The sequence below is a fragment of the Solidesulfovibrio sp. genome (assembly GCF_029978005.1).
In the GTDB taxonomy this organism is placed as follows: Bacteria; Desulfobacterota; Desulfovibrionia; order Desulfovibrionales; family Desulfovibrionaceae; genus Solidesulfovibrio.
Genome location: NZ_JARKOZ010000044.1, coordinates 1 through 57,671, shown reverse-complemented (window position 1 = coordinate 57,671; position 57,671 = coordinate 1). Strand labels below are relative to the sequence as shown.

Below are 57,671 nucleotides of genomic sequence, written 5' to 3'. Positions count from 1 at the left end.
GGCCGCTCCTTTTCCTCTGGAGCCGTCCCGAGCTTGTCCGCCGCCCGGCGATAAAAGACGTCGTCCTTTCGCGGCATGGTTTCCAGGACCGCGCGCCAGCGCGCCTTGGCCATGGCCCGGTCGCCGAGTCCCTCGTAGACGAGCCCCTCCTCGTAGAGCCGTTTGGCCTCGGCCTCGAGCATGGGCGTCAGTTCGGCCACCTTGGCCTTGGTTTCCTTGGCCTCGGGATAGACTTCGAGCACCTTGACCCACAACGCGTAGGCTTCGGCGTACTTCTTCTGGTTGTAGAGCTTCTGGCCGGCGGAGAAGTCGGGCATGATCCGCTTGACCAGCGCATCCTGGATTTCGGCGGCCTTTTTGCGCGCCGCCGTGCGGGCGGGCTCGCCTTCCTCCTCGCCCAGGCGGCGGTAGAGGAGCATGGCCTTGTACAGGTCGTCGTCTTCGAGCGCCGCCGCGGCCTCGGCATAGAGGCCGGTCAATTCCTGGCGCCTGGAAGCGACCTCCTTGGCCTTTTGCGCGGCCTGACGCTGGTCCGAGGCCTCCCGGGCGTCGATCTTGTCCAGGAACTGCCGCACTTCGACCGCATCCGGAGCCTCGGCCAGGGCGCTTTGCGCCGCCGCCCGCGCCGCCGCCGCATCGCCGGCGGCCAGAAGGCGCTCGGCCTTTTGCAAGTGGGGTCTGGCCCTTTCCAGGGCCTGGGCCGCCTGTTCGCGGCGGCTCTTGTCCTCGGCGGCGCGTCTTTCCTGACCGGCCTGTATCTCGGCCCTCAGGCGCAGGGCTTCGCCGTTTTCGGCGTCGATGGCCAGCAGGGAGTCGAGCCGGGCCAGGGCTTCGCCGTCGCGGCCCTCGTCGTGGAGCCGGCGGGCCTGGATGAGCAGGGTCGAGACCTTGCGCATGTATTCCGAGTCCTGCATGGCCTGCAGCTTGTCCCGTTCGCCCGCGACCACGGCCTCCTGGGGCGACTTGGCCGGCCGGGACAGGAAGAACGAGGCCAGCAGCAAGACGAAAACCCCGAGGCCCGCGCCGATGAGGAACCGCTTCCGGCCAAGCAGGCGCGCCAACCCCGGCGGCAAGGCGAGCCCGCCCTTGGGCTTCGCGAGCACGAAACGCAGCCGGGCCGGCCCAACGGTCAAAATGTCTCCCGTGACCAGGGCCCCGGCCTGGAAAGGGATGCCCTTTTTCAGGGCGGGGTTTTTCGGATTGCGGCTGACGGCCTGCCATCGGCCGCCCCGGCCTTCCAGGCGGAGATGCTCGCGGGAGACGGTGGGATCGTCGATGACGAGGTCGCACCGGGAGGCCCGGCCGACGAGCAGGCGGGACTCGAACCGGTGGATCGCGCCCTGGCCCGGGCCTTCCACAACCTCCACGGCGTTTGGCCCCTTGCCGGAAAAAGCCGGCCGGGGGCGGAATTCCGTGCGGTCCGTCCGGGCCTGGCCAGCGGCCTGACCGTGCTGCGTGGCCGACGATTCCATCATGGCGTCCTTCCCTCCAGCTGCCCCAGTTGCCTGGCGGCGTCCTGGCAGCGCTCGTCGGCGGACTGGCCGCGACAAAGCTCCATCACGAACCGGAAGGACGCCTTGGCCTCGTCGACGCGAGCGTACTTCATGGCGGTGATGCCGTCCCGGTAATGCTTGTCCAGGAGTTGGTCGCGTTCGCTTTCGGCCCGGACCAGCCATTTGGCGGTCTGGGCGTTGCGGGGATCGAGGGCCATGGCCTTCTCCCATGCGTCGATGGCCAGGGCCAGCTGCTTGTTGTTGTAGAAGAACATGGCCTGCCGCGCGAGGTCGTCGGCCTTGTCCACCGCCTCGGGCGTGGGGGCGGCGGCTTCGGCTTCGGGTTCGGGCGCGGTTGCCGGCGAGGGCGACGGTTGCGCCGGGGCAGACGCGGAGACGACGGGGCGCGGAGCCTCGGACTTGGAATAAACGAGCAGCCCGAGCAGGACGAGCAGCCCCGCCAGGACGCCGACGAGCAGAAAAAGCCGCCGCCTGGACCGGCCGCGGGACGGGGACGCGACGCCATCCCGCGCCGGGCCCGCGTTTCCCGGAGGGGCTTCGGGCGACGCAGCCGAGGCGATGACGCACACCGTGCGCCCCAGGCGCAACTCGTCGCCCGGCGCGAGCACCGCCCGCTCCACTCGGACGCCGTTGACGTACAGGCCGTTGGTGCTGCCGGTGTCCGTGACGGTCACGGTCGGGCCGTCCACGACGATGCTGGCGTGGCGACGGGAAGCGCTGGCGTCGTCGGGCTCCAGCGGCAGGCCGCAGGACGTGTCGCGCCCGACGGTCAGCTCACCCTGGGCAAGGGGCAGCTGGCGCACCCGGCCCGACGGATCGCGCACGGTGAGGGTCAAGGCGGCCAGGGGCCGGATGATGGTCAGGTCTTCCCGGCAAGAAGTCATGGGGCCTCCGTAAGACGGATGCGGACGGTGCCGGGCGTGGGGCCCGGCTCCTTGCGCGCCGTCAGGGCACGATTCTCGACGGGACGCGAGGCGTCCTCGGCCGGATCGTCCACGGCCCCGGCCACGGCCGCGAGCACGGCCGCATCGGCCATGGCGGCCAGGAGATGCACGGGAGGGACCAGGTCCCGGGAACGGAGATGCTCCGCGAACGCCGGACTCCAGTCGGTCAAGCGGTAATTGGCCAGATCGAGCTGGCACCAGGTCCCGCCGTCGGTCCCGCTACCGGCCTCGCCGGCCGCCGACGCTCCGGTCGGGGACTCCGGATCGACTGCAGCGGACGACGCCGGGCCGGAGGGGGCGACGGACGCCCGGGGCGGGCCGTCCCGCTCCGCCGCGCCCGTCGGAGAAAGGACCAGAAGCCGCTCCACGGCGTGCTTAAGATCGGCCATTTCCCGGGAGGCGGGCACGACGGCCAATTCGTGGTTCCCGGATTTGAGGGCCACGCCGACATCCTCGGCCATGATCCTTACGGGCCCGAGGGCCAGGCGCAGGAGGAGCCAGGCCGCCGCCGCCCACAGGAGCACCGCCGCCAGCAGTCCCGCCGCCGCCCCGCCGGCCCGGTCCGGGGGCGCAAGCGCCGACTCGGGCCTGTAGGCGACGAGGGCCAGACCGAGCTGGGTATGGCCGTCGCGGATGGGGCAGGCCAGAAAGAGGTTCCCCTCGGGTCCGGTCCAGATGCTCGGCCCGGCCTCCTTGAGCGCCTTGCCGACCTGCGGCTCTCCCAGAACCTTGCCCATGTCCTGGGCCGGGGCCAGCACCTTGCCGTAGGGGTCGGTCACGACGGCCTGGAGCACGCCCTCCTCGGCGGCCACGGAGGCGGTGCGCAACTGATCGAGGAGCTTGGCCCCCAGGGGCACGACGTTCTGCTCGGCCAGAAACCGCGCCAGAAGCGCCCCACGTTGCAGGGCCTCGGTCCTGGCGAAGGCGTCGAGGGCGTGCTGGGCCGGGAGCCAGACCGCCAGAGCGACGCCCAGGGCCAGGACGGCCGTGGCCAGCAGGATGCCCGCGCGCGTGCCGAAGCCGGCTTTCCCTCGCCGCTCCGGGCGCGTCCTCGGGGCGGCCTTGGCCGAGAAGACCAGGCGGAAGCCGCAGATGTCGGCCGTCGCGGCGCGGGTGAAGGTCGTCCTGGCGACCTTCTCGCCGTCCACGAACGTGCCGTTGAGGCTTCCCTGGTCCACGAGCTCCGCGTCGGCCTCGCGCACGCGCAGCAGGGCGTGGCGGGAGGACACGGCCCCGTCGGCCAGGACCGCGGCGTTGTCCGGGGCGCGGCCGATGCCGTGCTCGCCCGGGCCGAGGGTCAGGGTCTCAAGAACCGCGCCGTCGCGTTCGATGCGAAGAGTGACGATCATCGCCTTGGGCCCAAGCCGGTTCCCTGGGGAACCGGGTCAGCGGTTGTAGAGGAATTTCAGCACGAAGGGGCCGAAGACCACGCCGAAGATGATGGGGAACAAAAAGAGCACCATGGGCAGAAGGAGCTTCTGGGCGGCCACGGCCCCGGCCCGCTCGGCGGCCAGGAACCGGTCCTGGCGCATGCGCGCCGCCTGGTCCTTGAGGATGTCGGCGATGGACGAGCCCATTTTCTGGGCCTGGACCAGGATGGAGGCAAACGAATGCATCTCCGGGGTGTCCACCCGGGCGGCCATGAGGGTGAGCGCGTCCTCCATGGACATGCCGAGCGTCACGTTGTGGTGGACCAGGGCCAGCTCGGCCACGAAGGGGTCGCGGCCCGAGGCCAGGTCGCGGATGCGCTTGATGCCGGCCTGGAAGTCGAGGCCGGCCGCGGTGGACAGGGCCAGCATGTCCACCACGTCGGGCATGGAGCGGGTGATGTTTTTCTGGCGCAGGGTCTTTTTGTCGTAGAGCCACCAGTACGGGTAGAGCAGGCCCATGGCCCCGAAGAGCAGGACCGTGGAGGCCTTGGCCTGCAGGGCCAGGCCGAGCAGGCAGAAGATGACGAGCATGGCCGCCTGGAAGGATACGAAGGCCTCCGGCGCGAGGATGCGGTCGATGCCGGCCGTGGTCAGGTAGCGGGCCAGGCGCGCCTTGTAGGCGGGCGGCGTCAGGCGGGCGGCCAGGGGTTCGAGAAAGGCGTAGCCCGGGCGCAGCAGGGCGGCCAGGCCGGCGCTTTCGCCGAGCAGGGCGTCCACGCGGTCGGCCGCGCCCTCCCGTTTAGCGATCTTGCCGCTCCCGCGCGGCAGCAGTCCCCAGACCGCGCCGCCGATGCCGACGGTGAAAAGCAGCAGCCCGATATCCTTGAGCAAAAAGACGTCCATACGTTTCCCCTCTTCAGGCTTCCACCGTGACCCGCAACACTTCCGCCGCCGTGGTCTGGCCCCGGGCCAGCCGGGACAGGGCCGAGGCGCGAAGGCTCCCCATGCCGGCGGCCTCGGCCGCGCGGCGCAGTTCCGTGGCACTGGCCCCGCCGAGGACCAGCCGCTCCATGTCTCCGGTCATGGCGAACACCTCGTAGACGCCGAGCCGGCCGCTGTAGCCGGTGCCGTGGCAGGCCGGGCAGCCGGCGGCCTCGTAGAAGACGGTCCCGGCCGGCAGGACGTCGATCTCCGGAAATCCGCGCGGCGCGGGCGTCTCCCGGCGGCACTGCGGACACAGGCGGCGCACCAGGCGCTGGGCCATGACCGTGACCCGGCATGCCGCCAGCTGGTGCCCGGGCACGCCCATGTTGAGCAGCCGGCTCACCGCCCCGGGCGCGTCGTTGGTGTGCAGGGTGGACAGGACCAGGTGGCCGGTCAGCGCCGCCTTGACGGCGAAATCGGCGGTTTCGGCGTCGCGGATCTCGCCGACCATGATGATGTCGGGGTCCTGGCGCAGAAAGGCGCGCAGGGCCTTGGCGAAGGTCAGGCCCTCCTCGGAGGAGCACGGCGTCTGGGTCGCGCCGTCGAGCTTGTATTCCACAGGGTCCTCGGCCGTGAGGATGTTGACCTCGGGCCGGTTGAGGCGGTCGAGAAAGGCGTAGAGGCTGGTGGTCTTGCCCGAACCCGTGGGCCCCGTGACCAGCAGCAGGCCGTTGGGGGCGTTCAGGGTGGCGCGCACGCGCCCTTCCTCGGCCGCGTCCATGTCCAGGTCGGCCAGGGTCAGGCTCTTCTTGCCCTTGTCCAAAAGCCGCAGCACGATTTTCTGGCCATGCAGCGCCGGCAGGGCCGACACGCGCATGTCCATGGGCCGGGTCGCGGCCAGGGTGAAGTCGATGGCCCCGTCCTGGGGCAGCTCGGCCCGGTCCGGGTCCATGCCCGAAAGCAGCATGAACCGCCTGGCCAGGGCCGCGCCCAAAAGCGGCGGCAGGCGCAGGGCGTCCTGGAGCAGGCCGTCGCGCCGGGCCCGGATGCGCCAGGAGCCGCTTCCCGGCTCCAGGTGGATGTCCGAGGCCGACCCGCCGCCGCCCGTCCCGGCCAGGGCGTCCATGACCGCGCGCACGAGCGCCGTCACCTCCGGGTCCTCGGCCGGATCGCGCAGGCGGACGTGGTCGGCGGCGATGCGCGCCACGGCCTTGGCCGCGCGCGCCGCCTGCTCCTCCATGTCCGCCGAGGGCGTCTCCTCGGGGCTTGGCGGGTCGCGGTACAGGGCCTCGATGGCCCGGGCCAGCCCAGGGCCGTGGCAGACGTAAGGCCTGACGCGGGCGCCGAGCAGGTGCTCGACGCCCGCCAGGCCCGCCACGTCGTCGGGGATGGCCATGACCACGTGGGCCTGCCCGCGCTCGAAGCGCAAGGGCACGGCGGCAAAAGCCACGGCCGCGTCGCGGGGGAACAGGGTCCGGGCCGCCCGGGCGAATTCGGGGTCCACCGCCACCATGGACGGGTCGATGGCCTCCACGCCGAAGACCTCGCGCAGGACGTCGTTGACGGCCTGGGGCGTGATCCTGCCCTGGGCCAGCAGATGGTCGCTGAGAAGCGTCCCCTCGGGCGCGTCCGGGCCGGCGTCGAGGGCGTCCGGCGGCAGGCCGCGCTGGGCGAAGGCCTGCCTGAGGCGCTCGTCGAGCCGTCTTCGGATTTCGGGGTCGGCCATGCCGGTCACATTCCCTGCGGCCGGACTAGTTGCCGACCTGCAACGTGTTGCCGTTGTCGAAGCGGTAGCTGAACTGGGCCTGGAAGCGCGGATCGTACGCACGGTCGAGCCCGGTGCGCAGCAGCCACAATTCGAGGTCGTCGGGGAGTCCCCTGCGCTCTTCCATCGTGGCGGGGATGCCCCGCATGCGGTCGATCTCCCAGCCGTTGCGGAACAGGACCAGGGTGGGCAGCATCTCCAGGCGGTACGGCGCGGGGTCGGCGCTGGTGTCCCAGGCGAAGGCGCAGAATTTGAGCTGTCCCTTGTAGGTCTGGGCCAACCAGCCGAGGAGCTTGTACATTTCCTGGGATTGGGCCGCCTGGGGGTTATGGAAGAGCAGCAGGGTCGGTCCGGGTTCGCGCAGCACTTCCTCGGTATAGTTCTCGGCGGTCACCTGCACGATGTCCGGCGGCGGCGGGGCCTTGCGGGCGCAGGCGCACAGCAGGCAGACGGCGCAGACGGCGAGCAGGCCGACAAGGTTCGGTTTCGCGGGGCGCGGCATGAGATACTCCTTGGCACGTGGTTTCGTTGTCGTCGCAGGGCGCGGGCGGGTCCGGCGACTGGCGGCGCTTGTCAAAACTTCTGCATTTTCGGGGCGCTTTGCTGCTTGATGCTCTGCTGCTTGGCGGCATCCTTGGCGTCGGGAGCGTCCTTGGCCTCGATCTCCTTGGCGTCGGGCTCGTCCTTGGCTTCCATCTCCTGGGCGTCGGGTTCGTCCTGGGCCTCGATTTCCTGCGCTTTGGGCGCGTCCTGGGCCTTGGGGCCGTCCTGGGCCTTGGGCTTGTCCTGGCTTTTGATCTCCTGGGCCCTGGGTTTGTCCTGGGCCTTGATCTCCTGGGCCTGGGGCTTGTCCTGGGAGGTGATTTCCTGGGCCTGGACCTTTTGCGCCCCTCCCGCCTTCTGGGCCTCGAGGGCCTGGGCCTCGGGGGGCTTGAGCGCCTCGATCTTCTGTTTTTCCGAGGCCTTCTGCGCCTCGACCTGCTTGCTTTCCGCGGCCTTTTGGGCCTCGATCTTCTGTTTTTCCGCCGGGGACCGGGCTTCGAGCTTCTGCTGGTCGGGGCCTTCCCGGGCCTCGACGTCGCGCCGGTCCGGAGCCTTCCGCTCGGGGACGGCCTGCTTTTGCGCGGCGCTTGCCGCCTCGACCTTGCGCGCCTGGGGCGCGGCCTGGCGCGTCGGGGCCGCCTGCCGGGACACGTTTTTCTGCCCGGACGCCTCGCGTCCCCTGCCTCCCCCGGACGCCTTGGCCGGTGCACCCTGGGCCGGGCCGGGGACCAGCAGCTGTCCCTGGGGCGTCTCCTTGATCTCCATGCGCGGCGGCCCCTGGGCCGCCTGGCCGGACTTGCCGCCGGCGGAGCGCACGCCCCGGTCCACGGCCCGGGTGAGGGATTTGTCCCCTTGCGGCGTCTGCGCCCGGGGCTCGGCGGCAAGGCCGACCAGGACCATCAGGACCGCGCATCCCAGCCACGCCGGCGTCAGGCGGCAGCACCACGCCATGGCGACCTCCCTAGACCTTCACCTTGACGATGCGCAGCATGAGCGAAAGCCCCACGACTTCCATAAGGGCCATGCCCAGGAGCATGAGCCAGCCGCCGAAGGTGGTGAAGAAAAGCGAAATGGATTTGGGGTCGAGCTGGTACAGGACGACGCCGAGCACCACCGGCAGGGCGGCCAGGAAATAGGCCTGGGTCTCGCCTTCGGCGGTCATGGCCCGGATCTTCTTCATGACCCGCTTGCGCTCCTGGATGGTCGCCGCCAGGGTGTCGAAGATCTCCGTCAGGTTGCCGCCGGTCTCCCGCAGGATGACGACGGAATTGGCGAAGATGCGGGAGTCGGGCGAATCCACCCGCTCGGCCAAGTGGCGCAGGGTATCGCTCAGGTCCGCGCCCAGGCGGTGTTCCTTGAGCAGCAGCCCGAACTCCTGGGACAGGGGCGCGGGGGCTTTTTGCGCCGTGAGGTCCAGGGCCTGGAGCAGGCTGAAGCCGGCCCGCAGGGCGTTGGCCGTCATGACCAGCCCGTCGGCCAGCTGGGTCTCGAACTGCCCGGCCCGCCGCCGCCGCAGGAGGCGCACGCCGAGCTCGGGCAGACGCCAGGCGGCCCAGGCGAAGGCCGCCATGGTGAACAGGCGCAGGAAAAGGTGGGAGAAAAGCCCCGCCGTGGGCGGATAGATGTCCGCCGGGGACAGCGGCAGCCGTTCCACGGCCCGGGCCCGGGACTGGGCGAAGGCCTGCTTGGCCGTCTCGCCCCGAAGGCCGTAGACCGTGGCCAGGTTGGCCTGGGCCTTGGCGTAGTTGGGCGCAAGGTCCACGGCCCTGGCGAAGGCTTTCTCGGCCAGGTCGAGGTTGCCCGTGGCCAGGTAGGCCACGCCCATCTCGTTGTGGGCCAGGGCCGAGGCCGAGGATTCGTAGCGGGAAAGCGCGGCCAGGGCGCCTTCGTAATTGCCTTCCCGGTTGAGCTGCACGGCCTGGTCGATGGCGTGGCGTTCGATCTCCGTGGCCGCCCCGGGCAGAAGGAATCCCGCGACGCCGCCAAAAAGGACCAGGACGACGACGGCCGTCCTGACCGTCCGGGCCGGAACCGGGATGAACATGTCATCGAGGCGGGCCACCAGGGCCTGGACCTTGGCGTCCAGGGGCGAAAGCCGCCCCAAGGGGCCGGCGGCCGTCAGCGCGGAGAGCCACAGCCAGAACGTGAACCAGAACAGGGCGAGAAGCAGCAGGAACAACAGCAGCAGCATCATCGCCGCGCCTCCCCCGCCCCCGTGGCGGCGGTCCAGAAGATCTCCCGCGGCACGCTCACGCCGCGATCCTCGAAATCGGCCAGGCAGCGGGGAATGTAGCCCGTGGCCACATAGGCCCCCTGCACCGACTGGGGCGTGGGCGCGCCCTCCTGGCGGAAGACGAAGACGTCGCCCAGGGTCACGACGTCGCCTTCCATGCCGGTCACCTCGGCCAGCTGCACCATGCGCCGCTTGCCGTCCTTGAACCGCTTGATCTGGATGATGAGGTCGATGGCCCCCACGACCTGCTCGCGGATGGTCTTCGGGGTCAGCTCGTAGCCGGCGTACATGACCAGGGTCTCCAGGCGGCTCAAGGCCTCCCGGGCGCTGTTGGCGTGGATGGTGGTCAGCGACCCGTCGTGGCCGGTGTTCATGGCCTGGAGCATGTCCAGCGCCTCGGCCCCGCGGCACTCGCCGACCACGATGCGGTCCGGGCGCATGCGCAGGCAGTTGCGCACCAGGTCGCGGATGGTCACCTCGCCCTTGCCCTCGATGTTGGGCGGCCGCCCTTCCAGGGTGATGACGTGGGGCTGCTGCAGCTTGAGCTCGGCCGAATCCTCCACGGTGACGATGCGCTCGTCGACGGGAATGAACCCCGACAGGATGTTGAGCAGCGTGGTCTTGCCGGAGCCCGTGCCGCCGGAGATGAGGATGTTGAGCCGGGCCAGAACCGCGGCCTGGAGGAAGGCCTCCATCTGGGGCGACAGCGTGCCGAGGCCGATGAGGTCCTGGCAGGACAGCTTTTTTTCCGGAAACTTGCGGATGGTCAGGGCCGCGCCCTTGATGGCCAGGGGCGGGATGATGGCGTTGACCCGCGAGCCGTCGGCCAGGCGCGCGTCCACCATGGGCGTGGCCGTGTCGATCTTGCGCCCGAGCGGCGCGACGATGCGCTCGATGACCCGCATGAGGTGCGGCTCGGACAGGAACCGGCGTTCGGTGGTCTCGATGCGGCCGGCGCGCTCCACGTAGATGACGTCATGGCTGTTGACCATGATTTCGGAGATCGACGGGTCGGCCAGCAGGTCCTCCAGCAGCCCCAGCCCGAGGACGTCCTGGAGCAGCTCCGCGACCAGGCGGTCGCGGCCCTCGCGGGAGCGCAGCCCCGTGTTCTCGTCGATGAGCAGGATGATGTGCCGGGTGACCTCCTGGCGCAGTTCCTCGCGCTTGGCCGGGTCCTGGCCGATCTCCATGTCGGCGTACTTGAGGTCGAACGTTTCCAGCAGGCGCTTGTGGATGTCGCGCTTGACCGCGTCGAGGTCGGGCGCGGCCTCCGGGGGCTCCTGCCGCCCGCTGTCGTCGGGCGCGACCCGGGCCTGGCCGTTGCGGGCGACCAGGGCGTGGGCCAGGGCGTCGAAGGCCTTGGTCATCTCGTGGCGGGGGTAGTCGCCGGGATAGGTCTTTCCCCCGGCCAGGCCGGACGGGGCGTTGCGGTCGTAGGGGATGCGGCCGAAGGCCTCCCGGCCCAGGGCCTGCTCCATGGCCTGGGCGGAAATCCGCTCGTCCTCGCCCACGCGGTTGAGCACGCACCGCACCGCCTGGCGGGAATAGTTGCACTGCCGCAGGAAGTCGAGGTCGGCCAGGGCGTGGGCCATGTCCAGGGAATCGGGCGCGGCCGGCACCAGGATGGCCTCGGACAGGTCGAGCAGCCGGGCCTCGGCCGGACCGAAGCCGTGCCCGAGGTCGGCCACGACCCAGCCATAGACGGCCAGCAGCCGGGAAACCAGCGCGGCCAGGGCCTCGGGCGGGGGCGGCACGACCGCCGCCGCGCGGCGCGGTCCGAAAAGGGCCAGCACGTCCAGGCCGCTTTTGTGGCTGGTGGCGAAGGACTTGAGCATGGACGGAGCCAGCCGGTCGGCCGTGGGCAGAAGGGCTTCCAGGGTGTTGACCGATGCAAGTCCCAACGCCTGTCCCGCGTCCATGGAGAACGGACAGCCGAGATCCAGGAGCAGCACCGTGTCGCGGGTCTCCAGAAGCAGGTCCACGGCCAGGTTGACGGCCAAAAACGTCCTGCCGACGCCGCCCCGGGAGGCGTAAAACGAAACGAGTCTGCCGGGCATGGCCGTCCGCGTCAGTTGCCCTGCTTGCGCAGGCGGTCGAGGTCTTTTTTCTTGAACGACTCCTGCACCTTGCCTTTCATGTCCCCCAGCGCCTGCCCGGGCTGTGAGACGACGCTCGGGGTGATGAAGACCACCACCTCCCAGCCGTCCGCGCCGGCCTTGGTGCGGCGGTTGAGCTGGAGCAGGCTTTGCTGGTTGTCCGGAGGCGACAGGGACAGGGCTTCCAGCTCGCGCTGGCCGATGAGCCCGCCAAGGACGATGCTCTGGCCCGAAGCGACGTTGAGCGCCGTGGACAGGTTGTTGGTGCTGACGGTGGGCGCGCCGGTGGTGGCGTTTTCGGAAATGATGGAGCTCGATTCGACGTGGATCGAGGTGTCGATGTTGCTCAAGGGGTCGATGTTGGGCGAGACGTTGAGCGTCATGCCGATCTTTTTGTATTCCACGCCCATGGTGCCGAGGCTCTGGGCCACGGAGATGGGGACCTCGGTGCCGGCGAAGAACTTGGCCTCGCCGCCCTGCTTGGTGATGACCGCCTGGTTCATGAGCGAGCGCCCCTGCCCTTCGTCCTGGATGCGGCGCATCTTGGGCAGAAGGCTCGACAGGGTGCCGGTCACGGTGGAGGCGATGGAGGCGTTTTTCTCGGAATCGTAGTTGGCCGTGGCGTCGAGTGTGCCGAGCGGGTTCCAGTGCACGCCCAGGTCGCGCAGGGCGGTCTTGGACAGCTCCATGATCTGCATGGTCACTTCGATCAGTTCGGGCTTGCGGTAGGGCTTGGGCGGCTCGGGCGCGACCCGCAGGGTGTTGACCACGCTCTTGGAGTACAGGGAGGCGATCTTCTGGGCCCGCTCGATGTCCTCGGCGGCGCTGACCGTGCCGTCGAGGATGAAGGCGTTGCGCACGGCCTTGACCGCCACGCCGGGCCGGTTGATCTCCTTCTTGATCTGGTCGCTCAGGATGCGCTTCATGACCGGGCTCATGTCCACCTGGTTGACGGCCCCGGTCATGGCGGCCAGGGTGGCGGCCACCTTGTCGTAGTGCTCGGCGCTGTAGACCTCGCCGGACACCACGATGCGCCCGCCGAGCACCGTCACCGTCACGCCTTCCATGCCGGCGAACATCTCGCGCAGGGCGGCGGCCTCGTCGTCCAGGGTGCCGGAGCGCACGCGCACCTGGTATTCCCTCTGCTGGCCGGCCGTGCCCAGGATGATGAGGTTGGACTGGCCGGATTTCTTGGCGTTGACCAGCATGGACATGTCCGAGGTCCTGGCCACGCCGAGCACCTCCGGGTCGCCCACGGCGACCTTGTCCACGGCGAAGCCGGGTTCCAGGGGGATGCTCTGGCCCGCGGCCATTTCCATGCGGGTCGGCTCCTCGGCCCATGCCGGCCCGGCCAGTAACAACAGGGCGACGAGCAGGGCGGCCATGGCTGCGCCCGGGCGCGCAAGTGACGTCCGATTCATGTTTGCTCAAACCTCGCGGGAATGGTTGCGTTCTTCGTACCGGTTTGCCGACGACGCGAAGGGACCCGTGGGCCGCGCTAACGCATCTGGAATTCCTCGCTGCCCCGAAATTCCGTCCAGACCGGCCGGGCGCGGGGCATCACCGTCTTCTCCGTGCCGAGCACCTGCTGGGCGTTGACGTTGGCCAGGGGCAGCGGCGGCTCGGCCTTTTGCCAGCTGCTGCGCAGGGCCACGGACAGGCTGCCGATCTCCTGGGCCAGGGCCGTCTTCTGCACATCTTCCGCGCCCAGGGCCAGGGTGAGGGTGCGCACGGCGTCCTGGCTTTTCTGGTTTTCCGGCGACACGCCGGAGGCCAGCCCGCCTGCGGCCTGCTGGCTGGTGACGACCCGGGGGCCGGCCCCGGCCGTGGAGCGCTGGTTCACGGCCAGCACCAGGATGTTCTGCAGGAGCACCCGCGCGATGGAGCCCTCGGCGACGGCCTTGCCCTGCTGCATGGAGCCGGTCTGCGCCGTGACCAGGACGTCCACGAAGTCGCCGGGCCGCACCAGTCCGGCCACGGCCGTGACGTCGTTGACCGCGATGCTGTAAGCGCGCTTGTCGGCCGGAATCTTGCGGGCCACCCCCTCCTCGGCCGCCGGCCGGAAAAACGAGTCCAGCACCTGGGAGCCCTTGAGCATGGGCACGGCCGCCACCCGGTCCAACACCTCGGCCGGGCGGGTCAGGGCTCCGGGCTGGACGAACTTCTTGGGCACCTCGACTGTTTCCACGAAGGTTTCGTCGAGCAGCACGCCCTCGGGGATGTCCTTGGCGGCCACCACCACCTTGATGGGCGTGGCCAGGGACAGCAGTTCCTTCTCCTGCTTGTAGATGTAGGAATAGACCAGCAACAGGGCGAAAAGGGCCACGCCCAGGGAGATGAGGACCAGTCGGGATTTGCTCATGACGCCTACTCGCTTATCTTGCGTTTGCGGTAGTAACAGAAGTATTCGCTCTCGGTCCTTCCCGTGTAGCTGCCGCCGTAGCCGATGAGCCTAAGCGGCACGCGTATGGGGTTTTCCCCGAGCTTCTCGCCGATGACGCCCGGCACCTTGAGGGTGGCCTCGGCCTTCTTCTCGACGCGCCGGAAGGAATCCCCGGCGATCTTGTCCAGTTCCTTGCGCAGGTCGTACCGCAGCTCTTCCTCGGTACGGGCCATGTTCTCGTAGAGCGTGCGGCCCCACAAAAAGAACATGAGCGCGAACGACAGCCAAAAGAGCATGAAGGCCGCCTCGATCATGGCCTGGCCCCGCTGGTCCCGCCCCAGACGGGACGGCTTTCCGCCCGGACGGCGCATGGCGTCCGCCCCTCGCCCCGCGCCGCCGACGCCGGGAAGAACGTCTTTCCTGGACGACATGCCTGCATAACCCCACAGCATCTTGGGCAACATCGATATTCCTCGAGGGTTCGACACTAGTGCAGCACGTCGTCCAGATCGGAGACGTCCGGCTTCGGCTGCAACTTGGCCAACCTGACCAGGACCGGCTTGTACTTCGGCTTGCCATCCTCCACGTTTCCTCCGGTGGGCATGGCCGCGGCATAGGCCGTCATCTGCTTCATGCTGCCGAAGACCGAGCCGGCCACCACGAAATCCTTGGACTCCTGGACCAGCTTGAAGGCGGCGTAGGTCATTGGTGTCTTTTTCTTGGAGATCTTGTATTCGAACTGGGCGGTGCCGGTCGCCTGGGCCAGGCCGCAGGTGGCGGTGGGCGTTGCCCCCATGTGGGTGCCGAAGTGCTTCTTGTCCCCGGCCATGGCGTCCGACCAGTTCAGGGCCACGACGATCGGGCACAGGGGCGGCTCGCTCTGGGAGGCGACGTAGGAGTAGGACTGTGTCTTGGTTTTCGTCTCGTACTCCATGAGTTTGCCGGGTTTGTTCAGACTGGACTTGGGATTGATCGATTCAATGGTGACGTTTTTTATGCCTATGGAGTCCAGATTCGCCTTCTTGACCGCCTTGGCGATGGTCATGGCCTTGTCGGCGTAATACGTGTTGGCTTCCTTTTGATAGTTGCGCAGATTCTTGAAGACGTCCTTGTAGTAGTTCACGGCGGAATTGGCCGTGCTCTGATTCTCCCAGGGTATCGACATGCTCAACTCCATGACGGTCTTGGCGATGGTGTAGACATAGTCCTTGCTCCAGAAATTGACTTCCGCGATCTCGTTGAGCCCGGCCGCCTGCACGGCGGCCGCGGACAGGGCGCAGGCGTCGGCCGTGTTCTGCAGCCGGATCTTCTCGAACACGAGCTGGCCGATGTTGAGCGTCAAAAAGACCATGACCATGAGCGTCGGCAGCAGCAGGGCCACGAACACCGTGACCGAACCGCGTTGGTCGCCCGGGCGCTTGGGGAATCGTCTCATGGCCTTACCGCGCCTTGTTGTCCCCGGAGGGCGCGGGTTCCTTGAACGTCTTGACCGAATGACTGATGGTGAAGGTCTCGCTCGTGCCGAAAAGCGTGCCCACGGCCTTGGGCAGATCGATGGTCTTTTCCATGCTGACCTTGTCCGATCCGGTTTTGAGCGTGTAATCCTCGTCGATCTTGGACGCGGCCGTATCGGCCGAACCGCCCACGGCGTGGACCCGGGAGGCCACGAACGCGGCGTAGCGCAACCGGGAGTGGGCCAGGAAAATCTCCGCTATATTCATGTAGGCCACGAAGAAGAACAGGATGAACATGAGGGCGAAGGCGAATTCGATGGTCGCCGCCCCGGCCTCGCCGCGCCGGAAACGCCTGCGGCCTCGGGACCGCAGGGCCGCGTCCGCGCCCGCGCCCGCCCGGCCGGCCCCCCCTCCGGCGCTCCGCCCGGGGATGCCCCTGGCGATCCGAAAGGGGACCGCCTGGCCCAAGGCCCTGGACAGCAGCTTCATTTGCTGTCCAATCCTGCGGTTTCCTTTACCTTCTTGACCACGTCCTTGAAGAACTCCTTGAGCGGATCGAACATGTAGGTGGCGGCCGCGATGATGCCGATGACGATGACGGCGATAAGCAGGGCGTATTCCACCGTGGTCGCGCCCTGCTCGTCGCGCAGGCGGCGCTTGAACCCATCGATGCAATTGCGCGTCTTCACGTACAGGGCGAGGCAGAAGTCGTTGAGGCGTTCCATGGATGTCTCCCTGGCGGTCATGGATATGGTTTGACGATGAAATCCATAAAATTCTTCAATATATCCCTGGCCATGGGCCGGAACACGTCCTCCTCGATCCCCACGAGGATGGCGGCGGCAAGGGCCATGACCAGGACGTACTCCACCGTGATGGCCCCGCGCTGGGCCGCGCGCCGGCGGGCGTTCCCCGGGGACGCCTTGGCCTCGGCCGCATCGTCCGGCGCGTCCCGGCGGTCCGGCCGCGCGCCCGCGAACTCCGCGCATCGGCCTTCGCGAAACGGCATCGCCCGATCTTCGACCTGCCTGCGCGCCACGGCGTCTCCCTCCAGGACGCCGCGCTACGGCTTGCCGGTCAGGACGAGGTCGAGCTTCTCGTCCAGGGTCAGGGCGCGGGCCAGCTTGCGCTTGCGCGCCTCGGAATTGCTGACGTATTCCACGGCGTAGACGTAGGTTCCCGGCGCGGCGGCGGCGGGAACGGCGATCACGGCGTCCACGGCCGTGCGCCCGGGCGCGACGGCGAAATCCCGGGTCACGTCGGAAAAGACCGGCTTGCCGTTCAAAAAGAGCGACCGGGTCAGCACGCCCGTCTCGGCCTTGCCGCCCGGGGCGGGGCAAAAAGCGTAGACCATTCGGTGCAGCAGTTCGTCTCCCGGTCTGGCCGGATTGGGCGTGAGCCTGTTTTCCTCCAGCACCAGATAGGGCAGCGGCTTGTTGGCGCAGTCCAGGGAGGCGAACACCGCCTCGGCCGGCGTCAGCAGCCGGCTGCCGGCCACGGGTTTCGCCGAGGGCGAAAGGGTCGCGGACTTGGGCGCGCAGGAAACCGCGCACAGGCAAAGCAGCAACGCAAGGATCGTGTCTCGTGGCCTCATCCGATGCTTCCTCCGACGCTCACCCGGCCCTGGGGACCGGCGTTCATTTGACGATGCTCCAGCCGGATTGCGCCTCGCCGCCGGATTTGGAAGCCGGACGCGCGGGAGCCTGCTTCGCCGCGCGCGCGGCCGGCGGGGGAGAGGCTGGAGCCGGGCTCGGCGCGGTCGGCGCGGTCAGCTTGGCGCTGACGTACCCGGTACGCCCTCCGGGTTCGGCGACCTGCAACCAGTCGCTTTCCCGGGCCAGCACCTCCAGCCGCGTCCCCTTCTCCAGGCGCGCCGTCACGGCGGCAGCGGCGTCGGGCCGCTCGCGAAGCCGGACTTCCGCCGCGGCTGCGTAGACCACTGCCGGCTTGGCCGGCTTCTGCTCGCGCCCGGCCGGGGCGACGGGCGGAAACGGCGCGGCGGCCGGCGGCTGGGGAACGGAAGCCGTCGGCGGCGCGGCCGGGGCCGTATCCGGCGCGGACGACGCCGCCGGTTCCGCCTGGAGCTCCGAGGCGGCCGCCGGCGCGGCCGGGGCCGCCTGGACGGGAACGGGCTGGGCGTCGGCGGCCGGCGCGGCCGACGTCCCGGAAACGACCTGGGCCGGCGCGGCAGACGCGGCAGGTACGGCCGGCGCAGCAGGCGTGGCGGGCGCGGCGGGCGGCGACACCGGCTGGGCCGACGCCTCGTTCGCCGCAGCCACGGCGACGGCCGCCGCCGCCTCCCTGGCGGCCGGCGCCTCCGCCGTCCGTGCCGGAACTTCTTGCGGCCGGGCCGGGGCGTCCTGAAGCTGGGCCGAAGCTTCCTGAGGCCGGGCCGAGGCGTCCTGCGGCACTGCCGGGATTTCCTGCGGCCGGGGTGGGGCTTCGGCCGTCCGTACCGAGGCGTCCTGCGGCCGGACCGGCTTCTCCGCGTTCGTTCCCAGCAGGAGATAGCCGGCGACGCCCAGGACCACGGCCGCGGCCACGCCGGCGAAGACGGTCCGCCGCCCGCCTCCCGGCCGGACGGCCCCAGGCTGGGGCCGGTCCGGGACGGCCTCTCCGGCTGCCGCCGGGGGGGCGGGCGTGGCCGGCTCAGGTTCGACGGCCGCCGGGGCGGACGCGGCCTGGGCCGGGGAGGCGGCAGGCGCCGCACCGGCCGCCGGCTGCGCCAGGGACGTCACGTCTGAAACGGCGGAGGGAGCCGCGACCCCGGGCGCGATCCGCGTCCGCGACGCCTCCGCGCCCGCCCCGCCCCCGGGCTGATCCAGGGACGTCCCGCCCCAAACGGTGGGCGCGGACGCGGCAAGGGGCGCGACGCCGGCCGGCGCGGCCGCGGTCCGGGTGCCGAGGATCGCCGGATCGGTCACGGGCCACAGGGCCTCGGGCGGCAGCAGGGCACGGACCCGGCGGACTTCGGCCAGGAAGGCTTCGGCGCTCGGGAACCGGTCCTCCGGAGTCTTGGCCAGGGCCTTGGCCACGAAATCGCGGCATCCCCGTCCCACGGCGTCGTCCGGCAGCCGATCCAAAGGCAGGGGCGTCCGCTCCAGGTGCCCCATCATGATTTCAAGGTCGGTGTTCCCGACGAACGGCGGCGCGCCGGAAAGCAGTTCGTGCAGGGTCGCGCCGAGGCCGTAGATGTCCACGGAAAAACTGACCGTGCCGGAACGGATGAGTTCCGGGGCCATGTAGTGCAGCGTGCCTATGCCGCCGAACCGGGTCAGGCCGCTCTCCTCGTCCACCAGCCGGGCGATGCCGAAATCCGTGACCTTCACCGTGCCGTCGCGGGACACCATGATGTTGCTCGGCTTGATGTCCCGGTGCACCACGCCGTTTCTGTGCATGAAGTCCAGGCCGCACAGCACGCCGTCGGCGATCATGATGGTCTCGGTCATGGTCAGCCGGTCCCGACCCGCCAGCATGTCCTTGGCGGTCTGGCCCTCGACGTATTCCATGATGAGGAAAACGCCCTGCTCGTTCTCGATGAGGTCGAAGATGCTGACCACATTGGGATGCGGCAACCGGGCCTGCAGGCGTGCCTCCTTGAGGAAGCGCTGCAGCATGTCCTGGTTGTGGGAGAGCTGCGGGGCCAGGCGCTTGATGGCCACCTGGCGGTCCAAACGAAGATGCAGGGCGCGGTACACCTGCCCCATGCCCCCTTCGCCGATCTTCTCCAGGATGTCGTAGCCCTCGATGTGTTCCAAAGCTCCCCCAACGTACGTCGACCGTCTCCGACCTCGATGCCGGCGCACCGGAGCCCCGGCGGCAAGGGCAGACGCCGCCTGTCCCATCTCCCCAAGTCATGGGTCCGGGCCCTGGGCCGCCGAGGCTCAGGGCGTCTTCAAGAGTGGAGATCGCCGGCCAGCCGACGCCATCAGTTGCAAAACAACTCCGCGTCGCCGCGCAACCACGGCACAGGATAATGCCGCAGAAAACAAACAATAATAAGAATTCACATCCAACCCTGAAACAACGCGCAAAGCAATTTCGAGAACCAGCTACAATATTCTTGACTTAATTTCGAAATATCTCCATACACTTTACCATCCACAGACCTGACACCCACGAAGAAACCTGCTTTTCAAATCAAGAACCGTCGCTATCCCATTAGCATGCCCAGCTGACATTTTCCTTACATCTGGCGGTGGAGACGAAAAAAACAAAAAAGAAAAGGCCCCGACAGGCGGGGCCAGTGACGCGGCGGACCGTCGCCGGCGCTCAGGGCTTTCGCCGAACGACGCGGCGCGGGGGGGCCGGCGCGCCGGCGATGGAGGCGAGCAGTTCGGCGATCTCTTCCTCGGGATAGCCGTCGGCCTGAAGGCGCTTGGCGAAACGCCCCAGGGTCTGGCGGGCCAGGATGGCGGAGCGCCTTCCCTGCAGCCGGTAGAGGAGCGCCCAGAGGCCGTCGTTGAGGGGCGCGCTCGCCAGGGCCTTTTCGGCGAGATCCAAAGCGGCCTCCAGCTTGTCGTTTAGGGCCAGTTGCTCGCACCAGGCCAGGGCCAGCCGCACCAGATCCTGGACGAGGCCGTCGCGAAAGGTCCGGACCAGATCCTCGCCGGTGGTCCCCGGCGCGAACTCGCCCCGCCAGAGTTTCGCCGCCCGGGAGAAGGCGTTGCCCGCCTGCCAGTATTCCTGCAGCCGTGCATGCTCCAGCCCGGTCCGCACCGCGGCCTGGAATTCCAAGGCGTCGACGCGGCAATGCTCCAGCCAGAGAATCCCCCTCTCGCGGCGCAGATACAGGTGCGCCGCGTTCTCGGGCAACGCCCCGGCCAGGGTCTTGCGCAGGCGCGACAGCATGGTGTCGAGGGCGATCCTGACCGCGGCCGGAGGACTGTCCGCCCAAAAATGCATCTGGGCGATCTCCTGGGCGATCTTGAGGCCGGGGGAGGCCAAGATCAGGCACAAGAACTCGCGTTGGGCCGGGGTCAGCGACTCGGCTTCCAGGATGGGAACGCCCCGCAGCAGGATCGAGAACCCGCCCAGGGTACGGAACTCCAACAGGGGGATGGCCGTCCCGTCGCCGAGCAGGACGGCGTCGAGATGCTTGGCAGCCAGGACCTGGGCGTATTGCGGCTCGATGCGCCGGGCCACGGCGAAACCGAGCAGCCGTTCGATGGCCCCGGCCGACCAGGCCCAGATGTGTCGGTAGCGGTTGCGCCGCATGAGTCCCAGGCATTTTCCCAGATCCTGGCCGGCCGCGGCCGGGTCGCTCCTTTCCAGATGGACGAAGGCGCGGTGAAACAACCCGCAGGCTTCGAGGTAGTCCGTGGGCATCCGCCGGGCGGCCTCGACGCCTTCCGTCAAGAGGGCCAGGCCGTCGTCGAGCTGTCCGCAAAGCCCCCGGCTCAGGCCGACGAGCATCCTGTTGAGGGAAATGAAATACGCCCCTCCCGCCTGTTCCCGCAGGGAAACCGCTTGATCGGCGGCCGCCTGGGCTTGCTCGAAACGTCCCGTGAGGGCCAGGGCGATGGCCTGGAGCTGCAGGACCAGGCTTTGCACATGCGGGCTGAGCGCGGGAGTCAGGGCCAGCGCCTGCCGGGCCAGGGCAAGGGCCGCTTCGAACCGCCCCCTGTTGATGGCGATGTCCATGTCCCAGACGTAGCAGAACGGCCCGGCGATGGACTGGGAGACCAGGGTGTGGCCCAGGACGGCGAAAAGCTGCTTCTTCTGGTCGTCGTAATTCTCGAAATCGCCGTCGTGAAAAAGATAATTGAACAGCACCATCCGAATGACCAGGTTATTGAAGGTGCTCACCTCCGGACACAGGGCGGCGGAGGCTTGTTCGAGCCAGGCCCGGGTCTGGGACAAGTTTCCCGCGAATATCTCGATATAGCTCATGATCATGAGCAGGCCCGCCCTTAAGCTGACCATCTGCGTGTTGCCCGCCAGTTTCAGGGCCAGGCTGGCGTAGCGGGTGGCGGTCTCGGTGTCGGCCAGGAAGATGCAGTGCCCCATGGCGAAGCTGCTGGCGAGCATGATGGTGGTCGCCGGGTCGAGGGCATCGGCCATGCCGAAGAATAGCCGTTCGGCTTCGGCGAGCATCCGCTCCCCTTCCCGATAGAGCCCGGTCGTGGTGATGTGGACGGAAATGATCAGGGCCAGGCAGCAAAGTTCGCCGTACGCGTCGTCACGGGAGCGGAACGTGCCGAGGGCGCTGTACAGCGGCGTCAGGGCCCGGGCCGGCGCAAAGTCCAGATGGGCCATGGCCAGGTAAAACGCGCACCATCCCCGCCGGGCGAGTTCCTCCTCCGGGATGTCGCCAAGGACCGCCGCCAGGGTCACCCCTTGTCTGGCGGACAGCATGGCGGTGCCATGTCGCCGCATGAGGGTCTCCATGGCCTCGTAATCGCCGGCTTGCAGCAAATACCGCAGGGCCTGACCGGTATTGCCGGTCTGGGCGTAGTGGCGGCCCGCCTGCTGGTAGACCTCCCGCACGGTTTCCGGCGACAGTTCGGCATAGGCCTTTTCCCGCAGGAACTGCCGGAAGAGATGGTGGAGGCCGTAGACCGCGTCGTCCGGGTCAAGGCTGCGGATGAAGACGTTGCGCGCCACCAGGCCGGCCAGATCGTGGCCGATGCCGGATTCTCCGGTGACCGTCCGGGCCAGGACGACGGGGATGGCCTCCAGCAGGGAAAGGCGCAGCATGGGTTCATGCAGGCGGGGCTCCAGCGGATCGAAGATCTGCCGACGAAAGTACTCCAGGACGCTCGCGCCCTCCCCGCCGCGCCTGCCGCGGGACGGCGCTCCCTCCCTGCCCTGCGTCATCCGCAGGCCGGACATCGTCAGGCCCATGATCCAGCCGTCCGTCTTGGCCGCCAGCGTCCTCACGTCGTCATGGGACAGGGACATGTCGAAGACCTGGTGGAAGAACTCCGCGATTTCGTCCTGGGTGAGCGCCAGATCCTCGTTGCCGACCCAGAGCAGGTCGCGTCTGAATGCGGGCTCCTTCCAGACGTCAAGCGGCAACGGCTCGCGTGAGGACAGAACGCAATGCAGCCTTTGGGGGGCGTTTTCGACAAGATAATTGAGCAGCAGCAGGCTGGCCGGGTGTTGGACAAGGACGTGCAGGTCGTCGAAAACGATGTAGAGGTCATGCTTCAGGCAGGCCTTCAAATCGTTGAGGACCGGATCGACGTATTTGGGCAGGTCGATGGAGCCGAACTCCCCCGCCGGCAGCTCCCGTTCGCCGACGCCGCTCTGGGAAGCCTGCGGCATGCCGGCCAGGCAGGCCTGGAAGGCGGCGAACAAAAACGCGGGGTCCGCGTCCTCCGGTCGGACCTGGTACCAGACGAAAGGGCAATCGGAATGGTCGAGGAACTGCTTGATCAGGGTGGTCTTGCCCTGGCCGGCCTGGGCCTCGACGACCATGGTGGGCTTGCGGGAGCCGCAGCGGCGCAAAAGGGTCTCGACGAGCCGCTCCCGGTAAAGAAACTGGGAGGTGTTGACCTGGGGCGGATAGAACTTGTCGGCCCTGATGCGCACGAGACGCTCCCGAGGCCGCGAGTCCGGGCTAATCATACGTCCTGTCACGTAAGCACCTTTCCAGGCGATCCCCGCTTGGGGCTTGGGGTCGTTTCTTCCATACAGAATGGACGCAACAGGGTCGAGGCTTCATTTCCGCCTCTCGCCGGGGCCGGCCTGTCGCAACGGCGCTTCACACGCTTGACGGACGATCATAGCCGCGCCACCTGACAATCTCCTTACTGCAGCAGCAGGGAAACACGTGGCGATTCCCGACACGACGCATCCAAGATCGCGGGTCTGAATCCTGCCGGCGCACCAACAAAAACGCAAAGGGATCAGGCTGTTTCGGCCTGATCCCTGCCTCTTTTTCGGTCGTCACGGGCTTGTCGCGCAAGGCGCTTCGCTTGCCGGCAGGCTCCGGTTCCGTCGCGGTCAGCGAACCTGGCGGGCCGGGCTCGGTCCTCGTTCAGCGTGCGAAATAGCCCGGCCGATCCAGGTCCTCGATGAGCCCGGAACCGGTCGGCTGCCAGCCCAGCCATTCCCGGGTGCGCCGGCTCGAGGCCGGGATGTCCATGGCCGCGAACGGGGCGAACCAGCCGAAATGTCCGGTCGCCTCCGGCGCGGAGAGGGCCGTGACCGGAAGACCGAGACGGCGGCCGATCACGCCGGCGATGTCGCGAAACGCCACCCCTTCCTCGGCCACGGCGTGGCAGACCGGCCGGGGCGCGCCCGCCTCCAGGACGAGCCGAAAAAGACGGGCGGCGTCGAGGCGGTGCACGGCCGGCCAACGGTTTTCCCCGTCGCCCACATAGGCCGAAACGCCCGTGCGCCGGGCCAAATCGACGAGCAGGGGCACGAAGCCGTGGTCCCCGTCGCCGTGGACCGTCGGCGCCAGGCGCACCAGCGACACGCTGGCGCCGGCAACGGCGGCGGCCCGGGCCGCCGCCTCCGTGGGCGCACGGAGAGGGGAAGCCGCTCCCGAGGCCGGCTCCGTGTCTTCGGTGGCCAGGCGGCCCTGGGGCAGTATCCCGAGGGCCGAGGTCACGACCAGGGGCCGGCCGGAGCCGGCCAGGGCCTCGCACAGGGCCGTGACGGCGCGCCGGTCGGTCTCGCAATTGTCCTTGAATTTCCTGAAGTCGTGGATGAAGGCCGTGTGGATCACGCCGTCGGCGGCGGCCGCGCCACGGCGCAGGCTTTCCAGTTCCTCGAGGGAGCCGTCGTGCGCCTGCGCGCCGGCGGCCACGAGCGCCCGGGCCGCCGCTTGCGAACGGGCCAGGCCCACCACCTGGTGACCGGCCTCGATAAGTTCCCGGACGACGGCCGATCCGACGAAGCCCGTGGCTCCGGTGACGAAAACTCGCATCGCGATGCCTCCTTGGTGTCTTGCTCCGTTGACGCGAGGCCGGTTTTCCCGCCCCGCCATCCTCGGATAGGCCATTGCCGGCGTACGATCCATGCCATAGAGTCTGTATTATTCTCGCGATCGTCCGGAGGCCGCTATGGATCCCCTTTCCGACATGCTCGCGCTGCTGCGGCCGCGCAACACCCTTTCCGCCGGGTTCGACGCCGGGGGCCGGTGGTCGGTTCGGTTCCCGGCCCAGCCGGGAAGCATCAAGTGCGGGGCCGTGGTCACCGGCGAGTGCCTGCTCGTGGTCGAGGACGTGGCCGAGGCGACCCGGCTGCGGACCGGGGACGCCTTCCTTCTGCCGCGGGGGCGTCCCTTCCGCCTGGCCAGCGACCTGGACGCGCCCCCGGCCGAGGCCAGGGAGGTCTTCGGCCAGTCGCCAAACGGCGGCATCACCGCCTACGGCGGCGGCGGCGACTGCTTTCTGGTCAGCTGCCGCTTCATCCTGGCCGACAGGCACGCCGATCTCCTGCTGGGCCTGCTGCCGCCCGTGGTCCGCATCCGTGACGCGCCGGGCAAGGCGGCCCTGCGCTGGGGCGTGGAGCGGATGATGGAGGAGCTGCGCGAAGGGCTGCCGGGCGGCGACCTGCTTGTGCGCCACCTCGCCCACATGATGCTGGTCCAGGTCCTGCGACGGCACCTGGCGGACGTTTCCCACCGGGGCGCGGGCTGGCTGCACGGCCTGGCCGACGGGCGCATCGGCCAGGCCCTTGCCGCCATGCACGCCGATCCGGCCCATCCCTTCACCCTGGGGGAACTGGCGGCGCGCGTCGGCATGTCGCGCTCGACCTTCGCCCAGCGCTTCAAGGAGACGGTCGGCGCGTCGGCCATGGACTACCTGACGCGCTGGCGCATGCTGCTGGCCGGGGACAGGCTCGCGCATTCCGCCGATTCCGTGGCCGCCGTCGCCGCCCTTTGCGGCTACGCCTCGGAAAGCGCCTTCGGCACGGCCTTCAAGCGGGTCATGGGCTGCTCGCCCCGACAATACGTTCGCGGCCGCGGACCGGGCCGCGGACCGGGGGAAGCCGACCGGGCCGACCTGCCCGAGCCGGACGCGGTTTGCGCCGCCGCCCGCTGACGCGCCCGAAAAAGCGCCCCGGGCGACGGCCCTCGCCCGGGGCGCTCCCACGACGCCGGCCGCCCCTGACGCGGCGGCCGGCGGATTTCGCGCAAAGACCGGCGGCTACTCAAGCCCGGTCGCGAACATCTTCCTGAACGCCTCCAGGCGCGCCTCGAGGTCCTCCCCTTCCATCTCGGCGGCGACCTTTTCCAGGCAATCCGGAATGGCGATTCCCTGGGGGCATTTCTCCAGGCAGCTGCCGCAGGCCACGCACTGGGAGGCGAAGCCCCGCTCGCCGCTGGTGATGCCGGACATGAAGCCGGTGTAGATGAACCGGGCCTCTTCCACATTCCCGAACATGTGCATCTTGTTGTAGAAGTCGAAGCACTTGGGGATCTGGACGCCGGCCGGACAGGGCATGCAGTAGCCGCAGCCCGTGCAGCCCACCTGCATGAGTTCCTTGTACTTGCGCGCGGCCCGGTCCACCAGGGCCAGTTCGGCCCCGGTCAGGGAGCCGGCCCGAGCCTCGGCCGCCACGGCCAGGTTCTGGGCGATGTGGGACTCCTCGTTCATGCCCGAGAGCACCACCGTGACCTCGGGATGGTCCCAGACCCAGCGCAGGGCCCATTCCACCGGGGCGCGCGAGGAAGCGGCCTCGCCCCAGATGGCGGCCACGTCCGGGGGCGGCGTGGGCAGGCCCAGGTTGCCGCCGCGCAGGGGCTCCATGACCACCACGCCCAGCCCCTTGGAGGCGGCGTAGCGCAAGCCCTTCGTGCCGGCCTGGTATTCCTGGTCCAGGTAGTTGTACTGGATCTGGCAGAAGATCCAGGGATAGGCGTCCACGATGCGGGTGAAGTCCTCGGACAGGCCGTGGAAGGAGAAGCCGGCGTTGACGATGCGCCCGTCTTCCCGGGCCTTGTCCAGGAACTCCCGCACGCCGAGGGTCGCGACGCGGTCCCAGGAGCCGCCGTCCAGGGAATGGACCAGATAATAGTCGATGTGGTCGGTGCCCAGGCGTTCGAGCTGGGCGTCGAGGTAGCGGTCCATGTCGTCGCGGGTTTGCACCAGCCAGGCCGGCAGCTTGGTGGCCACCCGCACCCGTTCCCGGTAGCCGTCGCGCAGCGCCCGGCCGAGCAGGGGCTCGCTCTCGCCCTGATGGTAGGGCCAGGCCGTGTCCATGTAGTTGACGCCCTTGTCGATGGATTCGCGGATCTGGGCGACGGCGCGCGCCTTGTCGATCCTGCCGTCCGCCATGGGCAGGCGCATGCAGCCGAATCCCAGGATGGAAAGCTCGTCTCCGGTTTGGGGCATTTTCCTGTACAGCATCGAAAGGCTCCTTGTCTGGAGGAATCGGTTCCCGCCCGCCGCTTCCGGGGGCGAGCAAAGCGGTCCGATACCCCATGGCGCGGGGCGATGAAATATCCGATCCTCCAAATGGCTGTCCCGATCCTTGGCCCGGTCCCGGTCGCCGAAAAGCCGGTCCGCCCGCGGCTCCATCCGAAAGACGGCCCGCCGTTGACAGCAACCCCTGAAAAACGTAGACAATCAAACAAGGTCAGAGCCAGCATATTCCCCTTACGCCGAGGTAGGTAAATGGCCAGAAAACTCTCTTTCGCCTGCGTCGTCCTGACGTTGCTTTGCGCCGCGACCTTCCTTCAGGGATGCAGCGAACTGGTCCTGCTCAATCCCAAGGGACCCATCGGCGAATCGGAACGCTTCCTCATCCTGACCGCCTTCGTCCTCATGCTCCTCGTGGTCCTGCCGGTCATCGTCATGTCCGTCTGGTTCCCCCTCAAGTACCGGGCCTCCAACACCAAGGCCGCCTACGAGCCCGAGTGGAGCCATTCGGGGAAGATCGAAGCGGTCATGTGGTGCATCCCGCTGGTCATCGTGCTCATCCTCTCGGTCCTGGTCTGGCGCTACACCCACCGCCTCGACCCGTACAAGCCCATCGACCCGGCCGCGGCCCAGTTCAGGGTGGACGTGGTCAGCCTGGACTGGAAGTGGCTGTTCATCTACCCCGAGCAGGGCATCGCCGTGGTCAACGAGCTGGCCTTTCCGGCCAGGACGCCGCTGTCCTTCCAGCTCACCTCGGACACGGTCATGACCTCGTTCTTCATCCCCCAGCTCGGCAGCCAGATCTACGCCATGGCCGGCATGCGCACCCGCCTGCACCTGCTGGCCGACGAGCCGGGCGTCTACGCCGGCCACAACCAGCAGTTCAGCGGCGCGGGCTACCCGACCATGTTCTTCGCGGCCAAGGCGCTGTCCCCGGAGCAGTTCGAGGCCTGGACGCGCGAGGTCAAAAAATCGCCCAACACCCTGGACCCGGCCCGGTTCGAGCAGCTGCGCAAGCCCAGCTCCGGCGATCCCGTGACCTACTTTTCCTCGGTCTCGCCCGACATGTTCGAATACATCCTCAATCTCTACAGCCCCCTGGACAAGGTTCCCGGCGGCGGGCCCGGCCAGGGCCACGCCGGCCAGGCCCAAACCGGACACGGCCACCCGTGATTCCAGCTTGAAGGCATGACATGAGTCATGTCTTCAAAACAGAAAACACCGGCGATTCATTACAGCTTTACTGCCCTCCCTTTCGCAAGGAAAACGGAATACGGCGACACGCAGGAGCGACGCGATGTTTGGAAAACTGACCCTTTCCGCGATTCCCTACCATGACCCCATCGTCATGGGCGCCGTGGTCGGTTCCGTCCTGGCCGGCGCGGCCGTGCTGGGGCTGATCACCTACTTCCGCCAATGGCCGGTGCTGTGGAAGGAGTGGCTCACCTCCGTGGACCACAAGAAGATCGGGATCATGTACATCATCCTGGCCCTGGTCATGCTGCTGCGCGGCTTCGCCGACGCGCTCATGATGCGCGCCCAGCAGGCCATGGCCATGGGCGCGTCCCAGGGCTTCCTGCCGCCGGACCATTTCAACCAGGTGTTCAGCGCCCACGGCACCATCATGATCCTCTTTATGGCCATGCCGTTCCTGGCCGGGCTCATGAACATCGTGGTGCCGCAGCAGATCGGGGCCCGCGACGTGGCCTTCCCCTTCCTCAACGCGGTGAGCCTGTGGCTGTCCGTGGCCGGGGCCCTGCTCGTCATGGTGTCGCTCGGCGTGGGCGAATTCTCCAAAGCCGGCTGGTCCGGCTACTCGCCCCTGACGGAACTCGAGTACAGCCCGGACACGGGCGTGGACTACTGGATCTGGTCGTTGCAGATCGCGGGCCTCGGCACGCTTCTTAGCGGCGTCAACTTCCTGGTCACGGTGCTCACCATGCGCGCCCCGGGCATGACGCTCATGCGCCTGCCGCTTTTCACCTGGACCACGGTCTTCACCAACGTGCTCGTCATCTTCTCCTTCCCGGTGCTGACCGCCGCCCTGGCCCTGGTCAGCCTCGACCGCTACCTGGGCTTCCACTTCTTCAGCAACGACCTCGGCGGCAACATGATGATGTACGCCAACCTCTTCTGGACCTGGGGCCATCCCGAGGTCTACATCGTCATCCTGCCGGCCTTCGGCATCTTTTCCGAGGTGGTAAGCACGTTTTCCCGCAAGAAGCTCTTCGGCTACACCTCGCTGGTCTACGCCACGGCCGCCATCATGTTCCTGTCCTTCGCCGTGTGGGTGCACCACTTCTTCACCATGGGCGCGAGCGCCGGCGTCAACATCGCCTTCGGCATCTCCACCATGCTCATCGCCGTCCCCACCGGGGTGAAGGTCTTCAACTGGCTGTTCACCATGTACAAGGGCCGGGTGAGCCTGACCACGCCCATGCTGTGGACCATCGGCTTCCTGACCACCTTCGTCCTCGGCGGGCTGGCCGGCGTGCTGCTGTCGATCCCGCCGGCGGACTATGTGCTGCACAACAGCCTCTTCCTCATCGCCCACTTCCACAACATGCTCGTGCCCGGCACGCTCTTCGGCTTCCTGGCCGGCTACGCCTACTGGTTCCCCAAGGCCGTCGGCTTCAAGCTGGACGAGACCTGGGGCAAGCGCTCCTTCTGGTGCTGGCTGGTCGGCTTCTACCTGGCCTTCGTGCCGCTTTACATGCTGGGCTTCATGGGCATGCCCCGACGCATGCAGCACTACGACAACCCGGACTGGCAGCCCTACCTCATCGCGGCGGGCCTCGGCACCCTCATCATCGCCTGCGGCATCGGCTGCATGCTCGTGCAGCTTCTGGTGAGCTTTATAAACCGCGAGGCCAACCGGGACGTCTCGGGCGATCCCTGGGACGGCCGCACCCTGGAATGGGCCACCCACTCGCCGCCGGCCCCCTACAACTTCGCCGTGATCCCCACGGTGCGCGACATCGACGCCTTCTGGGACATGAAGCAGCGCGGCGAGGCCTTCAGGCCGCCCGCCGCCTACGAGGCCATCGAGATGCCCAAAAACTGCGCCCATGGCTTTCTGCTGGGCATCCTGGCCTTCCTCTTCGGCTTCGCCATGATCTGGCACATCTGGTGGCTGGCCGTCGCCGGCTTCCTGGGCCTTTTGGCCGTGGTCGTGGCCCGGTCCATGAACGACGACACGACGGAGATCATCCCGGCCGCCGAGGTGGCGCGCATCGAGGACCTGTACTTCAAGCGCCTGGCCGCAGCCGGCCGGTCCTGAGCTTTCGAACATCCACGCGAATGCCGCGCGGGAGGTGACATGATGGCGGTCGAAGCCGTGCATACCCAGGAAATCGTGGCCGGGCATCCGGAGCACCACGACATGGAGCCCATCCGGTCGCTGGGCTTCTGGATCTACCTCATGAGCGACCTGGTCCTTTTCGCGGCCCTGTTCGCGACCTATGTGGTGCTCTCCCGCAATTTCGCGGGCGGGCCCACGGGCAAGGACCTGTTCGACCTGTCCTTCGTCCTGATCGAGACCATGCTGCTGCTTTGCAGCAGCGCCGCCTACGGCCTGACCATGACGGCCATGCCGGCCGGCAACGCCCGCCAGGCCATGGTCGGCCTGACGCTCACCCTGCTCCTCGGACTCGGCTTCGTGTCCATGGAACTGCGGGAGTTCACGCAGCTCATAAGCGAGGGGGCCGGCCCCCAGCGCAGCGCCTTTCTCTCCGCCTTCTTCACCCTGGTCGGGACCCACGGCGCGCACGTGACCTGCGGCCTCGTCTGGCTGGCGGTCATGCTGTTCCAGGTCGCGACCAAGGGCCTGACCGCGCCGGTCATGGGGCGGCTCACGCGTCTTGGCATGTTCTGGCATTTCCTCGACGTCGTCTGGATCGGCGTCTTTTCCGTGGTCTACCTCATGGGGGTGTGGTGATGCGCGAAACGCAGCCCGACGGCGGCCGGGCCGGAGCCGCCCTGGCCAGGGCCTACCTCACCGGCTTTTGCCTGTCGCTTCTGCTCACGGCCGCGCCCTTCGTGGCGGTCATGACCGGGGCGCTCTCCCCCGGGGCCACGGTCTTTTGCGTGTTCGCCGCCGCCGCGCTCCAGATGGTCGTGCAGCTGCGCTATTTCCTGCACGTCGACGCCTCCAGGGCCATGCACTGGAACCTCATGTCGCTCCTGTTCACGTTCTTCATCGTCTTCCTGTTCGTGGGGGGATCGATCTGGATCATGCACAGCCTGCACTACCGGATGTGAGACCGCGCGGCGTGCTGTGGAAATACCTGGTCCTGGCCAAGCCCTGGATCGTCGGCGCCAACCTGGTCTCGGCCCTGGGCGGCTATTTCCTGGCCGGCGGCGGCCGGGCCGGGATCGGACTCTTCCTCGCGGCCATGGGCGGCATCGCCCTGGTCGTGGCCTCGGGCTGCGTGTGCAACAACTGCCTCGACCGGGACATCGACCGGGAGATGGCGCGCACGCGAAACCGCCCCCTGCCGGCCGGGGACATCGCCCCGGCGCGGGCCTGGGCCTACGGCGCGCTGCTCGGCCTGGCCGGGGGCGCGGCGCTGTGGGCCGGGACCAACGCCCTTTGCCGCCTCATCGTCGCGGCCGGGTTCGTGGTCTACGTCCTGGTCTACACCCTGCTGCTCAAGCGCCGTCATCCGCTCGCCGCGACCGTCGTCGGCAGCCTGGCCGGCGCGGCCGCGCCCGTGGCCGCCTACTGCGCCGCGCGGGGCCGCTTCGACGGCGGCGCGCTGCTGCTGCTGGCTCTCTTCAGCCTGTGGCAGATCCCCCATGCCCACGCCATCGCCATCCGCCGCCGGGAGGACTACGCCGCCGCCGGCCTTGCCACGGCCGCCTCGCGCCTGGGCGAGGGAACGATAAAGCGGCACATCGTCGGCCACATCGCCGCTTTCGCCCTCATCGCGCCCCTGCCGGCCGTGTGCGGCTACGCCGGGAGCGCCTACGGCGTCGCGGCCACGGTTTCGGGGCTCGCCTGGCTCGCCTTCGCCCTGGCCGGCCCGCGCGCGGGCGACGCCCTCTTCGCCCGCCGTCTCTACCGCCTCTCCATCGCCGTCGTCTTCGTCGTCAGCGTGATGATGGCCGTGAACCCCGCCTGAGGCCCGGGCCGCAACGAAGCAAAAAGAAAGCGGCCGCGCCTCGTGGGCACGGCCGCCGCGTTCGCACGGGAAAGCGCCGGGCGGGCGTCAGTCCGTCTGGCCGAGCAGGCAAGGCTCCTCGTTCTCGTTGACCAGGGACGGGCCGAGCTCCCCGGCCACCGCCTTGGACACGAAGACCGTGACCTTGACCCATTTGCAGCGCGTGAAGGAGGAGTCGGCGAAGACAGCCGCCGTGTTGGTGCGGCAAAGGTCCTCCAGCACCACGAAATCGCACAGCTGAAACGTGCAGGCCTCCAGGGAGACCCCCTTGCCGAACCGCGCCGCGCCCGGGCCGCGCAACTCGCAGTCCATGAAGGCCTTGCCCTCGTTCTTGAGGGGATGCGGACAGTAAAAGTCCTCCACGCGCAGCTTCTCGTTCGCGAAGCGGTCCGTGAAGGCCATATCCGCCCGGGGTTCCAGGCTGACGAGGCGAAGCCGCCTGGCCTTGTCCACGGCGGCCACGGCCAGGACCACCACCAGGGCCACGCCGGAAAAAAGAAGCGACGTCAGGAGGCCGACCACCACCCACACGCCCACCACGCTCGGATTGAGGTAGTTGGTGAGATAGCCCGCGAGCAGCAGGCACACCACCGTGGCGACCAGGAAGATCGCCACGGCGTGCCGGATGAAAAACTGCGTGGCCGCCTCCCAGCTTCCCTGCGGTCTGTCCATGAGCCCTCCGAATCCGCCAGATAATCCAGTGTATTGCACTTGCCCCATGGCAAGTCAATTCCCGGGGCTTCGCGGAAACAGGAAAGGCGGCTGCAGCCGCCTTTCTTTGGCCCGGGCGCGCCCCGCGGCTCAATCGGCCTTGAGGGTGTCCACCAGGCGGGTCAGGCTGTCGGCCTGGCCGGCCAGCTCCTCCACGGAGCCGGCGGCCCGGGCCATGGCCTCGGCCGTCTCGTCCGAAATCCGGTTGATGTCCTCCACGGCCCGGTTGATCTGCTCGCTGGCCGCGGACTGCTCCTCGGAGGCCGTGGCGATGGACCGCACCTGGTCGGCCGAGGCCTCGACGATGGACACGATCTCCCCGAGCATGGTCCCCGAACGGTCGGCCAGATCCGTGGCCTGGTCCACGGCCCGGACCGCGCCCTCCACGCCCTCGATGCTCGAACGGGCGCCGGTCTGGATGGCGCGCACGGCGTCGCCGACCTCCTTGGTGGCGGTCATGGTCTTCTCGGCGAGCTTTCTCACCTCGTCGGCGACCACGGCGAAGCCGCGCCCGGCTTCGCCGGCCCTCGCCGCCTCGATGGCGGCATTGAGCGCCAACAGGTTCGTCTGGTCGGCGATGTCGGAAATCACCCCGATGATGGCGCCGATGCCCTCGGCCTGCTTGCCCAGGGCGTCCATGTTGGCCCGCAGCGTGGCCGCCCGCTCCTGGACGCCGTTTATGGCCGCGACCACCTGGCGCACCACATCGGCCCCGTCCTTGGCCTTGTCCCGGGCCTCGCCCGCGCCCTGGGCCGCCTCGGTGGCGTTTTTCGCCACTTCGAGCACGGTGGCGTTCATCTGCTCCATGGCCGTGGCCGTTTCGCCGGCATGGCGGCGCTGGAGGTCCGCGCCCTCCTTGGATTGCTCGATCTGCGAGGAGAGTTCCGTGGAGGCATGGACCACGGCCCTGGCCACGTCCTCGATGCGGGCCGCCGCATCGAGCTTGCCCTGGCGCTGGGCCTCGGCCGCCTGACGCCGCGCCTCGTCGGCCTCGGCCACGGCCGCGTGGGCGCGCTGGGCCTCGGCCGCCGCCTCCCGGGTCTTTTCCTCGGCCTGGGCGATCATCCTCTTGAGGTTGTCGACCATGCGCGAAAGCGCCCGGGCCAACACGCCCGTCTCGTCCGCCTGCCTGATGGTCAGCGTATGGGAGAAATCGCCGTCGGCCACCTTGCCCGCGAAATCAGCGGCCTGCCGCAGCGGCCGCACCAGGCTCGCGGCGAAGCCCCACAGCACGGCCAGGGCCAGCACCGTGACGCCGAGCCCCACCCCGACCTGCCACTTGGTGTTTTCCCGGTCGAGGCCGGCCATCTGGGCGTCCAGGGCCTTGCTCTCGGCCAGCACGACGTCCGGGGGGACGCGGATGAACACCGCCCAGGGACGGTCGGTGCGGCCGAGCTTGATGGGCGAAAGCGCCCGGTAGTTGCCCGTGACCTCGCTGATGTCCGTGATGGTCTGGCCTTCGCGCACCGCCTTGGCCATCTTCTCCCAGTCCTTGGAAACCGCGCTCAGGGGCTGCCCGATGGTCCCGGGCTGGGAGCTGCTGGCCACGACGAGCCCGTCGTGGCTCACGATGGCCACGTCGCCCCGGCCGCCGTACAGGCCGGAATTGACCTTCTTGGCCAGGTCCTGGAGGAAGTCGAGGCGCAGGTCGGTGCCGGCGACGCCGAGGAACTTGCCGTCCTTTTTCACGGGCACGGAAAGGGTGGTCAGCCACTCCTGCCGCCCCTGGACGATGTAGGGAAAGGGATCGAGCACGCTCTCCTTGCCGGACTCGCGCGGCCAGAGGTACCAGCCGCCCTTGCGCACGCCGTTGGGATGGCGGTCCTGGCTTTCGTACTCCACCAGCAACTGGCGGGCGATTTTGCCCGTGACGTCGCGGTTCCAGTAAGGCACGAAACGCCCGACGGCGTCGTGATCGTCCTTGGCCGCGCCGGCGAACTCGTCGTCCCGGTCGTCCAAGCCGTTGGGCTCCCAGGCGGAATACGTGCCCAGGTACTGGGGATTGTTCTTGAGCACCTCGAGCAGGATCGTGCCGAGCACCTCGCGCACGTTGTTCTTCGTCCCCTCCCGGGCCGAAGCGCGCGCCGACTGGTCGCGCAGCACCTCGAACGCCTTGGCCATGGTCCGGGCCGTGACCAGGTTGTCCTCCAGGGCGCTCTGGATGACGGCGGCCTGGTTGGCGGCGAGGTTGGCGAGATTGCGCTTGGCTTCCTGCTCCAGCAACGCGCCCACACGTTGGGACACCAGGGCCTGCGTCTTCCCGGTCGAATAAAGATTGTAGCCCACGAGCGCGGCAGCGGTGGCCAGCAGGCAGCTTCCCGCCAGCAGCAGTATCTTCGCCTGAATCGATTTGAGTTGCATAGTCACCCCTTCGCCCAACGTACCCTTTCATGCGCCAATCGATGAACAGCCGACACCAACCCAGCCGACAAGACAACTGTTCCAGAAGGGGAACCGAAGCATACAATGCTTCTTTCCTCCCCTACACATCGCGAAAGAAGAGTGGCACAATGGACAATATGACTTCTACACGCCATTTCTGAATTTTGCAATAAGAATTCGACCCATTTAAAACGACGTCCCGAGAGCCATTGCAGGCCATTTCTTGATCCGCCCCGATCACCGTACCTTACCGCATCCTTTCCATCGATCCTCGTACCGGGGTGAAACGCTTCGCCGTCCTGACGCTGCAGTCGTGACGTATCCCTTCCGGCGGCCCGAGCCATATTTTTTCCGAAACACGACCATGACGGTTCCGTTGCGGTTTGCATGCAAATCTTTTATGGGTGCACACTTTCTGTCGCCAATTCGGGAATATCAGGGGGTACTTCATGAAACGCCCGATCCTCGCCGCCGTGCTCGTCCTCGAAGCCGTCCTTCTCGCCGCCTCCGCCCTGACGGACGGCGTGTTTTCCATCTGCCTGCTGGTCCTCGCCTTCGTCTGCCCGGCCGCCGCGCTCCTGTGGACGAGCCGTCGCGCCGAGGCCGTCTTCGTCTGCATCGAACAGATCTTCGCGGCCATGGCCTCGACCACCTTCGACTGCCAGCTCGAGGACGATCCCGTCCTTTGCGTGGACACCCTCCGCCAGGCCATCGCCAACCACGAAAAGACCCTCAAGGAACGCCTCAGCAAGGACGAAGCCATGCTCTCCAACATCATCACGCCCATGGCCATCGTGGGCGAGAAAGGGGAGATCAAGTGGCTCAACGAGCAGATGGTGCGCCTGACCGAGAACGACGGCGCGCCCCTGACCCACGTCGGGACCAGCTTCGCCCGATTCTTCTACGGCGACTCCCGCGAGACCGTCGCCGACCTGGCCATCCGCCAACGCTCCCGCCAGTCGTCGAAGACCGAATTCGACACCCGCAAGGGCAAGCACAAGTTCATCAGCATCTTTTCCACGCCCATCCTCGACTTCGACGAAAAGCTCATCGGCGCCTTCGTGTCCGTGGCCGACTTCACGGGCGTGGTGCTCAAGGAACGCACCATCACCGAACAGAGCCAGCGCATCGCCAAGGGCGTGGCCGAGGCCACGGCCGTGTCCGAAAGCCTGGCCGAGGCGGCCGACCAGATGACCAGCCAGATCGCCCAGTCCACCGAAGGCATGGAGGAGCAGCGCTCCCGCACGGCCGAGGTGGCCACGGCCATCGAGGAAATGAACGCCACCATCCTGGAAGTGGCGAAAAACGCCGGCGACGCCGCGGCCACCGCCGGCCAGGCCAACTCCCTGGCCACCAAGGGCGCGGACCTGGTGGACCGGGTCATAAACGTCATGGAGTCCGTCAACGCCAAGGCGACCGGGCTCAAGTCCGAGATGCAGGACCTCGGCGGCCAGGCCCAGGGCATCGGCCAGATCATGCAGGTGATTTCCGACATCGCCGACCAGACCAACCTTCTGGCCTTAAACGCGGCCATCGAGGCCGCGAGGGCCGGCGAGGCCGGGCGCGGCTTCGCCGTGGTCGCCGACGAGGTGAGAAAGCTCGCCGAAAAGACCATGACCGCCACCAAGGAAGTCAGCAACTACATCCAGGCCATCCAGGAAAGCGCCCGGCGCAACATGACCGCTACCGACGAGACCTCCAAGGTCATCGAGGACGCCGACGCCCTGGCCCACGACGCCGGCGACGCCCTGCGCCAGATCCTCCATTTCGTGGAAAAAACCTCGGACCAGGTGCGCGGCATCGCCACGGCGGCCGAGCAGCAGTCCTCCACCTCCGAGGAAATCAACCGCTCCACGGACCAGATCAACCGCATCGCCGAGGAGACCGCCGGCGCCATGTCCATGGCCTCCTCGGCCGTGGCCAGCCTGGCCCATCTGGCCACCGACCTCAAGACGTCCATGACCCGCATGCATCTTGAGCAGTGAGGGCCACGACCGCGCCGATGCATTGACATCGCGCCCCGCAGGGCATAGCGGCAAACCGCATCGCAAGTCGTCGTGCCCGCGCGGCCGCAGAGGCGGCCCGCCGGAGCGCGTGGAAGGATTGCCGTCATGGAACTCTTCGGCATTTCCCTGGCGTTTTACGCGCTCGGGGCCATCGCCGCGCTTTGCGCCGGCCGCGGCCGGCTCGCCAACGCCCTGGGCGCGGGCGCGGCCTTGGCCGGCTCCGTGGTCGGGCTCGCGGCCTTCGCCGTCGCGCCGGCCAGCGCCGTCTCCCAGGTCGTCCTGCCCTGGGGACTGCCCGTGGGCTCCCTGACGCTCGGCCTCGACCCCGTCAGCCGCCTGTTCCTGCTGCCCGTGTCGCTGCTCGGCGCGGCCTGCGCCGTGTGCGGCGCGGCCAGCCTTGCCGGCCACGACCACGACGAAGCCGGCCACGGCGGCCTCGGCGCGCACTGGTGCTTCTTCAACCTTCTCCTGGCCGGCCTGTCCCTGGTCATGGCCGCCCGCGACGCCGTGTGCTTCCTCGTCGCCTGGGAGATCATGTCCCTGGCCCCGTTTTTCCTCATCGGCTTCCACGACGACGAGGTCGAAGTCCGGGAAGCGGCCTGGACCTACCTCGTGGCCGCCCACCTCGGCGCGGTCTGCGTGCTGGCCTTTTTCGCCGCCTTCTGGGCCGCGGCCGGGACCACGGGCTTCGACGCCCTGGCCCAGGCCGCGGCCGACGGCCGCCTGGCCGCGCCTTCGGCCCTGTTTCTCCTGGCGCTGGCCGGGTTCGGGGCCAAGGCCGGATTCTTCCCCCTGCACGTCTGGCTGCCCGAGGCCCATCCGGCCGCGCCGAGCCACGTCTCGGCCATGCTGTCCGGGGCCATGATCAGCGCCGGCGTCTACGGCCTGTGGCGGGCCGTGGAGCTCCTCGGCCCGGCCCCCCTGTGGTGGGGCTGGACCCTTTGCGCCGTGGGGCTGGTCTCCGCCGCCATGGGCATCCTCCAGGGCCTGGCCCAGGGCAACCTCAAGCGCCTGCTCGCCTATTCCAGCGTCGAGAACATGGGCTTGGCCTGCCTGGGCCTGGGACTGGGGCTCGTCGGCCGGGGCCTGGACAACCCGGCCGTGGCCGTGCTGGGGCTCGCCGGCGCGGTCTTTGGCGTGATGAACCACGCCGCCTTCAAGGGGCTGCTGTTCCTGTGCGCCGGCGAGGTGCTCCACGCCGTGGGCTCGGTGCGCATCGCCCACCTGGGGGGCCTCGGCAAGCGCATGCCCGTGGTCGGCGCGGCCTTTTTCCTGGCCAGCGCCGGCATCGCCGGCCTGCCGCCCCTGGCCGGCTTCGCCGCCGAGCTGCTGCTGGCCCTGTCCCTCCTGGCCGGTCTGTCCCTGCCCGGGCTCCTGCCCCGCGTGGCCATGGCCGGGGCCCTGGCCGTGGTGGCCGGCGTCGGCGGCGTGGCCCTGGCCGCCTTCGCCAAGGCCGGGGGCTTGAGCTTTCTCGGCGCGCCGCGCACCCCGGCCGCAGCCAAGGCCCCCGCACCCGGGCCGATCTCCCGGGCCGGACTCCTTTTCCTGGTCGCGGCCGTCGCCGCCGCCGCCGTCTTCGCCCCGAACCTCCTCGGCCTGGCCGGCCCGGCCGCCCTGGATTTTCCGGGCCTCGACCCGGCCCCGGCCCGGGCCGTGCTGGCCGAGGCCGCCGGCGTCCTTGCAAGCGTCCGCGCCGTGGGCGGCGTCCTGGTCGTCCTGGTCGTCCTGCTCCTGGTCCTGCGCCGCCGCCTCGTCGCCGCAAACGGCGCGCGCCGCGAGCCCACCTGGGGCTGCGGCTACCTCGCCCCCACGGCCCGCATGCAGTACGGCCCGGCTTCCTTCGTCGAGCCGGCCGCCCGGGTCATGGGCTCGGCCATGGGCGTCACGCGCCGCCTGGACATGGACACCGGCTATTTCCCGGCCAGGGCCCGGTTCACGGTCACGGCCCCGGACCGGCTGCGCCTGGCCTTTTTCACGCCGCTGTTCGAAGCCGTGGCCCGGGCCTGCGACGCGGCCAAGGTGGTGCAGCACGGCCGGGTGCACCTCTACATCCTCTACGTGCTGGCCACCGTGGTCCTGCTTTTGGCCTGGAAGCTCTGACATGCACGCCTACCTCCACCTCGCCCTGGCCTTGGTCCTCGCCCCGCTGATTCCCGGCATCGTCAACCGGGTCAAGGCCCGCGTGGCCGGTCGGGCCGGCAAGCCCGTGCTCCAGACCTATTTCGACCTGGCCAAGCTCGTGCGAAAGGGCGTGGTGACGAGCACGACCGCCTCCTGGGCGATCTTCGCCGGCCCCGTCGCGTCGCTTGCCGCCGTGGGCTGCGCCCTGCTCCTCGTGCCGGGGCCGGCAACGTCCGCGCCCGTGTCCTTCGCCGGCGACTTCATGTTCCTGGCCTACCTGCTCGGGCTTTCCCGCCTGGCCCTGATCCTGTCCGCCCTGGACACCGGGTCGAGCTTCGAAGGCATGGGGGCCAGCCGCGAGGCCGTCTTCTCCGCCCTGGCCGAGCCCGTGCTCTTCCTGTGTTTTTTGAGCCTCGCCGCCGACGGGACCGGGCTTTCCCTGGACAGCCTGCTGGCCGTGTCGGACGCCAAGCCGCTCGGCGCGGCCCATCTGTTCGTGCCGGCCATCCTGTTCGTCCTGCTTCTGGTCGAAAACTGCCGCATCCCGGTGGACGATCCCAACACCCACCTGGAGCTGACCATGATCCACGAAGTCATGGTGCTGGACCACTCCGGACCGGACATGGCCGCCGTGGTCTACGGCGCGTCGCTCAAGCTCTGGCTGTTCTGCGCCCTGACGGTGCTCTCGGTCATGCCGCGCACGGGGCTTTCCCCGGTCGCGGCCTGGGGCGTGTTCCTTGCGGGCATGGCGCTCGCGGCCGTGGCCGTGGGGCTGGTGGAATCGGCCATGGCCAGGCTGCGCCTCACGCGCGTGCCGCGGCTTCTCGGCGGGGCAGGGGCGCTGGTCGCCCTGTCCCTGGTCCTCTCGGTATGGAGGTAGCCGGCTGGTGGAACTGTACCATTCCGTCATGGTGGCGCTTTTGTGCGTCGATCTGGCCTTTCTGGCCGTCACGCGCCTGCGCTCGCTCACGCGCCTGACCGCCGTCCAGGGCGCGCTGCTCGCCCTGGTGCCGGTGCTCTCCGCCCCGGCCGGGGATTCCGGCCACATGGCGCTTCTTTCCCTGGCCGTTTTGGCCATCAAGGGCGTAGGCTTCCCGTGGCTGCTGGCCCGCACCCTGACGCGCCTGGAGGTCAATCCGGTGGTCGAGCCCTACCTCGGGTTCAACCTGTCGCTTCTGGCCGGCGTTTCGGGCCTGCTCTTCTCGCTGTGGCTGGAAACGCGCCTGCCCTTTCCGCCGGGCCTTTTCCCGCCCCTGCTTTTCCCCACGGCCCTGACCACCATCTTCACCGGACTGACCCTGGTCATCGCCCGGCGCAAAGCCCTGACCCAGGTCATCGGCTACCTGGCCGCGGAAAACGGCATCTTCCTCCTCGGTACGCCCCTGTCCGTTCAGGGCTCGGTCTGGCTCGAACTGTCCGTGCTCCTCGACGTCTTCGTGGCCGTCTTCGTCATGGGCATCGCCATCCACCACATCAACAAAACCTTCGAGTCCATCGACGTCGGCCGGTTTTGCACCCTGCGGGACTGATCCATGCTCCTCGCCGCCCTGCCGCTCACCCCCCTGGCCGCCGCCGTGGCGACCGTGGCCATCCCCGCCGACGGCGCGCGCCGGCTGGTCCTTGTCGCCGCCGCCGTGCTCCATGCCGTCCTGACCGCCGCCACCTTCGCCCACCCGCCGCAACCGGCCTGGGGCGGCCTCCTGTGCCTGGACGCGCCCGGACAACTCTTCCTGGCCCTGGCCAGCGCCCTGTTCCTGGCCGCCTCGGTCTACGCCGCCGGCTACCTGCGCCACGAGGGCGCAAACGCCACCAAGCGCGACTTCCAGGACGGCGCGGCCTTCGTCAACGCCCCGGAACGCATCTTCACCATGTGCCTGTGCCTGTTTCTGTGCGCCATGACCGTGGTGTGCGCCACGCGCAATTTGTCCGTGCTGTGGGTGGGCATCGAGGCCACCACGCTTTCCAGCGCGCCGCTGATCTACTTCCACCGCCACCGTCGCTCCCTGGAGGCCACCTGGAAGTACCTGGTCATCTGTTCCGTGGGCATCGCCCTGGCCCTTCTCGGCAACATCCTTTTTTCCGTGGCCTTTTTCGATCCGGCCGCGCCCCTGGCCTCCATGGACCTGGCCGCCATGCTGCCGCGCGCCGCCGAGGCGGCCAAGCCGTGGCTGCGGGCGGCCTTCATCTTCGTGCTCGTGGGCTACGGCTCCAAGATGGGGCTGGCCCCCATGCACAACTGGCTGCCCGACGCCCACAGCCAGTCGCCGTCCCTGGTCTCGGCCCTGCTCTCCGGTGCGCTCCTCAACTGCGCCTTCCTCGGCATCCTGCGCGCCGGGCAGGTGCTCGCCGCCGCCGGCATGGCCGACTTCAGCGGCGAACTGCTGGTGCTCTTCGGCCTGGTCTCGTTGGCCACGGCGGCCGTCTTCATCGTGGGCCTCGGCGACTACAAGCGCCTGCTGGCCTATTCCAGCGTCGAGCACATGGGCATCCTGGCGCTCGGCGTCGGCATCGGCGGCGGCGCGACCTTCGGGGCCATGCTCCACGCCGTCAACCACTCCCTGACCAAGGGCGCGCTCTTCCTGCTCTCGGGCAACATCCTGGCCGTGTACCACACCCGGTCCTGCCACGACGCGCGCGGCGTCTCCCGGGCCCTGCCGGTCACGGCCGCCCTGTGGCTGGCCGGCTTTCTGGCCATCTGCGGCTCGCCGCCCTTCGGCATCTTCGTGAGCGAACTGACCATCCTTCAGGCCATGCTGGCCGGCGGCCACACCGTCTCGGCGACGCTTTTCCTGGTTCTTCTGGCCGTCATCTTCGTCGGCATGTCCGTGCCGGTCCTGCGCATGGTCCAGGGCCCCCTGCCGCCGGCGACGTCGAGGCCCGGCCCGGAAAGCCCCCTGGCCGTGCTGCCGCCCCTGGCCCTTTTGTGCGCCACCCTCGTCCTCGGGCTGTACCTGCCCCGGGGCCTGTCCGCCTTTCTCCACCAGGCGGCCTCGGCCCTCGTCCTCGGAGGCTAGGCCGTGGAATTCGCCCATACCCAGAGCATCGCCGTTAACGACGTTCCGGCGCTTCCCGCGCGGGACCTGCGCCGCGAGATCCTGTCCCGCGTGGCCGCCGGCTGGCGCGTGCTGGCCCTTTGCGCCCTGCCCGGCCAGGACGGTCCGACCCTGGCCGCCGTGTGCGGCCGCGACCGCGACGGCCGGCTGTCCTTCCACCGGTCGGTCCCGGTCGCCCGCTACGAGTCGCTTACCCCCGAATGCCCGCAGTGCCACTGGTTCGAGCGCGAGCTCCACGAAAAAAGCGGCATTGTGCCCGAGGGCCATCCCTGGCTCAAGCCCGTGCGCTTCGCCGCCCGGTGCTGCGGCATACGCCCCGAGCCCGGGGTCACGGACTATTTCCGCATCCACGGCGAGGAAATCCACGAAGTGGCCGTGGGGCCGGTCCACGCCGGCATCATCGAGCCCGGGCACTTCCGCTTCCAGTGCTTCGGCGAAAACGTCTTCCACCTGGAAATAAGCCTCGGCTACCAGCACCGGGGCATCGAGGCCATGCTCGCCGGCGCGCCGGACGCGCGCACGCCGCACCTCATGGAAACCGCCGCCGGGGACACGTCCATCGGCCACGCCCTGGCCCACGCCGCGGTCATGGAGGCCCTCACCGGGCAGGCCGCCCCGCCGCGCGGCCGGGCCATCGGCCGCGTCGCCCTGGAGCTCGAACGCCTGGCCAACCACACCGGCGACATCGGAGCCCTGGCCGGGGACGTGGGCTATCTGCCCACCATGTCCTATTGCGGCCGCATCCGGGGCGATTTCCTCAACATGACGGCCATCCTCTGCGGCAACCGCTTCGGCCGGGGCCTGGTGCGCCCGGGTGGAACGCGCCACGACCTGGACACGGGCATGCTCCGGGTGCTGGCCGGCCGCCTGGAAGCCGCCCGCCGGGCCGCCTTCGGCGCGGCCCAGCTCCTTTTTTCCGCCTCCACGGTCCTGGCCCGCTTCGAGGGCACGGGCCGGCTCTGCGCCGACGCCGCCCGCGACCTGGGGCTGGTCGGGCCGCCGGCCAGGGCCTGCGGCCTGGCCCGCGACGCCAGGCGGTCCTTCCCCCTGCTCGGGGCCGACGCCAAGGACATCCCGCTTTCGCTCCACGACTTCGGCGACGTCTATGCCCGTGCCCTGGTGCGCCGGCTGGAGATGGAGGCCTCGCTCGACTTCGTCGACGCCGCCCTGGCCGCCCTGCCGGCAGGGCCGGCCTTCGCGCCCCTGCCGGCCGGCCTGCCGCCCGGTCGCCTGGCTGTCGGCATCGTCGAGGGCTGGCGCGGCGAGATCCGCCACCTGGCCGTGACCGGCCCGGACGGGCGGTTTCTCGCCTACAAGCTCTACGACCCGTCGTTTATGAACTGGTTCGGCCTGGCCGTGGCCCTGCGCGGGCAGCAGGTGTCCGATTTTCCCCTGTGCAACAAGAGCTTCAACCTGTCCTACTGCGGCCACGACCTGTAGGAGGCGGCCCCATGCTCGACATCCTCGCCGAACGCCTGCGCCAGGGCCGCCGCACCGTGGCCTTCCCCGAAAGCGTGCCGGACCTGCCGCCGCGCTATCGCGGCCTGCCGACCCTGGCCCCGCAGTCCTGCGACCCGCCCTGCGCCTCCTGCGCCGGCGTATGCCCCACCGGGGCGCTCGGCCGCGACGCCGACGGCCTCTACCTGGACCTCGGCCGCTGCCTGTTCTGCGGGGCCTGCGAGGCGGCCTGCCCCAGGGGCATGGTGACATTTACCCGCGACCACCGGCTGGCCTCGTCCACGCGGCAGGGCCTCGTGCTGCGCCCGGGCCTGCGCCCGGCCGTCGCTCCCCTGGAGCCGGGCAGGCGACGGCTTTTCGCCCGGTCGCTCAAGCTGCGCGAGATCAGCGCCGGCGGCTGCAACGCCTGCGAGGCCGACACCAACGTCCTGACCACCGTGGTCTTCGACCTCGGGCGCTTCGGCATCGACTTCGTGGCCTCGCCGCGCCACGCCGACGGCGTGGCCGTGACCGGCCCCGTGCCCCGCAACATGCTGGCTGCCACGCTCTCCACCTTCGCGGCCGTGCCCGATCCGCGCGTGGCCGTGGCCATCGGGACCTGCGCCGTGTCCGGCGGCCTTTTCGCGGCCGGCCCGGAAGCGGCCGAGGGGGCCACGCCCCATCTGCCGGTCGACCTCTTCATTCCCGGCTGCCCGCCCCATCCCCTGACCATCCTCGACGGCCTGCTGCGGCTGCTGGGCATGAAAACGCCCTAGGCCCACCACGTCTTGCGGGTCGCGCCCAAAACGGGCAAGAGGAAGGAAACGGTCGGATTTCGGCGCGCGGCCATGCGCGCAACGCAACCCCTGTCAAGGAGTCCCCATGCCCAGCCCCACCAGCTTCACGCTCTTCAGCGGCGGCGCCCAGGGCGCCGAAGCCGAGTTCGGCCGCCAGGCCGAACTGCGCGGCATCCAGGAAGTCAACTTCACCTTCGAGGGCCACCGCATCGAGCGCACGCGCGGCATCCGCGTCCTGACCCAGGAGGAACTGGCCAAAAAGGACGTGAGCCTCACCTACGTCTCCAAGCTCCTGTCGCGCAAATTCAGCAACGGCCCGCAGATCCGCATGGTGCTGCGCACCATCATGCACCAGATCGACGCCGGACTGGAGATCTTCGTGGTGGGGACCATCCAGGACGACAACACCGTCAAGGGCGGCACGGGCTGGGGCGCGGAATTCGCCAAGATCTGCAACAAGCCGCTTTTCGTCTTCTGTCAGGAAAAGCGCGGCTGGTTCACCTGGGAAAACGACGCCTGGGAGCCCGTGGCCGCGCCGACCATCGGCCACACCCACTTCACCGGCACCGGCACCCGGTTCCTGGAAGAGCCCGGCAAGGCGGCCATTGCCGACCTGTTCGCCAGGTCGTTCGGGTAGAGAGGGAAAAGAGAGAAGATGCCTCCGGCGTCCAGGAGGGGGTGACCCCCTCCTGGACCTCCCCACAAGGGGGAGGAGCGCCGTTCGCTAGGATTGGGACCAGTTCAGGGGAATGGATGACTGAGGGGTCGAAGGCGCGCAGCCCAGAAGCGGGCCGGCGGGAGCGATCGCCGCGCCGAATTCCCGTTGGAAATGGCCGACGGCCGCGCGCTCCGCGCGGCGAAGCGCCGGATGGGCCTTGGCCTCGCTGAATCCCAGGCAGTACATGTCGCACAGGGCGTATTCCCGGCCGGGAAGCGCCGGCATCTCCACCAGCCTGCCGCCCGCGCGCGCCAGCGCCTCCCGGGCCTGGCCGCCGTACCGGCGGCCGTCCGCCCCGGTGAAGCCATCGAAGAAAAGGAAATCCTCGGGCTTGCCGTAGAAGAGATTTTTGACCGCCACGTAGTCCACCCGGTCCCGGAAGACCGCCATGGCCGCAAGCACGTTGTCGGCCGAGGTCTGGACGTTGGACACCACCACGGCCACGGTCGTGCGGTAGCCCTCCCGCTCGTACTCGTCGAGCACCGGGCTGATGCCGCCCTCGCCGACCACCCGCGTCAGATCGCCGAGGCAGCCGGCCGGAAAATCGAACAGCAGCGTCTGCGCCCCCAGGTCCAGGGCGTCCACCACCGTGCCCCGCTCCTCGCGGCGGCGCAGGTCGAACACGCCCACGCCCGTCAGCGGGTCCTGGGGCGCGGCGAGCCGGCCTTCGCCGTCGCGCGCGCCGTAGTACTGCAACAGCTGCCCGACCTGGCCGTCGGCGTCGAAGGCGGCCACGCCGAGGCCCAGGCCATAACGCAGATGGTCGAGCAGGGCCCGGGAAAAGGTCGTCTTGCCCGAGCCGCCCTTCTGGCTCATGATGAAGATCGCGCGTTTCACCGTCGTCTCCTTCCCGTCAGCAGCGGCCGTCGAAGGCGTCGAGGGCCGCGAGGAAGCGCTGTGCGTCCGAAGCGTCGTTGTAGCAGTGCGGCGAGAGCCGGATGCGCCCGGCCCGCAGGGATACGGCCACGCCGTGATCCATGAAGTACTTGAAAAGCCCGGGCGCGTCGGGGTGGTCGAAGGCCAGGATGCCCGAGCGTTCGGGCCCGGACAGGGGCGAGGCGACCCCGAGACCGCGGGATGCAAGCTCCCCCGCCAGCAGGTCGGTCACGGCGAAGATGCGCGCCCGCACCTCCTCCGGGCCAAGCTCCATGAAAAGCGACAGCGACGCGCCGTAGGCGCAGATGCCGGCGATGTCCTGGGTGCCCGGCTCGAACCGGCCGGCGTCCTCCTTGAGGGCGAACTCCGGGCGCAGCTCCTCGGCCCGGCGCATGGAGCGCCAGCCGGCCAGGGGCGTGGAGAGAAGCGCGGCGGCCCGGGGCGCGACATAGAAGATGCCGAGGCCCATGGGCCCAAGCTGCCACTTGTGGCAGCCGGCGGCCAGGAAATCGACGCCGAGGGCCGCCGCGTCCATGGGCAGCGCCCCCAGGCTCTGGATGGCGTCGAGGCACAAAAGCGCCCCGGACTCCCGGCAAAGCGCCGCCAGTTCCTCCACCGGCGCGGCCACGCCCGTGGTCCAGTCCACGGTCGAGGCCACGACCAGCCGGCAGCCCGGAATGATCCGCCTGGCCGCGTCCATGTCCACCCGACCGTCGTACTTGGGGATTTCGACCACCGTGACGCCGCGCCCGGCCAGATTGTCGAAGGGAAAGCGCAGGGTGGGGAAATCCGGCCAGGTCACGGCCACCCTGTCCCCGGGCACGAAGTCGAGCCCGGCGGCCACGAGCCCCAGGCCGTGGGAGGTGTTGCCCGTAAACGCCACCTCCTCGGGCCGGGCTCCGAGCAGCCGGGCGGCGAGAACCCGTGTCTCGGCCACGGCCGCCATCCAGCGGAAGTAATCGGCCGAGGCGCGCCGGCAGCGTTCCTCGAAAACGGCCTGCCCGGCCAGGCAGGCCCGCACCGGCAGGGGCGACACGGCGGAATGGTTGAAAAAGACGGTCTCGGCCACGACCGGAAACTGCGCGCGCAAGAGGGCTTGGTCCATCTTTCCTCCCCGGCGGACCGTGGATGCGGCCGCGCCGGCAGGGTACGGGGGAAACCGGCCAAGGACAAGCCCGCCCGGGAATGCCGCGGGGCAACAAAAGGCCGGGAAGCCACCTGGCGGCTTCCCGGCCTTGACTCGCGGGGTCGCGCGCTAGAAGCGCTCGAAGTCGTCGTCCTTGTCGCCGAGGTCGATGCCCACGCCGCCGGCGGCCGGCTTGGCCGCGGCAGGACGCGCCGCCGGGCGGGCCGGGGCGCGGCGGGCGGCGGCCGAAGGCAGGGCCTTGACCATCCGCATATGGCCGCGACCCGTGCCGTCCACCCGGAAGAAGGCCATGGTGCTTTGCAGCTGTTCGGCCTGGCTGGACAGTTCCTCGGAGGTGGAGGCCATCTCCTCGGAGGCCGAGGCGTTTTGCTGCACCACCTGGTCGAGCTGCTGGATGGCCTTGTTGATCTGGTCGGCCCCGGAATTCTGCTCCTGGCTGGCGGCCGCGATCTCCTGGACGAGGTCGGCCGTGCGCTGGATGTCGGGCACCATCTTGGTCAGCATGGACCCGGCCCGCTCGGCCACCCGGACGCTCGAGGCCGACAGTTCGGAGATCTCGGCCGCGGCCGATCCGCTGCGCTCGGCGAGCTTTCTGACCTCGGCGGCGACCACGGCGAAACCCTTGCCGTGCTCGCCGGCCCGGGCGGCCTCGATGGCGGCGTTAAGGGCCAGCAGGTTCGTCTGCCGGGCGATCTCCTCGATGATGGAGATCTTCTCGGCGATGTTCTTCATGGCCGCCACGGCCGAGACCACGGCCTCGCCGCCCTCCCGGGCGTCCTGGGCGGCCTTGACCGCGATGGACTGGGTCTGCTGGGCGTTTTCGGCGTTCTGCTTGATGTTGGAGCTCATCTCTTCCATGGACGAGGAGATTTCCTCCACGCTGGCCGCCTGTTCGGTGGCCCCCTGGGACATGCTCTGGGCCGAGGCCGACAACTCCTCGGAGCCCGAGGCCACGTTCTCCGAGGCCGACTGGACCTCGGCCACCACTTCGCGCAGCTTGCCCACCATTTCGTTGAGCGAGGCCGCCAGCACGCCGATCTCGTCCTTCTGCTCGATGTCGAGCAGGCGGGTGAAGTCGCCTTCGGCCATGGCCTTGGCGAAGGCCACGCCCTTGATGACCGGCCCGGTGATGGCCTTGGTGAGGAGCACCGCGATGACGATGCCGAGCAGGATGGCGATGCTCAACCCCGCGATCATGACGGAGGAGGCGCTGGAAAGGCTCGTCACGGCGTTGTTGGCGATCTTCTGCGTGGCGTCCAGGGCGGCCAGGGCCGTCTCCTCGGCGGCGTCCTGCACGGCGTTGGCGGCTTCCAGGCGCTTGGCGGACAGTTCCTGTAAAATCTTGTAGTTGTCCAGGAAGTCGAGCAGGGCCTGGTGATATTTCTGAAGGGCGTCCTTGATGGCTGCCAACTGACGCAGATTGCCTTCGTTGCGGGTCTTGGCCCGCAGGGCCTCCACATCGTGCTCCAGGCTGGAGAAGTTCTTGATGACTTCCTCGATGAGGCGCGGATCCCGGTAGAGCTGACCCCGGTAGTTGCCGATCCGGATGGCCGTGCCGAGGGTGATGATGTCGGTGATGTTGTCGAGCTTCTCGGCGCGGTCCTTGAGCGCTTCCGTGGGAAGGCCCTTGCCGATCTCCTCGATCAGGGTCTTGGTCTGGCTGTCCTGGTAGGCGTCGCAGTTCTTCACGAACTCCGAGGCCGCGGCGTCCAGGACGCGACGCACGCCGGCCACGGCATCCATGCGCGACGTCGTGTCGTTGATGAGCTTCTCGTATTCGGCCGTTTTGGCCTGGGCCTTGGTCACGTCCTCGCGCAGCTTGACAAGGGCCGGGTACTTGTCCGAATGGGCCTTGGCTTCGGCCAGGGCCTTCTTGAGTTCGCCGAGGTTGCGCAGGCCGGCTTCGAGCTGCTTCTTGTCCTCGCTGTAGCCGTAGCCGCGCATGTCCATCATGGTGGCCAAGGCGGAACGTTCGATGGCGTTGGCGATGTTGAGTTCCGGAACGAATTCCTTGGCCAGGCGCGTGGATTCGCCTTCCACGGAATGCATGTTGACCACGGCCAAGCCGCCCAGAACGCAGGCGATGAGGATCAACAACCCGAATCCGACGCTGATCTTGATGCCGAGCTTGAGATTTTTCACGGCCCGCTCCCCCTCTGTCGTTTCTTTTCCCAGTGAGCGGCCCAAGATGCGAGTCCTGTGAATCCGGGCCGAAACGCGCGTATTGCCGCAGTCCTGACAATTGGCCTATTTCCCGTTCCCTTGCAACGCAAAATGGAGGCTTCCGGGAAGCGGATGGACGTCCGTCGGCTTTTCCCATACGTTCCAAGGCCAAGGACCACCATGCGTTTGCTGGACGACTTCCGCCTTGCCGCGCGCCTGGCGCGCCGGGAACTGCGCGCCGGCCTGCGGGGCTTCGGCGTCTTTCTGGCCTGCCTGGCCTTGGGCGTGGGCGCGGTGGCCGGCGTGGGAAGCCTGGCCGCCTCCCATGCCGACGCCCTGGCCCGGGACGCGGCCGCCCTGCTCGGCGGAGACCTGGAGGCGGCCCTGTCCCAGCGGCCGGCCTCGCCCGAGGAACTGGCCGCCCTGTCCGCCCTGGGTCGGGTGTCCCACCTCGTCTCCATGCAGACCATGGCCCGACGCGGCGACGGCCCGGGCAAGCGCGCCCTGGCCACCCTGCGAGCCGTTGACGACGCCTATCCCCTGTACGGCGAGGTGCTCCTCGACCCGCCCCAGTCCCTGGCCGAGGCCCTGGGCGTACGCGACGGCCTGCCCGGCGCGGCCGCCGCGCCGGAGCTGCTCTCGCGCCTGGGGCTCACGGTCGGCGATCTGATCCGGGTGGCCGACGCCACCTACGTCGTGCGGGCGAGCCTCGGCCGCGAATCCGACGCCTCGGCCGGCTTCTCCACCCTGGGACCGCGCCTGCTGGTGCAGGCGAAAACCCTGGAAAAGGCCGGCCTGACCGGCCCCGGCAGCCTCACCCGCCACTACTACCGGGTCAAGCTCCCGCCCGGTTCCGACGCCAAGGCCCTGGCCGAGGGACTGCGCCGGGAATTCCCCACCGCCGGCTGGCGCATCCGGGACGCCGCCGCAGCCCAGCCGGGGCTGTCGCGCTTCATGGACCGGCTCACGGCCGCCACGGGTCTTGTCGCCCTGGCCGCCCTGCTCCTCGGCGGCATCGGCGTGTCCCAGGCCGCTTCGGGCTATCTGGCCGGCCGCACGCCCTCCATCGCCATCCTCAAGTGCCTGGGCGCGCCGCGTCGCGTGGTCGCCCTGACCTATCTCCTTGTCGTTTCCGCCCTGGCCGGGCTCGGCATCGTGGCCGGACTGGCGCTGGGCGCGGCCGCGCCGCCCCTGGCCGGGCCGCTGCTCTCCCGGTTCCTGCCCGCCGCCCTGTCCCCGGGTCCGTTTCCGGAGGCCCTGGCCCTGGCCGGGCTTTGCGGCGCGCTGACCACACTGGGCTTTGCCCTGCCGCACCTGGCCACGGCCGCCGCCTCCCCGCCCTTGCTCCTTTTCAGGGGCTACTCCGTGCCCCATCTGTCCCGGCCGACCCTGACCGCCAGGCTGCCGGGCCTGGTTTGTTTGGCCGCCCTGGCCGCCCTGGCCGTGGCCGTTTCGCCGAGCCGCCGCCTGGGGCTCGGGTTCGTGGCCGCCGTGCTCGGGGCCATGGCGCTTTTTCGGCTCTTCGCCTGGCTGGCCGTGCGTCTGGCCCGGCTGCCCGGACGCCGCCACGGCCCGGTGGGGCTGGCCCTTCGCGCCCTGTCGCGGCCGGGCAACCAGGTCGGGCCGGTGCTGGCCGCCCTGGGCCTGGGGCTGACCGCCCTTTGCGCCATGACGCAGGTGGAGGCCAATTTCCGCCAGGCCGCCACCGAAGACATCCCCAAGACCGCACCGGCCTTTTTCTTCGTGGACATCCAGCCCGGGCAGTTGGCCGATTTCCTGGCCGTGACGGAAGGCACGCCCGGCGTGACGCGCGTGGAGTCCTCGCCCATGATCCGGGGCCGCATCGCCCGGATCAAGGACGCGCCCGTCGAAACGGTGGAGGTGGACGAGGACGCCCGCTGGGCCGTGCAGGGCGACCGGGGGCTGACCTTCGCCGCAAGCCCGCCACGGGGCAGCCGCGTCGTCGCCGGAAGCTGGTGGCCGGCCGGCTACGCCGGGCCCCCGCTGGTCTCGCTGGAGGAAGGGGTGGCCAAGGGCCTGGGGCTCGGCGTCGGGGACGCGGTGACGGTCAACGTGCTCGGCCGCGAGATCACGGCGACGGTGGCCAGCCTGCGCCGGGTGGACTGGCTGAGCCTCGGCATCAACTACGTGTTCGTCTTTTCGCCGGGAAGCCTTGACGGCCTGCCCATGACCCACCTGGCCACGGCCTACGTGGACGGCGCGGGCAAGGACAACCCGGGCGAGGCGGTCTTCGCCGCGGTCACGGACCGCTTTCCCAACGTCACGGCCATCGGCATCGGCGACGCCCTGACCGACGTCCTGGCCATCGCCGACAAGGTGGCCGGGGCCGTGTCCGCCGCCGCCGGGGCGACGCTGCTGGTCGGCATGCTGGTGCTGGTCCAGACCATGGCCGCCGGCATGCGGCGTCGGCGCTACGAGGCGGTCTTGTGCAAGGTGTGCGGCGCGAGCCGCCGGCAGGTGCTGGCCATGCTGCTGGCGGAAAACGCCTTTCTCGGCGTGCTGGCGGGGTTCACGGCGCTCGGGCTCGGCGCGGCCCTTTCCTGGGCCTTCGTGACGTCGTTCATGGAGCTGCCGTTCCGCTTCTTCCCGGGGCCGGCCGTGGCCGCCGTGGGCATCGCAACCGGCCTGACCCTCGTGCTCGGGCTGGCCGGCGTGCTGCGCGCCCTGTCGGACAAGGCCTGGCCCTATCTGCGCAACGAATAGGCGGCTTGACGGGGCGGCTCAGTCGTCCGCGCCCACGGGGCGTTCGGGCAGGCCCTGGCGGCGGCTTTTTTCCAGCCGGTCGTAGATGGCCAGCTGGCGCGGCGAGAGCATGGGCCGGATCTTCTCGTCGCTGCGCCGCAGGATGCCCTCGATCTCGGGGCGACTGCGGCCGATCAGCCGCTGCATCTCCAGGAAGACCTCGTTCCTCGTCTCCTGGAACCGGCGTCGCTGCTCGGGATCGAGGTCGAGAAGGCGCATTTCCTCGGCGTCCACCCGCTCCCGGCTGACGTCCAAGGCGGCCGCGTCCCGGTCCCGCATCTCGTGGGTGGCCCGCCAGGTGGCCGCCGCCCAGCCGATTCCCAGGCCGAGGACGAGGACGCAGGCCGTGCCGGCAAAGCGCCCCATGAGCCGTCGCCAGTTGTTAGGCATAATCTTTCTCCAAAAATTCACGCAACTTGCGTCTAGCCCGAAAGGCCCGCACCTTGACGTTGACCCGGGACAGGCCGGTGATGGTCGCCACTTCTTCCACGCTCTTGCCCTCGAGCCCGAGCAGAACCATGAGCGCCCGGTCCTTCTGGCACAGGACCGAGGCCATGGCCGATTCGAGGCGGCGGCGGGCCTCGCGGGCCTCCAGGCGCTCCTGGTCGCGCTCGTCGGCCAGACCGTCCTCCAGGCCGTCCACGAGCCCGGCCTCGGCCTTGCGTCGGCGCAGCCAGTCGATGCAGGTGTTGGCGGCGATGCGGTGCAGCCAGCCGCGAAAGACCGCGCCGTTTCGCAACGCGCCGAGGTTCAGGTAGGCCTTGACGAAGACCTCCTGGGTCAGGTCCTCCAGGCCGTCGGGATCGTCGCAGAACCGGGAGACCACGTGCAGCACGGCCGCCTTGTGCCGCGCCACCAGCACGGCGAAAGCCCGCTGGTCGCCCCCCGCCGCCTTGCGGGCCAGGGAAGCGTCGTCAATGCCCTCCGGTCGTGCCTCGCCGCCTGCCATCTCCGTGAACCGCCACATCGTGATTTCTGGTCACGCGGCCGCGACGGCCCCATGACGACGGTTCAGGCGCGGCAACGGCCCGTCCGGTTACACCCCCGGCTCGACAAACCGGCGGGCGGACGCTATTTCCCGGGCGCGGCGGGCATCGCGCCCGCCAGCCCATCCCGGAGCGCGCCATGCCCCCAGCCGACGACCGCAACATCTACCTCATCGGCCCCCGGGCCTCGGGCAAGACCACCCTCGGCAAACGCCTGGCCGAACGCCTGGGCCGGCCTTTCACCGACCTCGATGCAGTCTTCGTGGAAGTACGCGGCGAGACCATCGCCGATCTGGTCGCCCGGGAAGGCTGGGACGCCTTCCGCCGGGCCGAGGCGGCCATCCTGGCCGAGACCGGCAAACGCCCGGGCCAGGTGGTGGCCACGGGCGGCGGCGCGGTGCTCCTGCCGGAAAACCGGGAGATCCTGTCGCACGGCCTGGTCTTCTACCTCCAGGCCGACCCCGATCGGCTGGTCGAACGGCTCATGGCCGACCTCAACGAGGCGCAACGGCCGAAACTGACCGCCCTCGGCCTTCGCGAGGAGATCGCCGCCACCCTGGCCGAACGCGAGCCCCTCTACCTCGCCTGCGCCCACGCCTGCCTGCCCGAGCGCGGCATCGACGAACTGCTGGACTTCGCCCTGCGCGCCCTGGCCGCCTGGCGGGCGGAATGAAAAAACGGGGAAAGGCGGACAACCGCCCTTCCCCGTCCCGATCGTCGTCCCGGCGGGCTTGCAGGGCTTTCCTGCCCGGCAGCGGCTCGCTGCCGAGCTTTTCCAGGGAACCGGCCCCGAAGTGGATGCGCGAGGGCATGAAGTGACTGAATTGCCTGACTGCGCCTTGTGTTCTGGCCGCCCGAACGCGTCGCGGCGACCGGGGAACGCCCTGCATGCTAGTGTCTGCCGGCCGCCTGGGCCAGTCACATTCCTCGGAAAAGATTACCCGATCCTTCGATCGCGACCGGGGGGGACGCGGCCCAGAGAAAAAGAAGCGACGCGCGGCGGGCCGCCGTCCCGGGAAGGCGGCCGGGCCTCCCCGGGTGGAGCGGGTCTTTCGCGCTCAGGCGGTGGGGCAGAAAATGGCGGGATCGTCGGTGAAGGGCGTCACGGCATGCTGGCCCGTGGACTCGATGACCGAGCGCCAGTAGTCCGAGGCGATGTTGAGCTTTTTGCGCCGCAGCGTCACGAGGTCGAGCGGCAGGTGCACGTAACGCGAGCCGAGCCTGGAGACCACCATGCCCGTCTTGCCGGCCATGGCGGCGTGCACGGCGTTTTGACCCAGAAATCCGCAGTAGACCCGGTCGTTGGCGTTGGCCGGCACCGAGCGCACGATGTAGCTCGGATCGATGAACTTGAGCGTCATGGGCATGGCGCGCTCGCGGAAATAGGCCTCGATCTCGCAGGCCAGAAACTCGGCGATGTCCCCGAGCACCGGGTTGCCCGAGGCGTCGCGCAGGCCCGTGTCCGGCAGCAGGTCCTGGCCCGCGCCCTCGGCGGCCACGATCACGGCATGGCCCCGGCCCCGCAGCCGCTCCTCCAGCGAGGGCAAAAGCCCGCGCGGACCGGTCAGGGCGAAGGGGTATTCCGGCACCAGCACGTAGTTGACTTCCTTGAGGGCCAGCGTGGCCTGGGCGGCGATGAACCCGGACTCGCGGCCCATGACCTTGACCAGGCCCACGCCGTTGAGCACGCCGATGGCCTCGGTGTGGGCGCAGCGGATGGCCTCGGTGGCCTTTTCCACGGCCGTGTCGAAGCCGAAGGACTGGGGCACGAGGTTGATGTCGTTGTCGATGGTCTTGGGCACGCCGATGATGCTGATCTTGGAGCCGCGCCGGGCGATCTCCTCCTGGATGCGCCGGGCGGCCTTCATGGTGCCGTCGCCGCCGATGACGAAGAGCATGGCCACGTTGAGGCGTTCCAGGGCGTCGGCGATGTCCTCGGGCTTTTGCGGGCCGCGGCTGGAACCGAGCACGGTGCCGCCGAACTGGTGGATGTCCGAGACGTTTTCCGGGGTGAGCTCCACCGGGGCGTGGCCGTAGGACTCGATGAAGCCCTGCAGGCCGAAGCGGATGCCGAGCACGCCGGCCGCGTGGTAGTTGTGGTGGGCTTCCATGACGATGGCCCGGATGACGTCGTTTAAGCCCGGGCACAGGCCGCCGCAGGTGACGATGGCTGCCTTGACCTTGGAGGAGTCGTAGTAGATGCGGCTGCGGGGCCCGGCCGCCTCGAATTCGGCCAGGCACGGGCCGCTGCCCTCGCCGAATTCCCGGGCGTCGAGTTCGATGCGCGCTCGGGCGTCGTCGTCGAAACGGCAGTACGGCAGGGGCGAAGGGATCTTGGCCGGCCCGAGGACCGGTATGGCGGTGTCCACGGGGGCCTTGGCGCAGGCGGCTTCCATCATGTCGGGCGTCTCCTTGATTGGGAAAGGCGTTAGCAGCTTCCCCGGCCCCGGGCAACACGGCCCGGCGACGAAACCACGGAAACGCGGCGGCGGCCCGGACCGCTCCGGGCCGCCGCGACGCCGATGAGGCCCGTGCCCTAGAAGCGTTCGAAATCGGCGTCCTGGAGGGGTTCCAGGGGGATCTTTCCGGCCGGTCCGACGCCGTTGCCCTTGCCGGGAGCCTTGCCGTTGCCCTTGCCGCCGGCCTGGGCCGTCGGCGCGCCGGGCTTGCGGGCCGGGACCGCCGGACGGGCCGCCGCACGGACCGAAGGCGGCGCGGCATGGGTCCCGGGCATCCGGAAGAAGCTCACGCTGGCTTGCAGCTGCTCGGCCTGGGCCGAAAGTTCCTCGGCCGTGGAAGCCAGCTCCTCGGAAGCCGAGGCGTTTTGCTGGATGACCAGGTCGAGCTGCTGCAGGGCGGTGTTGACCTGGACCGCGCCCTGGCTCTGCTCCTGGCTCGAGGCGCTGATCTCCTGGATGAGGTCGGCCGTGCGCTGGATGTCGGGCACGAGCTTGGAGAGCAGTTCCCCGGCACGCTGGGCCACCTGGGTGCTGTTGCGGGAAATGCCGGTGATCTCCGAGGCCGCGGCCTGGCTGCGTTCGGCCAGCTTGCGCACCTCCGAGGCGACCACGGCGAAGCCGCGTCCGTGCTCGCCGGCCCGGGCCGCCTCCACGGCGGCGTTTAAGGCCAGCTGGTCCGTCTGCCGGGCGATCTCCTCGATGATGGAGATCTTGCCGGCGATGGCCTTCATGGCCGACACGGTCTGGGTCACGGCCTCGCCCGAGGACTGGGCGTCCTTGGCCGCCTTGATGGCGATGGCCTCGGTCTGCTTGGCGTTGTCCGCGGTCTGGCCGATGCTGGCGGCCATCTCCTCCATGGCCGAGGAGGATTCCTCGATGGCCGCGGCCTGCTCGGTGGAGCCCTGGGACAGGGAGGACGAGGAGGCGCTGAGCTCCTCGCTGCCCGAGGCCACGTTGATCGAGCCGCCCTGGACCTCGCGGATGACGCTGCCGACCTTGACGATCATCGCGTCCAGGGAGCGCATGAGGGCGTCGGCCTCGTCGCGGGCGTCCACGCGAAAGGTCAGGTCGCCTTGGCTTAAGCGCTCCATGATGCCGGCCACGTGCTTCTCGGCCGCCACCAGCCGCTCCACGGCCGCGAGCAGGGCGTCGTTTTCCGAACGCCGGGCCACGGCCACGTCGAGGTCGCCGATGGCCAGCTTGCCGGCCAGGGCGGCGATGTCCTTTTCCGCCCGCACGAGCGAGCTCAAGGCGCGCATGAGCACGTCCTCCTCGGACCGGACGGTCACGCTGACCTCCAGGTCCCCCTGGGCCAGCTTGGCCACGGCCTCGGCCACCTTGGCCGAGGAGGCGACCATGGCCCGCATGGCCTCGTAGACGCTCTGCGGATGGGCCGCGTCGTGGAAATCCACGGAGAGGTCGCCCACGGCCACCCGCCGGGCGACGGCGGCGATCTCCTCGGGCTCGCCGCCGAGGCTGCGCCGCACCCCGCGCACGATGAGCCAGCCCGTCAGCACCGCGAAAAGCACCATGGCCCCGGTCAGGCCCATGATGATCAGCCGCGACTGCTCGTAAAGGGCCTGGGACTGCTTGTTGCGTTCGTCGGCGTAGCCGAGCTCCACTTCCGTCAGCTTGTTGATGAATTCCCGGGCGAACTCGAACTTCTCGTTGGCCTCGCCCTTGGTCAGGGCCATGGCCGCGGCGGTTCCCGCCTCGTCGCCGCGCAGGCGCTCCTTGAGCACCTTGCCCGAAACGCCTTCCCACTGGCGCAGGGCCTGGTCGAACTGCCCGGCCAGCTGCTTTTCCTCGGGCGTGGTGGTCAGGGCCTTGAAGGAGCCGAACCGGTCCTTGGCCTGTTTGAGGTTGAGGTTGTAGACGTCCTGCTGCGCCTTGTAGGCGTCGCTGCCGGGTTCCGTGAACATCATGGTGCGCTCGGCCACGAGCAACTGGTGCAGGTCCCGGTCGGCCTCGATCAGGAAGTCGACGCTCGGCAGGAAACGCGTGAAGAGCGCGTCGAGATTGTCGCTGATGGTTTTGGCGGCGTGAAAGCCGGTGTATCCGACAACGGCGATGGCGACGACGAGAATGGCGTAGCTGGCGCCCAACCTGAAGCCCAGACGACCGAACAACGTTTTGGATTGCGACATCGTTTCCCCCTGTTGCTTCCCGGTCACAAAAAACATCCAGGCCGCATCGACCGCCTCGGACGGCCGGAACAACGCCGCCTCTGCACGAGACAACCACTTGTCAGTCAAACCGGCATGACGGTAACGTGAATTCTGGAGCGTTTCAATGCTACATGAGCCCCAATGAAAAAGGAAGCCCGGGGACGAAAAGACATTG

The 57,671-nt window shown here is 69.0% G+C and carries 46 protein-coding genes (1 of these 46 running past the window's edge); 16 read left to right on the top strand and 30 right to left on the bottom strand.

From position 1 onward, the window contains the following. From Q1K70_RS04470 to Q1K70_RS04375, 20 genes are all read right to left on the bottom strand, one after another. Positions 1-1,475, bottom strand: partial view of an FHA domain-containing protein gene (locus Q1K70_RS04470; RefSeq protein WP_300156271.1) — the 5' portion only. Its footprint begins 4 nt before the window's first position; the window shows 1,475 of its 1,479 coding nt (coding positions 1-1,475); the start codon lies at positions 1,473-1,475; its stop codon lies off the left edge, out of view. After that, on the bottom strand, positions 1,472-2,398 hold the full coding sequence (locus Q1K70_RS04465; protein WP_300156269.1) for an FHA domain-containing protein: 927 nt from the start codon (positions 2,396-2,398) through the stop codon (positions 1,472-1,474). The genes Q1K70_RS04470 and Q1K70_RS04465 overlap by 4 nt, the downstream gene beginning before the upstream one ends. Next, the gene (locus tag Q1K70_RS04460; protein ID WP_300156267.1) at positions 2,395-3,807 is read right to left on the bottom strand and encodes an FHA domain-containing protein; all 1,413 of its coding nucleotides are present in this window, start codon (positions 3,805-3,807) and stop codon (positions 2,395-2,397) included. The genes Q1K70_RS04465 and Q1K70_RS04460 overlap by 4 nt, the downstream gene beginning before the upstream one ends. A 36-nt stretch (positions 3,808-3,843) precedes the next feature. After that, positions 3,844-4,731, bottom strand: coding sequence for a type II secretion system F family protein (locus Q1K70_RS04455; protein WP_300156265.1), 888 nt, complete (start codon positions 4,729-4,731; stop codon positions 3,844-3,846). 13 nt (positions 4,732-4,744) lie between these two features. After that, entirely contained in the window at positions 4,745-6,478 is a 1,734-nt protein-coding gene (locus Q1K70_RS04450; protein WP_300156263.1) for a GspE/PulE family protein, read from the bottom strand. A gap of 25 nt (positions 6,479-6,503) precedes the next feature. Further along, on the bottom strand, positions 6,504-7,019 hold the full coding sequence (locus Q1K70_RS04445) for a thioredoxin domain-containing protein (protein ID WP_300156261.1): 516 nt from the start codon (positions 7,017-7,019) through the stop codon (positions 6,504-6,506). 71 nt (positions 7,020-7,090) lie between these two features. After that, positions 7,091-8,011, bottom strand: a complete 921-nt coding sequence (locus tag Q1K70_RS04440; RefSeq protein WP_300156259.1) for a hypothetical protein — start codon at positions 8,009-8,011, stop codon at positions 7,091-7,093. 10 nt (positions 8,012-8,021) lie between these two features. Then, the gene (locus tag Q1K70_RS04435; RefSeq protein WP_300156257.1) at positions 8,022-9,254 is read right to left on the bottom strand and encodes a type II secretion system F family protein; all 1,233 of its coding nucleotides are present in this window, start codon (positions 9,252-9,254) and stop codon (positions 8,022-8,024) included. Next, the gene (locus Q1K70_RS04430; protein ID WP_300156255.1) at positions 9,251-11,350 is read right to left on the bottom strand and encodes an ATPase, T2SS/T4P/T4SS family; all 2,100 of its coding nucleotides are present in this window, start codon (positions 11,348-11,350) and stop codon (positions 9,251-9,253) included. Before Q1K70_RS04430 ends, Q1K70_RS04435 begins: the two co-directional genes overlap by 4 nt. An 11-nt stretch (positions 11,351-11,361) precedes the next feature. Beyond that, entirely contained in the window at positions 11,362-12,774 is a 1,413-nt protein-coding gene (locus Q1K70_RS04425) for a pilus assembly protein N-terminal domain-containing protein (protein ID WP_300156253.1), read from the bottom strand. A 113-nt stretch (positions 12,775-12,887) separates the two neighbouring features. Next, positions 12,888-13,751: a Flp pilus assembly protein CpaB gene (gene cpaB, locus Q1K70_RS04420; protein ID WP_300156251.1), complete on the bottom strand. Its 864-nt coding sequence runs from the start codon at positions 13,749-13,751 to the stop codon at positions 12,888-12,890. Positions 13,752-13,756: 5 nt separating this feature from the next. After that, on the bottom strand, positions 13,757-14,143 hold the full coding sequence (locus tag Q1K70_RS04415; protein ID WP_300156249.1) for a hypothetical protein: 387 nt from the start codon (positions 14,141-14,143) through the stop codon (positions 13,757-13,759). A gap of 116 nt (positions 14,144-14,259) precedes the next feature. Beyond that, complete coding sequence (locus tag Q1K70_RS04410) at positions 14,260-15,207, bottom strand: Tad domain-containing protein (protein ID WP_300156247.1); 948 nt, start codon at positions 15,205-15,207, stop codon at positions 14,260-14,262. Positions 15,208-15,211: 4 nt separating this feature from the next. Continuing rightward, positions 15,212-15,715, bottom strand: coding sequence for a TadE family protein (locus Q1K70_RS04405; RefSeq protein ID WP_300156244.1), 504 nt, complete (start codon positions 15,713-15,715; stop codon positions 15,212-15,214). Next, positions 15,712-15,951, bottom strand: a complete 240-nt coding sequence (locus Q1K70_RS04400; RefSeq protein WP_300156242.1) for a Flp family type IVb pilin — start codon at positions 15,949-15,951, stop codon at positions 15,712-15,714. Before Q1K70_RS04400 ends, Q1K70_RS04405 begins: the two co-directional genes overlap by 4 nt. Before the next feature lie 17 nt (positions 15,952-15,968). Continuing rightward, on the bottom strand, positions 15,969-16,265 hold the full coding sequence (locus Q1K70_RS04395; protein ID WP_300156240.1) for a hypothetical protein: 297 nt from the start codon (positions 16,263-16,265) through the stop codon (positions 15,969-15,971). Positions 16,266-16,289: 24 nt separating this feature from the next. Continuing rightward, positions 16,290-16,820 (bottom strand): hypothetical protein, encoded by a 531-nt coding sequence (locus tag Q1K70_RS04390; protein ID WP_300156238.1) that lies wholly within the window; start codon positions 16,818-16,820, stop codon positions 16,290-16,292. Positions 16,821-16,863: 43 nt separating this feature from the next. Next, positions 16,864-18,984 (bottom strand): serine/threonine-protein kinase, encoded by a 2,121-nt coding sequence (locus Q1K70_RS04385; RefSeq protein ID WP_300156236.1) that lies wholly within the window; start codon positions 18,982-18,984, stop codon positions 16,864-16,866. A gap of 514 nt (positions 18,985-19,498) precedes the next feature. Continuing rightward, on the bottom strand, positions 19,499-22,762 hold the full coding sequence (locus tag Q1K70_RS04380; RefSeq protein ID WP_300156234.1) for a BTAD domain-containing putative transcriptional regulator: 3,264 nt from the start codon (positions 22,760-22,762) through the stop codon (positions 19,499-19,501). A gap of 448 nt (positions 22,763-23,210) precedes the next feature. Then, positions 23,211-24,107, bottom strand: coding sequence for an SDR family oxidoreductase (locus Q1K70_RS04375; protein ID WP_300156232.1), 897 nt, complete (start codon positions 24,105-24,107; stop codon positions 23,211-23,213). Positions 24,108-24,243: 136 nt separating this feature from the next. Here Q1K70_RS04375 and Q1K70_RS04370 point away from each other — a divergent pair, with 136 nt between their 5' ends. Then, entirely contained in the window at positions 24,244-25,227 is a 984-nt protein-coding gene (locus Q1K70_RS04370; RefSeq protein ID WP_300156230.1) for an AraC family transcriptional regulator, read from the top strand. A gap of 105 nt (positions 25,228-25,332) precedes the next feature. On the opposite strand, the gene Q1K70_RS04365 is transcribed toward Q1K70_RS04370, so the two are convergent. Then, positions 25,333-26,535: an aldo/keto reductase gene (locus tag Q1K70_RS04365; RefSeq protein ID WP_300156228.1), complete on the bottom strand. Its 1,203-nt coding sequence runs from the start codon at positions 26,533-26,535 to the stop codon at positions 25,333-25,335. A 267-nt stretch (positions 26,536-26,802) separates the two neighbouring features. On the opposite strand from Q1K70_RS04365, the gene cyoA reads away from it, so the two are divergent. From cyoA to cyoE, 5 genes are all read left to right on the top strand, one after another. After that, positions 26,803-27,720 (top strand): ubiquinol oxidase subunit II, encoded by a 918-nt coding sequence (cyoA, locus tag Q1K70_RS04360; protein WP_300156226.1) that lies wholly within the window; start codon positions 26,803-26,805, stop codon positions 27,718-27,720. A 124-nt stretch (positions 27,721-27,844) separates the two neighbouring features. Next, the gene (cyoB, locus tag Q1K70_RS04355) at positions 27,845-29,827 is read left to right on the top strand and encodes a cytochrome o ubiquinol oxidase subunit I (protein ID WP_300156224.1); all 1,983 of its coding nucleotides are present in this window, start codon (positions 27,845-27,847) and stop codon (positions 29,825-29,827) included. A gap of 39 nt (positions 29,828-29,866) precedes the next feature. Further along, a complete protein-coding gene (gene cyoC / locus Q1K70_RS04350; protein ID WP_300156222.1) occupies positions 29,867-30,484 on the top strand; it encodes a cytochrome o ubiquinol oxidase subunit III in 618 nt (205 codons plus the stop codon). After that, positions 30,484-30,807 (top strand): cytochrome o ubiquinol oxidase subunit IV, encoded by a 324-nt coding sequence (gene cyoD / locus Q1K70_RS04345; protein ID WP_300156220.1) that lies wholly within the window; start codon positions 30,484-30,486, stop codon positions 30,805-30,807. Before cyoC ends, cyoD begins: the two co-directional genes overlap by 1 nt. Further along, positions 30,804-31,670: a heme o synthase gene (gene cyoE, locus Q1K70_RS04340; RefSeq protein WP_300156218.1), complete on the top strand. Its 867-nt coding sequence runs from the start codon at positions 30,804-30,806 to the stop codon at positions 31,668-31,670. Before cyoD ends, cyoE begins: the two co-directional genes overlap by 4 nt. Before the next feature lie 87 nt (positions 31,671-31,757). Here cyoE and Q1K70_RS04335 read toward each other — a convergent pair whose 3' ends face one another. After that, entirely contained in the window at positions 31,758-32,381 is a 624-nt protein-coding gene (locus tag Q1K70_RS04335) for a hypothetical protein (RefSeq protein WP_300156217.1), read from the bottom strand. A 129-nt stretch (positions 32,382-32,510) separates the two neighbouring features. Continuing rightward, positions 32,511-34,781 (bottom strand): methyl-accepting chemotaxis protein, encoded by a 2,271-nt coding sequence (locus Q1K70_RS04330; RefSeq protein ID WP_300156215.1) that lies wholly within the window; start codon positions 34,779-34,781, stop codon positions 32,511-32,513. Positions 34,782-35,251: 470 nt separating this feature from the next. Here Q1K70_RS04330 and Q1K70_RS04325 point away from each other — a divergent pair, with 470 nt between their 5' ends. The 8 genes from Q1K70_RS04325 to Q1K70_RS04290 all read left to right on the top strand — a co-directional run bounded on the left by Q1K70_RS04325 (position 35,252) and on the right by Q1K70_RS04290 (position 44,853). Then, entirely contained in the window at positions 35,252-36,787 is a 1,536-nt protein-coding gene (locus Q1K70_RS04325; RefSeq protein WP_300156213.1) for a methyl-accepting chemotaxis protein, read from the top strand. Positions 36,788-36,913: 126 nt separating this feature from the next. Continuing rightward, positions 36,914-38,908, top strand: a complete 1,995-nt coding sequence (locus tag Q1K70_RS04320) for a proton-conducting transporter membrane subunit (protein ID WP_300156211.1) — start codon at positions 36,914-36,916, stop codon at positions 38,906-38,908. 1 nt (position 38,909) lies between these two features. Then, complete coding sequence (locus Q1K70_RS04315) at positions 38,910-39,809, top strand: NADH-quinone oxidoreductase subunit H (RefSeq protein WP_300156209.1); 900 nt, start codon at positions 38,910-38,912, stop codon at positions 39,807-39,809. Between the two features lie 7 nt (positions 39,810-39,816). Further along, complete coding sequence (locus tag Q1K70_RS04310; RefSeq protein ID WP_300156207.1) at positions 39,817-40,458, top strand: hydrogenase-4 component E; 642 nt, start codon at positions 39,817-39,819, stop codon at positions 40,456-40,458. Positions 40,459-40,461: 3 nt separating this feature from the next. After that, entirely contained in the window at positions 40,462-41,943 is a 1,482-nt protein-coding gene (locus Q1K70_RS04305) for a proton-conducting transporter membrane subunit (RefSeq protein ID WP_300156205.1), read from the top strand. Between the two features lie 3 nt (positions 41,944-41,946). After that, entirely contained in the window at positions 41,947-43,422 is a 1,476-nt protein-coding gene (locus Q1K70_RS04300; RefSeq protein ID WP_300156203.1) for an NADH-quinone oxidoreductase subunit C, read from the top strand. Positions 43,423-43,433: 11 nt separating this feature from the next. After that, positions 43,434-44,195: a 4Fe-4S dicluster domain-containing protein gene (locus Q1K70_RS04295; RefSeq protein WP_300156201.1), complete on the top strand. Its 762-nt coding sequence runs from the start codon at positions 43,434-43,436 to the stop codon at positions 44,193-44,195. Positions 44,196-44,301: 106 nt separating this feature from the next. Beyond that, the gene (locus Q1K70_RS04290; protein ID WP_300156199.1) at positions 44,302-44,853 is read left to right on the top strand and encodes a hypothetical protein; all 552 of its coding nucleotides are present in this window, start codon (positions 44,302-44,304) and stop codon (positions 44,851-44,853) included. 87 nt (positions 44,854-44,940) lie between these two features. Here Q1K70_RS04290 and Q1K70_RS04285 read toward each other — a convergent pair whose 3' ends face one another. The 3 genes from Q1K70_RS04285 to Q1K70_RS04275 form a co-directional block, all read right to left on the bottom strand. Then, a complete protein-coding gene (locus Q1K70_RS04285; protein WP_300156197.1) occupies positions 44,941-45,771 on the bottom strand; it encodes a hypothetical protein in 831 nt (276 codons plus the stop codon). A 16-nt stretch (positions 45,772-45,787) separates the two neighbouring features. Then, positions 45,788-46,915: an aminotransferase class V-fold PLP-dependent enzyme gene (locus tag Q1K70_RS04280; RefSeq protein WP_300156195.1), complete on the bottom strand. Its 1,128-nt coding sequence runs from the start codon at positions 46,913-46,915 to the stop codon at positions 45,788-45,790. A gap of 150 nt (positions 46,916-47,065) precedes the next feature. After that, a complete protein-coding gene (locus Q1K70_RS04275) occupies positions 47,066-49,099 on the bottom strand; it encodes a methyl-accepting chemotaxis protein (RefSeq protein ID WP_300156193.1) in 2,034 nt (677 codons plus the stop codon). A 201-nt stretch (positions 49,100-49,300) separates the two neighbouring features. On the opposite strand from Q1K70_RS04275, the gene Q1K70_RS04270 reads away from it, so the two are divergent. Then, on the top strand, positions 49,301-51,844 hold the full coding sequence (locus Q1K70_RS04270) for an FtsX-like permease family protein (RefSeq protein ID WP_300156191.1): 2,544 nt from the start codon (positions 49,301-49,303) through the stop codon (positions 51,842-51,844). 18 nt (positions 51,845-51,862) lie between these two features. Here the strand turns inward: Q1K70_RS04270 and Q1K70_RS04265 are convergent, their stop codons facing one another. After that, positions 51,863-52,273, bottom strand: a complete 411-nt coding sequence (locus tag Q1K70_RS04265) for a hypothetical protein (RefSeq protein WP_300156189.1) — start codon at positions 52,271-52,273, stop codon at positions 51,863-51,865. Continuing rightward, positions 52,266-52,850, bottom strand: a complete 585-nt coding sequence (locus Q1K70_RS04260) for an RNA polymerase sigma factor (RefSeq protein WP_300156187.1) — start codon at positions 52,848-52,850, stop codon at positions 52,266-52,268. Before Q1K70_RS04260 ends, Q1K70_RS04265 begins: the two co-directional genes overlap by 8 nt. A 158-nt stretch (positions 52,851-53,008) precedes the next feature. Between Q1K70_RS04260 and Q1K70_RS04255 the strand changes: the two genes are divergently transcribed. Continuing rightward, positions 53,009-53,542, top strand: coding sequence for a shikimate kinase (locus tag Q1K70_RS04255; RefSeq protein ID WP_300156185.1), 534 nt, complete (start codon positions 53,009-53,011; stop codon positions 53,540-53,542). Positions 53,543-53,927: 385 nt separating this feature from the next. Here Q1K70_RS04255 and Q1K70_RS04250 read toward each other — a convergent pair whose 3' ends face one another. Both Q1K70_RS04250 and Q1K70_RS04245 read right to left on the bottom strand, forming a co-directional pair. Further along, complete coding sequence (locus Q1K70_RS04250) at positions 53,928-55,265, bottom strand: ATP-dependent 6-phosphofructokinase (protein ID WP_300156413.1); 1,338 nt, start codon at positions 55,263-55,265, stop codon at positions 53,928-53,930. A 140-nt stretch (positions 55,266-55,405) separates the two neighbouring features. Then, positions 55,406-57,475 (bottom strand): methyl-accepting chemotaxis protein, encoded by a 2,070-nt coding sequence (locus Q1K70_RS04245; protein WP_300156183.1) that lies wholly within the window; start codon positions 57,473-57,475, stop codon positions 55,406-55,408. Positions 57,476-57,671 lie beyond the last annotated feature (196 nt).

Bases quoted from the DNA above. Each gene is read 5' to 3' on its own strand.
- Q1K70_RS04465 (WP_300156269.1), bottom strand. From the start codon at position 2,398: ATGACTTCTTGCCGGGAAGACCTGACCATCATCCGGCCCCTGGCCGCC.
- Q1K70_RS04460 (WP_300156267.1), bottom strand. From the start codon at position 3,807: ATGATCGTCACTCTTCGCATCGAACGCGACGGCGCGGTTCTTGAGACC.
- Q1K70_RS04455 (WP_300156265.1), bottom strand. From the start codon at position 4,731: ATGGACGTCTTTTTGCTCAAGGATATCGGGCTGCTGCTTTTCACCGTC.
- Q1K70_RS04450 (WP_300156263.1), bottom strand. From the start codon at position 6,478: ATGGCCGACCCCGAAATCCGAAGACGGCTCGACGAGCGCCTCAGGCAG.
- Q1K70_RS04445 (WP_300156261.1), bottom strand. From the start codon at position 7,019: ATGCCGCGCCCCGCGAAACCGAACCTTGTCGGCCTGCTCGCCGTCTGC.
- Q1K70_RS04440 (WP_300156259.1), bottom strand. From the start codon at position 8,011: ATGGCGTGGTGCTGCCGCCTGACGCCGGCGTGGCTGGGATGCGCGGTC.
- Q1K70_RS04435 (WP_300156257.1), bottom strand. From the start codon at position 9,254: ATGATGCTGCTGCTGTTGTTCCTGCTGCTTCTCGCCCTGTTCTGGTTC.
- Q1K70_RS04430 (WP_300156255.1), bottom strand. From the start codon at position 11,350: ATGCCCGGCAGACTCGTTTCGTTTTACGCCTCCCGGGGCGGCGTCGGC.
- Q1K70_RS04425 (WP_300156253.1), bottom strand. From the start codon at position 12,774: ATGGCCGCCCTGCTCGTCGCCCTGTTGTTACTGGCCGGGCCGGCATGG.
- cpaB (WP_300156251.1), bottom strand. From the start codon at position 13,751: ATGAGCAAATCCCGACTGGTCCTCATCTCCCTGGGCGTGGCCCTTTTC.
- Q1K70_RS04415 (WP_300156249.1), bottom strand. From the start codon at position 14,143: ATGCGCCGTCCGGGCGGAAAGCCGTCCCGTCTGGGGCGGGACCAGCGG.
- Q1K70_RS04410 (WP_300156247.1), bottom strand. From the start codon at position 15,207: ATGAGACGATTCCCCAAGCGCCCGGGCGACCAACGCGGTTCGGTCACG.
- Q1K70_RS04405 (WP_300156244.1), bottom strand. From the start codon at position 15,715: ATGAAGCTGCTGTCCAGGGCCTTGGGCCAGGCGGTCCCCTTTCGGATC.
- Q1K70_RS04400 (WP_300156242.1), bottom strand. From the start codon at position 15,951: ATGGAACGCCTCAACGACTTCTGCCTCGCCCTGTACGTGAAGACGCGC.
- Q1K70_RS04390 (WP_300156238.1), bottom strand. From the start codon at position 16,820: ATGAGGCCACGAGACACGATCCTTGCGTTGCTGCTTTGCCTGTGCGCG.
- Q1K70_RS04375 (WP_300156232.1), bottom strand. From the start codon at position 24,107: ATGCGAGTTTTCGTCACCGGAGCCACGGGCTTCGTCGGATCGGCCGTC.
- Q1K70_RS04370 (WP_300156230.1), top strand. From the start codon at position 24,244: ATGGATCCCCTTTCCGACATGCTCGCGCTGCTGCGGCCGCGCAACACC.
- Q1K70_RS04365 (WP_300156228.1), bottom strand. From the start codon at position 26,535: ATGCTGTACAGGAAAATGCCCCAAACCGGAGACGAGCTTTCCATCCTG.
- cyoA (WP_300156226.1), top strand. From the start codon at position 26,803: ATGGCCAGAAAACTCTCTTTCGCCTGCGTCGTCCTGACGTTGCTTTGC.
- cyoB (WP_300156224.1), top strand. From the start codon at position 27,845: ATGTTTGGAAAACTGACCCTTTCCGCGATTCCCTACCATGACCCCATC.
- cyoC (WP_300156222.1), top strand. From the start codon at position 29,867: ATGATGGCGGTCGAAGCCGTGCATACCCAGGAAATCGTGGCCGGGCAT.
- cyoD (WP_300156220.1), top strand. From the start codon at position 30,484: ATGCGCGAAACGCAGCCCGACGGCGGCCGGGCCGGAGCCGCCCTGGCC.
- Q1K70_RS04335 (WP_300156217.1), bottom strand. From the start codon at position 32,381: ATGGACAGACCGCAGGGAAGCTGGGAGGCGGCCACGCAGTTTTTCATC.
- Q1K70_RS04330 (WP_300156215.1), bottom strand. From the start codon at position 34,781: ATGCAACTCAAATCGATTCAGGCGAAGATACTGCTGCTGGCGGGAAGC.
- Q1K70_RS04325 (WP_300156213.1), top strand. From the start codon at position 35,252: ATGAAACGCCCGATCCTCGCCGCCGTGCTCGTCCTCGAAGCCGTCCTT.
- Q1K70_RS04320 (WP_300156211.1), top strand. From the start codon at position 36,914: ATGGAACTCTTCGGCATTTCCCTGGCGTTTTACGCGCTCGGGGCCATC.
- Q1K70_RS04315 (WP_300156209.1), top strand. From the start codon at position 38,910: ATGCACGCCTACCTCCACCTCGCCCTGGCCTTGGTCCTCGCCCCGCTG.
- Q1K70_RS04305 (WP_300156205.1), top strand. From the start codon at position 40,462: ATGCTCCTCGCCGCCCTGCCGCTCACCCCCCTGGCCGCCGCCGTGGCG.
- Q1K70_RS04295 (WP_300156201.1), top strand. From the start codon at position 43,434: ATGCTCGACATCCTCGCCGAACGCCTGCGCCAGGGCCGCCGCACCGTG.
- Q1K70_RS04290 (WP_300156199.1), top strand. From the start codon at position 44,302: ATGCCCAGCCCCACCAGCTTCACGCTCTTCAGCGGCGGCGCCCAGGGC.
- Q1K70_RS04280 (WP_300156195.1), bottom strand. From the start codon at position 46,915: ATGGACCAAGCCCTCTTGCGCGCGCAGTTTCCGGTCGTGGCCGAGACC.
- Q1K70_RS04270 (WP_300156191.1), top strand. From the start codon at position 49,301: ATGCGTTTGCTGGACGACTTCCGCCTTGCCGCGCGCCTGGCGCGCCGG.
- Q1K70_RS04265 (WP_300156189.1), bottom strand. From the start codon at position 52,273: ATGCCTAACAACTGGCGACGGCTCATGGGGCGCTTTGCCGGCACGGCC.
- Q1K70_RS04260 (WP_300156187.1), bottom strand. From the start codon at position 52,850: ATGTGGCGGTTCACGGAGATGGCAGGCGGCGAGGCACGACCGGAGGGC.
- Q1K70_RS04255 (WP_300156185.1), top strand. From the start codon at position 53,009: ATGCCCCCAGCCGACGACCGCAACATCTACCTCATCGGCCCCCGGGCC.
- Q1K70_RS04250 (WP_300156413.1), bottom strand. From the start codon at position 55,265: ATGGAAGCCGCCTGCGCCAAGGCCCCCGTGGACACCGCCATACCGGTC.
- Q1K70_RS04245 (WP_300156183.1), bottom strand. From the start codon at position 57,475: ATGTCGCAATCCAAAACGTTGTTCGGTCGTCTGGGCTTCAGGTTGGGC.